The organism is Pseudomonas fluorescens (assembly GCF_000967965.1).
GTDB lineage: Bacteria > Pseudomonadota > Gammaproteobacteria > Pseudomonadales > Pseudomonadaceae > Aquipseudomonas > Aquipseudomonas grandcourensis.
The window spans coordinates 12,405-69,579 of the sequence record NZ_LACC01000025.1 but is presented as its reverse complement, the minus strand read 5'-3'; the positions used below and the strand labels follow the sequence as shown (position 1 = coordinate 69,579).

Sequence of the window (57,175 nt, the reverse complement as noted above, 5' to 3'; positions counted from 1 at the left end):
CTGCAAACCGCCCGATTCGAGCACTTGCTGGTGACGTTTCTGCCAGTCGGCCTTGATCTGGGCAATCTGCTCAGGGGTCGGGTTTTCCAGGGAAGCCACTTCCACTTCCCAGTTACCGCCCAACAGGATGTCGGTACCACGACCGGCCATGTTGGTGGCGATGGTCAGTGCGCCCGGGCGACCGGCCTGGGCAATGATCTCGGCTTCCTTTTCGTGGAACTTGGCGTTCAGGACCTTGTGTTCGATGCCTTCCTTCACGAGCAGGCTGGACATGTGCTCGGAGGTTTCGATGGTGGCGGTACCGACCAGAACCGGACGGCCTGCAGCCATGCTTTCCTTGATGTCGGCCACGATTGCCGCGTATTTCTCGTCGGCGGTCAGGAACACCAGGTCGTTGTAGTCTTTACGAGCCAGCGGCTTGTTCGGTGGAATCACCATGACCTGCAGGCCATAGATCTGGTGGAACTCGAACGCTTCGGTGTCAGCCGTACCGGTCATGCCGGACAGTTTGTTGTACAGACGGAAGTAGTTCTGGAAGGTGGTCGACGCCAGCGTCTGGCTTTCGGCCTGGATGTTCAGGTTTTCCTTGGCTTCGATGGCCTGGTGCAGGCCTTCGGACAAACGGCGGCCCGGCATGGTACGACCGGTGTGCTCGTCGACCAGTACGACCTGACCGTCCTGCACGATGTACTCGATATTGCGGTGGAACAGTTTGTGCGCACGCAGGCCGGCGTAAACGTGAGTCAGCAGGCTCAGGTTATGCGCCGAGTACAGGCTCTCGCCTTCAGCCAGCAGGCCGATGCGGGTCAGCGTTTCTTCGACGAACTGGTGACCGGCTTCGTTGAGTTCGACCTGGCGGGTCTTCTCGTCAACGGTGTAGTGGCCGGCCTTGGTGACTTCGCCTTCCACTTCTTCGATGTGCAACTCAAGCGTCGGGATCAGCTTGTTGACCTCGATGTACAGCTTGGAGCTGTCTTCGGCCTGACCGGAGATGATCAGCGGCGTACGGGCTTCGTCGATGAGGATCGAGTCGACTTCGTCGATCACGGCAAAATTGAGTTCGCGCTGGAATTTTTCTTCCATGCTGAACGCCATGTTGTCGCGCAGGTAATCGAAACCGAATTCGTTGTTGGTGCCGTAGGTGATGTCGGCGGCGTAGGCAGCGCGCTTCTCTTCCGGCGGCTGGAAAGGCGTGACAACGCCGACAGTCATGCCGAGGAATTCATACAGCGGGCGCATCCAGTTGGCGTCGCGGCGGGCCAGGTAGTCGTTCACCGTCACAACGTGCACACCGTTGCCGGACAGCGCGTTGAGGTAAACGCCCAGTGTTGCCACCAGGGTCTTGCCTTCACCGGTACGCATTTCCGCGATCATGCCTTCATGCAAGGTCATGCCGCCGATCAGCTGGACATCGAAGTGGCGCATACCCATGACACGCTTGCCGGCTTCGCGGGCGACCGCAAAGGCTTCTGGCAGCAGTTTGTCGAGGGATTCCCCTTTGGCGATGCGGGCCTTGAACTCGCTTGTCTTGGCACGCAATTGATCGTCCGAAAGGGCCACCATTTGCTCTTCGAAGGCATTGACGAGTTGCACCGTCTTGAGCATGCGTTTGACTTCACGCTCGTTCTTGCTTCCAAAAAGTTTCTTTAACAAAGGCGCAAACATATCGGCAGGATCTTCCACACTAAAGGGATGGAGGGCGGCCCCGTGAGTCGCCCGTGCAGCCCTCATGGCCGCATGCGAACGAGCATTCTACCCGGAAACGATGGAGAGGAAAGTGGCGATATTCCACGATGCTGGCACAGCGCTTTGACGGGGCTCACTTAAAATAAGGGCGTTTTGCTCAACTTCAAGTCGTTCAAGACAGAAGTTAGTTGTTGATTTAATGGGTAAAGCACCCACAAAAGCAATGGGCGGGTGCATTCGGCGCTTTCTGCTACCATGGCGCCTCTGTTACTTCAGGTGTCTGATCATGGCATTTCGCCCACTTACGGCCAAAGTACCTGCCGTTCTACTACGCGAAGCCAAGCCGCTGAAGGCCATTCTTGGCCACGCTCAACGCCTGGGTCACCTGCAACGTTTGCTCGAAAGCCAATTGCAACCCGCCGCTCGCGAGCATTGCCACGTGGCTTCCTGGCGCGAAGGCAGTTTGTTGCTGATTGTCACCGACGGTCATTGGGCAACCCGCCTGCGCTACCAGCAGAAGCGCCTGCAACGGCAACTGCAGATGTTCGATGAGTTCGCCAATCTGACCCGGATCCTGTTCAAAGTTCAACCTCCGACCGTTCAGCAAGGTGCGGCCGGGCATACCATGGATTTGTCCAACGACGCGGCAGCGACCATTCAGGCCACGGCCGATGGCATCAGCGACCCGAATTTGCGGGCAGCGCTGGAGCGGTTGGCGGCGCACGCCAAAACCAAATCCTCATAGGCGCCCCCTGTGGGAGCGAGCCTGCTCGCGAAGGCGGCATAACATTCAACAATGATGTTGCCTGACACACCGATTCGCGAGCAGGCTCGCTCCCACAGTTAAATTGTGTCCACTCGCTACCGGCTTTTTTTGCTGCCTAGCAACGAGCCCATCAAGCCGCGCACCAACTGTCGCCCAAGCTGATTCGCCGCCTGTCGCATCGCTGATTTCAAGGCCTGACCCGCCGCGGTTCCAAGAAACTCTCCGGCCTGCTCGGTGAAACTCGGTTCCTGCTTGCCCTGCTCCGCTTCGGGCTCAGGTGCCAGCCCCTTGCGTCCCATCAGCACCTCATAGGCCGATTCACGGTCAATCGGCTTGTCATAACGCCCTTTCAACGGCGAACCGGCAATCAGCGCCGTGCGCTCGGCGTCGGTCAAAGGCCCGATCCGCGATTGCGGCGGTGCGACCAGCACCCGCTGGACCATTTCCGGCGTGCCTTTTTCCTGCAGGGTGCCGACCAGCGCCTCACCGATTCCGAGCTCGGTCAACACCGACAACGCATCGAACGCAGGATTCGGCCGGAAACCTTCGGCCACCGCGCGCAGTGACTTCTGCTCCTTGGCGGTGAACGCACGCAGACCGTGCTGGATGCGCAAACCCAACTGCGCCAGCACATCATCCGGCAGGTCACCCGGCGACTGGGTGACGAAATACACGCCCACGCCTTTCGAACGAATCAGCCTCACCACCTGTTCCAGACGATCTCGCAATGCCTGGGGCGTGCCGTTGAACAACAGGTGAGCCTCGTCGAAGAACAACGCCAGCAACGGTTTGTCGGCATCGCCGCGCTCCGGCAACTGCTCGAACAGCTCGGCCAGCAGCCACAGCAGGAACGTCGCGTAGACTTTCGGCGCTTCATGAACCAGACGGCTGGCATCCAGCAAATGAATGCGCCCACGGCCGTCCGCAGTGGGTTGGAGGATGTCTTCGAGTTGCAGCGCCGGCTCGCCGAACAGGGCTTCGGCGCCCTGTTGCTCCAGGGTCGCCAGTCGTCGCAGTAGCGCCTGGCTGGAGCCGGTAGTCATCAATGCCGCATCGTCGCCCAGCAACTGGGGGTTGTCCCGCAGGTGATTGAGCAGCGCCTTCAGGTCCTTGAGATCGAGCAACAACAGGCCTTCGCGGTCCGCCACTTTGAACGCGGCGTAGAGCGCCGACTGCTGACTGTCGGTCAGCTCCAGCAGACTGCCCAGCAGCAGCGGCCCCATTTCACTCAAGGTTGTGCGTAAAGGATGACCGGACTGACCGTGTACGTCCCACAACGTCACCGGATAAGCCTGAGGCTTGTGGTTGAGCCAGGGCATCCCGGCAATCCGTTCGGCGATCTTGCCCTGGGGGTTGCCCGCGGCACCAAGGCCGCACAGGTCACCCTTGATGTCGGCGGCGAACACCGCCACGCCGGCATCGCTGAAGGCTTCGGCCATTCGTTGCAAAGTCACGGTCTTGCCGGTGCCGGTCGCGCCCGCGATCAATCCGTGGCGGTTCGCCAGGCGCATGGCCTGGGCAATCGGCTGCCCTTCGAGATCGGCACCGATAACGAGTTGCAATGAGTCAGGCATTTGGTCACCCATGATTAATCTTTGGTCCTACACGGCCGATAGAGATAACGACAAAGCAGTCAGACACGATCTGGTCGGAAATTTCCCTAAGGAGAGTCGGAAAATTCACTTGCTTTCAACCTTGCCCGTTGCGCGCCCCTTTATAAAAGCACGCGCTGGACATTAAGACCTTAGCGGAACCTCAAGCCATGAACAAAAATCTGCGTTTCAGCCATAAAATCCTGCTTGCCGCCGCCCTCATTGTGATTGCCGCCTTCGCCTCCTTCACGCTCTACAACGACTATTTGCAGCGCAACGCCATCCGCAAAGACCTGGAAAATTATCTGCAGGAAATGGGCGGAGTTACCGCTAACAATATCCAGACCTGGTTGAACGGGCGCAGCCTGTTGATTGAAAACCTGTCACAAACTGTCGCGCTCAACCCCGATGCCGACAACGTTTCCAGCCTGCTTGTACAAAAAGCCGTGACCTCGACCTTCATGGGCGCCTACCTCGGCAGCAAGGATGGCTCTTTCATCATTCGCCCGGACAGCAAGATGCCCGATGGCTATGACCCGCGTGCACGCCCTTGGTACAAGAGCGCGCAAGGCAGCAGCGGTTCGGCATTAACTGAGCCTTATATCGATCTGGCCTCCGGCCAACTGGTGATTTCCATTGTCGACAGCGTTTTCAAGGACGGCCAGAACATCGGCGTGGTCGGTGGCGACCTGAGTTTGCAGGTGATCGCCGACAGCCTTGGCACACTGGATTTCAACGGCATCGGTTATGCCTTCCTGGTCAGCTCCGACGGTAAGATCCTGGTGCATCCCGACAAAGCGCTGGCGATGAAGACGCTCAAGGATGTCTACCCGCAAGACACGCCGGCCATCAGCAGTGCAATGAGCGAAATCCAGGTCGACGGCAAAACCCGCATCGTGACCTTCACCCCGATCAAAGGCTTGTCGTCGGTCAACTGGTACATCGGTCTGTCGGTCGACAAGGAAAAAGCCTATTCGATGCTCAGCGAATTCCGCACCTCGGCTGTCGTTGCGACCATCATTGCCGTGGCCATCATCATCGCCCTGCTCGGCATGCTGATTCGCATCCTGATCCAGCCGTTGCACGTCATGACCCGTGCCATGGCCGACATCGCCGACGGCGAAGGCGACCTGACCAAGCGTCTGACCATCCAGAACAATGACGAATTCGGCACCCTCGGCACCGCGTTCAACCGTTTCGTCGAGCGCATTCACGGCTCGATCCGCGAGGTGTCCTCGGCCACCGGGCAAGTCAACGAAGTGGCATTGCGCGTAGTGGCCGCTTCCAACTCGTCGATGTTCAACTCCGACCAGCAAGCCTCGCGCACCAGCAGTGTGGCCGCCGCAATCAACCAGCTCGGCGCCGCTGCCCAGGAAATTGCCCGTAATGCCGCTCAGGCGTCGAACCAGGCCAGCGATGCCCGCAACCTGGCCGAAGACGGCCAGCAAGTGGTGGACCGCAGCATCGCGGCGATGAATCAACTGTCGAGCATGCTTAGCGCATCGAGCTCCAACATCGAATCGCTGAACAGCAAAACGGTGAACATCGGGCAGATTCTCGAAGTGATCACCAGCATTTCCCAACAAACCAATTTGCTGGCACTCAACGCCGCTATTGAAGCCGCCCGCGCCGGTGAAGCCGGTCGCGGTTTTGCAGTGGTGGCGGACGAGGTGCGCAACCTGGCACACCGCACTCAGGAATCGGCGCAACAGGTACAAACCATGATCGAGGAGCTGCAAGTCGGCGCCCGGGAATCGGTCAGCACCATGAGCGACAGTCAGCGCCACAGCCAGGACAGCGTGGAAATCGCCAACCTCGCGGGCGAGCGCCTGAACAGTGTGACGCTGCGTATCAGTGAAATCGACGGCATGAACCAGTCAGTGGCTACTGCGACCGAAGAACAGACCGCCGTAGTGGAGTCGATCAACGTCGACATCACCGAGATCAACACACTGAACCAGGAAGGTGTGGAAAACCTGCAATCGACGTTGCGCGCGTGTTCGGACCTTGAGCAGCAGGCGGCGCGGTTGAAGCAGTTGGTAGGCAGTTTCCGTATCTAGCGCCTGAACTGACCCCATCGCGAGCAGGCTCGCCCCCACAGGGTTAAACGCTGACTTTGTGGGAGCGAGCCTGCTCGCGATAGCGGCCTGCCAAACACTACAAACCCCCGCTGACGCCCCCACCCGCACAACCCCCAACCGAACATCTATCCTTCATATAGGTCAACCAAAGGAGTACCGGGACCGGAGGATCGTTCATCGTGCATATCGCGGACATCACCATGTTCTACGCCCCTGCCAGCGGTGGCGTGCGCACTTATCTGGATGCGAAGCACCGTCGCCTGGGCATCAAGCCGGGCATTCGCCATAGTTTGCTGATCCCCGGATCGTCCTTGAGCGAGCAGGATGGCATCTTCACTGTTCCCGCCCCTGCCCTGCCCTTCGGCAAGGGCTATCGCTTTCCTCTGCGTCTGGCGCCCTGGCGCAATGTCCTGAAAGACTTGCAACCCGATCTGATCGAAGTCGGCGACCCCTATCTCACCGCCTGGGCGGCGCTGGATGCACGGCGGCAACTCGATGTACCGGTCATCGGCTTTTATCACTCGGACCTGCCGCTACTGGTCAGCAACCGCATGGGCCATTGGGTGACCAACAATGTCGAGGCCTATGTCAGCAAGCTCTATGGCAACTTCGACCGGGTCCTGGCGCCCAGTCGGATCATGGCCGACAAACTTACCGGACTTGGGGTCAGGAATGTCTTCGTGCAGCCGTTGGGCGTCGACCTGCAAACTTTCAATCCCGATGCCAGAGACCCCGGGCTGCGGGCCGAACTGGGCCTGGACGAAAACGCCCGCCTCTTGATCTTCGCCGGGCGCGGTTCCAAGGAAAAAAACCTGCCGGTGTTGCTCGACTGCATGAAACGCCTGGGCCGACGCTATCACCTGCTGCTGGTTGGCTCGTCGATGCCCACGGCCGTGCCGTCCAACGTGACAGTGATCGACGAATTCTGCCCGGCCGTACAAGTTGCCCGCCTGATGGCCAGCGCCGACGCATTGCTCCACGCTGGCGATCAGGAAACCTTCGGCCTGGTGTTACTCGAAGCCATGGCCAGCGGTATACCGGTGGTGGCCGTGGCGGCCGGGGCCTTCGAGGAAATCGTCACCAATGACTGTGGCGTGCTCTGCGCACCGAACAACCCCGCCGCAATGGCCACTGCCGTTCGAGAGCTGTTCGGTTCGGGCAGCGTAGCGCTGGGCCGACAAGCGCGATTACATGTCGAAAGGCATTACGCCTGGGATACGGTGGTCAACAGCCTGCTGCAGCACTATCACGCCGTGCTCGGCAGCCAATGGCCGCTGACAGCCAATGGTTGAGACCATGAACAGTCCCGCTTTACTTCTGGTACTGCACGACGTGGCACCACCCACCTGGGCCGATTACCAGCCGTTCGTCAAAGCCGTCGACGCCTTGGGTAGCGTGCCGATCACCTGGCTGGTGATCCCGGATTTGCACAAACACAACAATCTGGACGCCCATCCGCAATTTTGCCGCCAGCTCAGTGCCAGGGTCGCCTTGGGCGACGAACTGGCACTGCATGGCTATTTCCATTGCGACGACGGGCCGATGACCCGCAATCCTCGCGACTGGTTCATACGTCGGGTCTATACCCACGAAGGCGAGTTTTACTGTTTGTCGCAAGAAACCGCCCTCGCCCGCCTGCGTTCGGGTATCGAGATGTTCCACCGGCATGACTGGCCGCTGGAGGGGTTCGTCGCCCCGGCCTGGCTGATGAGCCAAGGCACTCGCCAGGCACTGCGCCAATTGCCGTTGAGTTACACCGGCGACTCGCGACATTTGTACCGGCTACCGGATTTCATCGCGATCGAGGCGCCGGGGCTGGTCTGGAGCGCGCGCAGTGCCTTGCGCCGGGGCGTATCGAAGCTCGTCAGCGACTGGCGGGAACAGCGCTGGCAGCACGCCCCGGTGATTCGCCTGGGCCTGCACCCGGTGGACATGCGCCATGAGTTCTCACGCCGATACTGGCTGCAAACCCTTGAGCGCCTGCTCGACAACGGACGAGTGCCAATGACCAAGGCCCACTGGCTGGCGCTGCAAAACGACCGTATGAGCCGTGCCGCATGACTCGCGGACTGCTGTTGCTCGTCGGTCGCTGCTGATGAGGTTGATGAAACTCAGGCAGGCTCAGGTTTGTCCTCGGGCTCTTGCTGCAACTGTTCCCACAATTGCGCGGCGTCAGGAAACTCAGTACCGGTTTCAGGCCCCATGTCATCCGGGTCGTAGCGGCTCAGGCAACCCTCGCCCAGCGTGGCGGGAGCCTTGGCGGTGGCTTTGTCCAGTGGATCGGCCATGGTCATGTCCTCGGTGCAGAAACGGCGAAGGGCCTGAAGCGATTGAACGCCCAGGCCCTTCGAATTTCAACTGTGCCGCAGGTCTGTCAGAAGACGACGGTCTTGTTGCCGTGCACCAGCACGCGGTCTTCCAGGTGATAACGCAAGCCACGGGCCAGCACCATTTTCTCGACATCACGGCCGAAACGCACCATGTCTTCGATGCTGTCGCTGTGGCTGACGCGCACCACGTCCTGCTCGATGATCGGGCCGGCATCCAGCTCTTCGGTCACATAGTGGCAAGTCGCGCCAATCAGCTTCACGCCACGCAGGGAGGCCTGGTGGTACGGCTTGGCACCGACGAACGACGGCAGGAAGCTGTGGTGAATGTTGATGACCTTGTGCGCGTATTCGCTGCACAACTCGGGCGGCAGGATCTGCATGTAGCGGGCAAGCACCACCACTTCGGCGTCGTGCTGTTTGACCAGGCGCGAAACCTCGGAGAAGGCTGGCTGCTTGTCCTGCGGATTGACCGGGACGTGGTAGTACGGAATACCGTGCCACTCCACCATGCTGCGCAAGTCATCATGGTTGGAAATCACACAGGAAATTTCGCAGTCCAGTTCATCGCTGTGCCAGCGGTGCAGCAAGTCGGCCAGGCAGTGCGACTCGCGGCTGGCCATCAGGACCACGCGCTTCTTTTGCTCGGTATCGGTGATGCGCCAGTCCATCGAGAACTCTTCAGCGATCGGGGCAAAGGCTTCACGAAACGCTTCGATACCAAATGGTAGGGAGTCGGCACGGATTTCGTGACGCATGAAGAACCAGCCACTGAGATTATCCGAGTGATGGCTCGCTTCAGTGATCCAGCCGTTGTGTGATGCCAGAAAGTTACTGACTTTGGCAACGATGCCAACACGGTCCGGGCAAGAAATCACCAGACGAAAAGTGCGCATGAGGGGGAAACTCCAGAACTTCGCAAAGGCCGTCATTCTAGCGATTGCGCAGCAAAACTGCAGTATTGTTGACGCTTCACCCTGCCGGAAGGTCAGGGCGGCAGGGCGGACACCAGCAGTGCCTGCTTGCACAGATGCTCTTGCGCTACCGGCCAATTGTTAATTTATGTATATCTGACAGACCGGGACCACACTAATAACTGCACTACCAATGCGCGCCAAAACCCCGGCCATTAAATTAAATAAACTTGCCTTAAATGTTTACTTGATGAAACACCGTGACTATTATTGCCGCACTGTCACCTGCCATCCAGCGTACAACATAAGGTAGTCACCATGTCCTTGATCAACGAATATCGCGCCACCGAAGAAGCTATCAAAGAGCTGCAAGCCCGTTTGAAGAACCTGTCCCAAGACGACAAACTGCAAACCGAGCTGGAATTCGAAGGCAAACTGCGCACCCTGATGGGCGAATACTCCAAGTCCCTGCGTGACATCATCGCGCTGCTGGATCCAGAATCCAAAACCAAGGCACCACGCGGCGGTGCAGTGAAAACTACCGGCACCAAGCGTGCTCGCAAAGTTAAACAATACAAAAACCCGCACAACGGTGAAGTCATCGAAACCAAAGGTGGCAACCACAAGACTCTGAAAGAGTGGAAAGCCAAGTGGGGCGGTGACGTGGTGGAAGGCTGGGCTACCCTGCTGGGCTAAGCCTCAGAGCTTGTCGCAGATGGATCCGTGACAAAAAATAACGCCAGCAAATGCTGGCGTTTTTTTTATGCGCGGCATTTAAGCCCTGGCATGTTCGATTTCAAAGACGCAAACGCTGGCGCAGTCCCTGGACATAATCCTGCCACTCACTGAGCACCCCCTGCTGAAACGCAGTAGCACTAACGCTCAATTGGGCCGCGGCTTCTACAAAACTTTCAAGGGTATTGGGTGCACCCCATTCAGGGTCTGACAAACGTTTCTGACAGAATATTCGCCAGCGTTCTTGCTCTTCGGAACTCAACGTGTCGGGAAAGTTGCGTGCGCGATATCGAAACAGCAATTCAGGCAAACGTTCGTCATCGAAAGGCCACTGTTCTTGTGCCAATTGCATCGGGTCAACGGTCCTGACTTGTTCACACAATCGCCGATCCCGATCACCGATAAAGCCATCGTATAACTGCTGCTCAGGATCCTCGCTCCGGGAAAAGTCTTCGCGGGCATAAATCGCCAGGATTTTATCCTGCCAAACTTTCCGAGCGTCTTTGAGCTGCGACACCCTCTGCTGATACAGCGCCATATCCAGCCCCAGACGCTGCTGATCTTCCTGGCGAAGTACCGACAACGGTGCCACTACCGGGCACTTGTTGATGTGAATCAGCTTCAACGGTACCGGCAACTCGCCTTCGGCCAGTTCGTCGCGGCGGGTATACAAGCGCTGGCGCAAACTTTCGGCATCCAGGTCGAGCAGGCCCTGGGGATCGAGGTGCAGGTCACAGACAATCAGGGCGTTCTTGTTGCGTGGATGCCAGGCCAGCGGCAACACCACCCCCACATAGTTGCGCGCGGCTGAGAAACGCCCCGAAACATGTACCAACGGTTGCAGCAGGCGAATCTGGTCCATGACTTTCTGTTTGCTGCGCAGTTGAAACAGCCAGTCGTACAACTTCGGTTGTTTTTCCCGTATCAGGCGCGCCAGGGCGATCGTTGCGCGAACGTCCGACAGCGCTTCGTGGGCATTGCCATGATCGATGCCATTGGCAGCGGTCAGGCGTTCGAGCTTGAGCGTGACCCGCCCCTCGTCATCGGTCGGCCAGACCAGGCCATCGGGGCGCAAGGCATAGGCGGCGCGCACCACATCGATCAGGTCCCAGCGGCTGTTGCCGCCCTGCCACTCCCGCGCATAGGGGTCGAAAAAGTTTCGGTACAGGCTGTAGCGGGTCATCTCGTCATCGAAACGCAAGGTGTTATACCCCGCGCCACAGGTACCGGGCGCCGCGAGTTGGGCATGCACCCGGGTCATGAAATCGGCTTCGCTCAAGCCTAGCGCCTGCAGTTGCCCGGGGGTGATCCCTGTGATCGTGCAGGCAGCCGGATGCGGCAGGATGTCATCACTGGGCTGGCAGTAAAGATTGACCGGCTCGTCGATTTCATTGAGATCGAAGTCAGTGCGCAGGCCGGCCATTTGCAACGGACGATCGCAACGGGGGTTGATGCCAGTGGTTTCGTAGTCGTACCAGAAGATGGAGGTCACGGGCGATTCCTGAACTGAAGATCGGCAAAGTCTAGGCGTTCACCTCCCGCCCCGGCCAGTAGTCTTGTCATTCAAGCACCTTGCGCGACTCACCATGCAATACATAGTTATGTCGTTTCCCCCCGCATAGGCTGCTAGCATCGAATGGATACACAATCCCGATCCAGGCCACATCGTCAGGTTGCCCATGCTCGAGACCACAGCACTGCCAGGGAATGCACCGCTGTCACCGCCGCTGGATACGCGGTACCAGGTCGAAACGCCGGAGGGCGTCGATCTGCCACTGCGCCCGGCCGGGTTGATGGTCCGTGCGCTGGCATTCTCCATCGATCTTGGTTTACGCGGCCTGGTCCTGGGCGTGCTGTTCATTGTGCTGGCGATGCTCGGCAAACTGGGAGCCGGGCTCGGCTCGATCCTGCTTTTCGTGGTGAGCTGGTGGTACATGGTGCTGTTCGAGGTGCTGAACCACGGCCGCTCGCCGGGCAAGCAATGGATGGGCTTGCGGGTGGTGCACGACGATGGCACTCCGGTCGGCTGGTCCGCGTCACTGCTGCGCAACCTGCTGCGCGTTGTCGACCTGCTGCCTTTCGGTTACTTCCTAGGGGCCATCAGTTGCCTGCAACATCCACACTTCAAGCGCCTCGGCGATATCGCCGCCGGGACCCTGGTGATCTACCGCGAACGACCGCACACCCGCCCCCAGCTCCCTGAAGCCCGGCCCCGCCGCCCGGCCTTTGTCCTGACACTCACCGAGCAACGGGCCATCCTCGGGTTTGCCGAGCGCCAAGGTGAACTCTCCGAAGCGCGGGTCAATGAACTGGCTTCCATTCTCGCCCAACCCTTGCAAGTCCAGCCCCCGCAGGCGGTGACCGAGATCAACGGCATCGCCCGCGGCTTGTTGGGGCCGACATGAAGCAAAGCCTTTTTGAAAGCCGGCACAAGGCCGAATGGGACCATTTCGCCCACCTGCTCGAACAGTTGGAGCGGGACGCCAAGGCCACCGACGCCGGCAGTTTCCCGAAGGACTACCGACGCCTTTGCCAACATCTGGCACTGGCACAGGAGCGTGGCTACAGCAGTTTTCTGATCGACACCTTGCAGCAACAAGTGCTGCGCGGACACCAACAGCTTTACCGTCATCGCAGCCGTTTGGGGGCCAATGTGCTGGCGTTCATCCTGGCTGACTTTCCACGACTGGTGCGCGAACAGTGGCGTTTTGTCCTCGCCGCCAGCCTGATGTTCTTTGGCAGCCTGGCCGGTTTCGCGCTGCTGGTTTACCTGTACCCGGAGCTGATCTACAACCTGATCCCCGCCGAGCAGGTCAGCGAGATGCAAAGCATGTACGACCCCGTTGCCGGTCACCTCGGACGCACGGCGGAACGAGCCGCCAGTGAGGACTGGGCGATGTTCGGCTACTACATCATGCACAACATCGGCATTGCCTTTCAGACCTTCGCCAGCGGTTTGCTGTTTGGATTGGGCACTGTGTTTTTCCTGATTTTCAACGGCCTGATGATCGGGGCGGTGGTCGGGCACCTGACCTACGTCGGCTACGGGCAAACCTTTTGGTCATTCGTGATCGGCCATGGCGCTTTCGAACTCAGCGCCATCGCCCTGGCCGGAGCCGCCGGTCTGAAGCTGGGCTGGGCCTTGGTCGCCCCGGGGCGCCTGCCACGGGCCGAGGCCTTGCGATTGGCGGCGCGCAAGAGCGTACTGCTGATTTGCGGGGTCATGCTGTTTCTGTTGATTGCGGCGTTTATCGAAGCCTATTGGTCGTCAATGACCGGCCCTTCGCACCAGACCAAATATCTGGTCGGCGCTGCGCTCTGGCTGCTGGTGGTGGTTTATCTCGTGTTCGCCGGACGTCGCCGCCATGCGCCTGAGTGACGCCACGGTGGTGATTCGCCCGCGTTCGACCTGGGAAGCCATGGACCTCGGAGTGCTCCTGAGCCAACGCCATCGACGTTTGTTGATGACCAGTTGGGCCTTGGTCACCTTGCCGGTTTTCGCGCTGCTCAGTTGGATCCTCTGGGATTCGCCTTCACTCGCCGTGTTCATTTTCTGGTGGCTGAAGCCGGCGTTCGAACGCCTGCCCTTATACATCCTGTCCCAGGCCATGTTCGGTGAAACGCCCACGCTCAAGCAGGCGCTGCACCAATGGCCACGCCTGCTCAAACCACAATTACTGGCCAGCCTGACCTGGCGACGCCTGAGTTTGCCCCGCAGTTTCCTGATGCCAGTGGTGCAACTCGAAGGACTCAACGGGCAGCAACGGCAACAGCGCCTACAGGTGCTGTTGCAGCGAGAAGCCGGCGCCGCACGCTGGCTGACGATCATCGGCGCACACCTGGAAGGCACGTTGTGGATCGGCTTGATGGTGTTGTTCTATCTGCTGCTGCCACAACAGGTCGCGCTCGACTGGAGCTGGCAGTCGCTGATCTCGGCGGCCACCCAGGACTGGCGTTGGCTGGAACACCTGACCAACGCCTTTTATGCACTGGTGCTGGTGGTCTGGGAACCGATCTATGTCGCCTGCGGTTTCAGTCTTTACCTGAACCGGCGCACCGTACTGGAGGCCTGGGATATCGAACTGGTGTTCCGCCGAATGCGCCAACGCCTCGTCAGTGCAGGCGCAGTTTTGTTGATGGCCGCGATTATGCTAGTGCCGACCACCCACAGCGCGTGGGCCGCCGAACCGGCCATTTCACCCGACAGCCCGCGCCTACTGAGCCAACCCCTGACCAGCCAGGCCTCCAGGGACAGCATCAAGTCGATCCTTGACCAGCCGCCCTTCAAGAACCGGGAAACGGTGACACGCTACCGCTTTGGCGAAGAGCAACCGAGTGCTGAAGCCGTGGACGATGGCAAGACGCCGCAATGGTTGAAGGCCCTGCTGAAACTGTTTGAGGGGCAAGGCTTCGGGGCATTGGCGACCCTGATTGAAATCGTGCTGTGGGGCATCGTCATTGGCGCCATCGGCCTGTTGATCTGGCGCTATCGCGACTGGTTGCAGGCGTTCGTCAGCCGCCGACCGATCCCCGTCAACAAAGCCACGGGACCGTTACCGCAGCAGGCGTTCGGCCTGGATCTCAAGCCCGAGTCCCTGCCCGCCGACATCGCCGCCCACGCCGAAAGCCTCTGGCAGGCCCACCCGCGCGAAGCGCTCGGCTTGCTTTATCGCGCCCTGCTCAGCCGTCTGTTGCACGACTTCAACATCGCGCTCAAGTCCGCCGACACCGAGGGCCAGGTGCTTCAGCGTGTCGAGCTACTGCAGCAGCCGGCCTTGCTGGCCTATAGCCAAAACCTGACCGGGCACTGGCAAAACATGGCCTACGGGCATCGCCTGCCGCCCGCTCAGGTGCAGCAGGAACTGTGTAACGGTTGGCGTGTTCTGTTCGGCCCGGAGGCTGTCCGTTGAGTCGGCGCTGGGGCTCGATAGCCGGTGCGTTGGTTGCCGTGTTGCTGGCTGCTCTGTGCGTTTCTCTGTACCTCAAGGCGACCCCCTACCAGACCGAAATCGACCACGGCCCCTCCCCCGAAGCCAATGCCAACCCTTATCTGGCGGCGGAGTTGTTCCTGCACAAGCAGGGCCTGAACGTCGGCCACGCCGACGGCCTCGATATCCTGCCCAGCCTCGACCCGCGTCAACACAGCCTGCTGTTGCTCGGGGAACGCGGCAACATGACCCCACGGCAGATCGACCAGCTGATGAACTGGACTCGGGCCGGCGGGCGGCTTCTGTTCGTCGCCGAGTCGCTGTGGGATGAAAAACTCGGCCATAGCAATGACCTGCTGCTCGACCGGGTGGAACTGCACCAGTCCCTGAGCAAAGACCTCAAGGACCCACCGCCGGGTGTCGGTGAAGATCCGTACCCGCTACTGACCAAGCTCTATCTGGAGGACGAGGACGCCCCGGCCTATGCCGGTTTCGATACCGCGTTCCATCTCGAAGACCCGAAAAACCTCGCCCTGGCCTGGGCCAACAGCGCCAGGGCCACCCACATGATGCAACTCGACCACGGGCTCGGTTCGATCATCGTGGTCACCGATGCCGACCTGTGGAAAACCCCGGCCATCGACCGATACGACAACGCCTGGCTACTCTGGTACCTGACCGCCGACACCCGCGTGACCCTGATATTCAACATCGGTCACGACAGCCTGCTGACCTTGTTGCTGCGTTACTTCCCCCAAGCGCTGGTCGCGCTATTCGCCTTGATCGGCCTGGGTTTCTGGCACTTTGGCGTGCGTCAGGGGCCACTGCTGGAACCGGCGCCGAAAGCGCGCCGGCAATTGCAGGAGCACCTGCGTGCCAGTGCCGACTTCCTGTTGCGCCGCAACGGTCAGGCCGGCCTGCTGCAAGCCTTGCAGCAAGACATCCTGCGGCGCGTGCGGCGCCGCCATCCCGGTTTTGAACAACTCGGCGTTGCCGAACAATGGCTGGTGCTCGCGCGCCTGACCGGCCAACCCACACGCGCCATCAGCCAGGCCATGAGCCCGCGACCGAAACAACGGCTTTCCAGCGTTGAATTCAGCCGTCAGGTCGCCCACCTGCAATCCTTGAGGAACGCCCTATGAGTCAACCGATCGAGCCCGACGCACCGAGCCACGCAGCTCAACAGCGTCAGCGTGCCGGCCATCTGGCCCAGGCCGTACGCAAGGAACTGCAAAAAGCAGTGATTGGCCAGGACAGCGTGATCGACGACGTCCTGACGGCACTGATCGCCGGCGGCCACGTGTTGCTCGAAGGCGTGCCGGGTTTGGGCAAGACCCTGTTGGTACGCGCCCTCGCCCGCTGCTTCGGCGGTGAGTTCGCGCGCATCCAGTTCACCCCTGACCTGATGCCCAGCGACGTCACCGGGCATGCCGTGTATGACTTGCAGACCGAGAAATTCAAACTGCGCAAGGGGCCATTGTTCACCAACCTGCTGCTGGCGGACGAGATCAATCGTGCTCCGGCGAAAACCCAGGCCGCGCTGCTCGAAGCCATGCAGGAACGGCAAGTCACCCTCGAAGGCCAGCCATTGCCGATTGCGCAACCGTTCATGGTGCTCGCCACGCAAAACCCGATCGAACAGGAAGGCACGTACCCCTTGCCGGAGGCTGAACTGGACCGTTTCATGCTCAAGGTGCGCATGGATTACCCCGACGCCGGGCAAGAGCTGGACATGGTGCGTCAGGTCAGCCGATCGACCCGGGCCGACATGCTTGATGTCCAGCCGATGCGTACGTTGCTCCAGGCCAAGGATGTACTGGCCCTGCAACGCATCGCCAGCGACCTGGCCCTGGACGATCAGGTGCTCGATTACGCCGTGCGCTTGGCCCGTTCCACCCGCAACTGGCCCGGTTTGATCCTCGGTGCCGGCCCACGCGCATCCATCGCATTGGTGCGATGTGCCCGGGCCCGTGCGCTGTTGCGAGGCGGTGAGTTCGTCATTCCGGATGACATCAAGGGTTGCGCCCTGGCTGTGCTGCGCCATCGCGTGCGCATTGCGCCGGAGCTGGACATCGAGGGCCTGGATGTCGATCAGGTGCTCCAGCAGATGCTCGACCAAGTGCCGGCACCGCGCCTGTGAAACCCTCGCGCCTGATGCTCGCCTGGCTGTTGATCCTGCTGGCCTGCACCATTGTGTCGGGCACTTTGCGAGCATTGGAGTTCGCGGTTCCGGCAAATCTCATGGCAATCAATTGGGGGTTGCTCCTGGCGCTGCTGGCCCTGGCCATCCTCGATGCCATTCGCCTCAAGCGCCTGCTTTCGCCCCGACTGAAACGCCAGATACCCGGCAGCCTGGCGCTAGGTCGATGGAGCGAGGTGCAACTGACGGTCGAACACGACTTTGCGCAACCGCTGAAGGTACAAGTCTTCGACCACGTACCGCCGGGCCTGGGCTTCGAAAACCTGCCCCTGACAGTCGAGCTGCAACCCGGCCAGCACAGCCTGGCCGGTTATCGCCTGCGACCGCTCAAACGCGGTCACTTCAGCTTCGAACGCTGCGAAATCGACCTGCCAAGCCCCTTGGGGCTCTGGTCGGACAGACGCTTGCTCGACCTGCCCGACGCCACCCGCGTCTACCCCGACTTCGCCCGTCTCTATGAAGGGCAATTGCTGGCTGTGGATAACTGGCTCAGCCAGCTTGGCGTACGCCAGAAACAACGCCGGGGCCTGGGCCTGGAATTCCATCAATTGCGCGAGTTTCGCGAGGGCGACAGCCTGCGCCAGATCGACTGGAAAGCCACCGCCCGCCAGCGGATGCCAATTGCCCGGGAGTATCAGGACGAACGCGATCAGCAGATCATTTTCATGCTCGACTGCGGCCGGCACATGCGCAGCCAGGATGATGAACTGTCACACTTCGATCACGCTCTCAACGCCTGTCTGTTGCTCAGCTACGTCGCTCTACGTCAGGGCGACGCGGTGGGGGTGAGTACCTTTGCCAGCGAACAGCCGCGCTACCTCGCGCCGGTAAAAGGCACCAGCCATCTCAACACCCTGCTCAATACCGTTTATGACTTGGACAGCACCCAACGCAGCGCCGACTATCAAGCCGCGGCCACGCAACTGCTGGCACGGCAAAAACGCCGGGCTCTGGTGGTGCTGGTGACCAACCTGCGCGAAGAGGACGACGATGAACTGCTTCCGGCCGTCCACCGCTTGAGCCGGCAGCATCAGGTGCTGGTCGCGAGCCTACGCGAAGACGTGCTTGATACCCTGCGTCAGTCACCGGTGCAGACCTTGCCCGAAGCGCTGGCCTATTGCGGGACCGTGGACTACCTGAATGCTCGCGCCGAGCTCCATGAGCGCTTGAACGCTCATGGAGTGTTGGTGATGGATGCACGACCCGGTGAGTTGGGGGCAGAACTGGTGACCCGGTATCTGGGTTGGAAAAGAACCGGACTCTGAGCCTGGGCAATCACTCACAGTCGGTTTCCCGGTGACCTCAAGCCGAAGCCGGCAACGGCAGAAAGCTGAAGTACTGCTTCAATGCCTCCACCAGTTGCCCATATTCCGGTGGCGCCCGTTGCAGGCTGAATCCGGTGTCGTAATGTCGGGGGGTCGCGTCTTCGTGGCACCACAGGCAATAGGCCTGCAGGTCGATGATCCGCAGGCCACCCTCGCTGGCGGGAATTTTCAGGCGCAGGTTGAAGTCCGCGCCGATCATCATCGGCAACTGGCTGATTAGCATCAGCCCGTCTTCGGAGACATTGCCCAGGTAGCCGATGGGTTTGCCGGTGATGCCGTTGAACACTTTCAGGAAGTACGGCAGTTGATGCCGCTCGATTCGGCGGTCGGTGAACATGTGCAATTTCGCTATGCAAGGCCCTTAAGCAGAGCCGCACTACTGCTTCGGAACGGGTATGCATAAGTCTTGCCCGCTCTCCCCGCTTCCGGTGCGCCAGTCCTTGTAGCGCAGAGTCCTGCTTGTGCCGGTCACAGGTGTTGCCCCGGTTCATCAGAGGCAACGCTCTAAAACCGGTTCACTGGACTATAGCTCACCACCGCCGGGGAGTCAGCGATCAGAGGGTTACGGCCGTCAGAACTGCGTCGGTTTTGCCGCTGCGGCACTGCGCGTCGGGTAGTGGCCCAGGCTCTGCAGGGTTTCGATGCGGGCACGGGAGCGATAGGCATATTCGCTCTGTGGGTAGGACGCCATGATGAACTGATAGGTTTGAACCGCATCGATGTACATCTTCTGCCGCTCCAGGCACAGGCCGCGCATCATCGACACTTCCGGCCACACATAAGGCCGCGCGCGGCTGTCGCGTTCGACCTTGGACAGCTCGAGCATCACCTGCTCGCAATTGCCCCGGTCATAGGCACTGTAGGCGTTATTCAAATGGTGGTTCATCGCCCAACGGGTACAACCGGTGACGCTGAGGGCGCTGACGGCAAGGGCGGCAATGAGAACGAAACGCATGGGGAAATCTCCTGTCTTGAACGCTGTATCGACCCATGGTCGGAAATCTTCAGGCTGCCGGGACGCAAAGTTGCAGGGTTCAATAAAGAAAGAAATAAGTAGTGCAAACGAACAATGACTACAACTTCGGAGCATAGTAGCCTCACTCAGCGCTTGAACTCAGGAGTCTTTGCATGTCCGTCCGTCGTACCAAAATCGTCGCCACCCTTGGCCCGGCCAGTAACTCGCCGGAAGTTCTCGAACAGCTGATTCTGGCTGGCCTGGACGTCGCCCGCCTGAACTTCTCCCACGGCACTCCCGACGAGCACAAGGCTCGCGCGAAGCTGGTGCGTGAGCTCGCCGCCAAGCACGGTCGCTTCGTCGCCCTGCTGGGCGACCTGCAAGGCCCGAAAATCCGTATCGCCAAGTTCGCCAACAAGAAGATCGAGCTGAAGATCGGTGATCAATTCACCTTCTCCACCAGTCATCCTCTGACCGAAGGCAACCAGCAAGTGGTCGGCATCGACTACCCGGACCTGGTCAAGGACTGCGGCGTGGGCGACGAGCTGCTGCTCGACGACGGTCGCGTGGTGATGCGCGTCGATACCGCCACGGCCACCGAACTGAACTGCACCGTGACCATCGGCGGCCCGCTGTCCGACCATAAAGGCATCAACCGTCGCGGTGGCGGCCTGACAGCTCCGGCCCTGACTGAAAAAGACAAGGCCGACATCAAGCTCGCCGCGGAAATGGAAGTCGACTACCTCGCGGTCTCCTTCCCGCGTGACGCCGCCGACATGGAATACGCCCGTCAGCTGCGCGACGAAGCCGGCGGTACTGCCTGGTTGGTGGCAAAGATCGAACGAGCCGAAGCCGTGGCCGACGACGAAACCCTCGACGGCCTGATCAAGGCGTCCGACGCGGTGATGGTTGCCCGTGGTGACCTGGGCGTGGAAATCGGCGACGCCGAGCTGGTGGGCATCCAGAAGAAAATCATTCTGCACGCACGCCGCCACAACAAGGCAGTGATCGTCGCGACCCAGATGATGGAGTCGATGATCCAGAACCCGATGCCGACCCGCGCCGAAGTGTCCGACGTAGCCAACGCCGTGCTCGACTACACCGACGCCGTAATGCTCTCGGCTGAAAGTGCTGCTGGCCTGTACCCACTGGAAGCCGTTCAGGCCATGGCGCGTATCTGCGTCGGCGCCGAAAAGCACCCGACCAGCAAGACCTCCAGCCACCGCATCGGCAAGGAATTCGCCCGCTGCGACGAGAGCATTGCCTTGGCGACCATGTACACCGCCAACCACTTCCCGGGCGTGAAGGCGATCATTGCCCTGACCGAAAGTGGCTACACCCCGCTGATCATGTCGCGCATTCGCTCCTCGGTGCCGATCTACGCGTTCACCCCACACCGCGAAGCCCAGGCTCGCGCGGCAATGTTCCGTGGCGTGTACACCATCCCGTTCGACCCGGCTTCGCTGGCGCCGAACGAAGTCAGCCAGAAGGCAATCGACGAGCTGGTCAAGCGCGGCGTAGTACAGAAAGGCGACTGGGTCATCCTGACCAAAGGCGACAGCTACCACACCACCGGCGGCACCAACGGCATGAAGATCCTGCACGTTGGCGACCCGATGGTCTGAGTGACCGGTTGCTGAAAAACAAAAGCCCCGCCATGTGAATGACGGGGCTTTTTGCATTCTGATTTTGAATTTGTACTGGCTGAACTGCCGCCTTCGCGAGCAGGCTCGCGATGGGCCGGCCCAGTCAGCGAAGACTCAGTGTCGTTTGATAAACCCCGTCAACGCCGCCAACGCTTCCGGCGAACGCAGCCGCTGGGTAAACAACGCCCCCTCCTCCTCAATCACCTTGCGCAACAGTTCCCGGTCCGGCGCCTTCATCAATTGCTTGCTGATGCGCACCGCTTCCGGCGGCAGCGACTCGAAGCGCAGCGCCATCTCCCGCGCCTTGGCCAAAGCTTCTTCGCCACTGCCCAGCGCTTCGGACGCAATGCCCCACGCGGCCGCCTGTTCTCCATTGAACCCTTCACCGAGCAGCAACAACTCCGCCGCTTTGGCCTGTCCGAGCAGGCGCGGCAGGATCAGGCTGGAACCAAACTCGGGGCATAGACCAAGGTTGACGAACGGCATGCGCAGGCGTGCGTCGCGGCTAACGTAGACCAGGTCGCAATGCAGCAACATCGTCGTGCCAATGCCCACCGCCGCTCCGGCCACGGCGGCGACCACCGGTTTGCGGCATTCGAGCAGGTTGAGCATGAACTGGAATACCGGGCTGTCGAGGCCGCTCGGCGGTTGCTGGATGAAATCGGCGATGTCGTTGCCGGCGGTGAAGCATTCGGCAGAACCGGTGATCAGCACGGCGTTGATCCCGGGGTCGCTATCGGCCTGTTTCAACGCCTCGGCCAGGTCGCTGTACATGGCGCGGGTCAGGGCGTTTTTCTTGTCCGGGCGATTCAGGCGCAGGGTCAACAGGCCGCGTTCGCGTTCAACTTCGATGGCATCGGTCATGGCAGGTCTCGCGTCTGAAAAGTCAGCGCTCAACCACGGGGCAGGAACACATCGGCCAGCAGTTGATTGCGCGGCAATCCCGCCAGGTACAGGCGCCGGGCAAAGGCGTCGACACTGTCGGGGGCTCCGCAGAGTAAGGCCAGGGTTTGCCGGGAAACAAGCCGCAGTTGCGCCAAAGCCGCTGGCAACTCGGCCGGGGTCCACAATTCGACACTCAGGTTCGGACGGCTGGCGGCCATGGCTTGCAGGGGTTTGGCCAGGTAGTGCTCATCGGCATCATGGGCGAGGTGGATGACGCGGATGGCCCCCTGGTGATCCTGACGCAGCGCTTCGCGCAATACACCAAACAACGGCCCCAACCCGGTGCCGGCCGCCATCAACCACAACGGCCGGGCGTGCCAGTCAGGGTCGTAATGCAAGGCACCGCCGCGCAGTTCGCCGAGACGGATCGGATCGCCAATGCGCAATTGCCTGGCGGCATTGCTGAATTCCCCGGGCTTGCGGCAATCGAGATGAAACTCCAGAAAACGGTCTTCCTGCGGCAGGCTGGCGAGAGAATACGGGCGCGCCACGCTGCCCGCCCACAACACCAGATGCTGGCCGGCGCTGTAGCGCAACGGTCGCTGGGGGATTACCCGCAAGCGCAGTACCGTGGTACTCAGCCAATCGATCGCTGCGACTTCGGCCGGATGGCCATCGGTTTGCGGGTCGAAGGCGTGCACCTGCAAGTCCTCGATCACCTGGCACTGGCACGCCAGCCGCCAGCCCTGTTCACGCTGCTGTGCACTCAGGGCATCGGGGCGGCTGTCGCTCGGTAACCCCCGCACACATTGCACCAGGCACGCATGGCAACTGCCGGCGCGGCAACTGTAAGGCACTGGCACGCCGTTCTGGTTCAGCACGTCGAGCAGATTGCTGCCCGCCGTCACCGACCAGTGGCGCTCACCGACCCGCAGCTCAGGCATCGACGTTCTCCCACGCTGCCGCGCACCGGTTGCGGCCGTCACGCTTGGCGCGATAGAGCGCCTGATCGGCCCGTTGCAGGGCATCATCGAGGTCGTCGCCCAGCTCCAGCAGGGTCATACCGGCGGACAGGCTGAGGTTGCGCACATTCAGACCAATCAGCTCGACATCGGTAAATGCGATGCGCAGCCGTTCGCAGCACGAAGTCAGACTGGCGGCATCGCAATCGGGCAGCAGCACCACGAACTCTTCGCCGCCGTAGCGGGCCAGAACATCGCCGTCGCGCAGGCACGCGTTGGCAACGCCGGCAAAGGCTTGCAGCACCTGATCGCCGGCGGCATGGCCGTGCAGGTCGTTGATGCGCTTGAAATGGTCGAGGTCAATCAGCGCCAGGCCATGCACGACACCGGCGTCCATGGCGTTCAATTCGCGGGAAGCCAGGCGCAGGAAATGCCGGCGATTGAACAGGCCCGTGAGCTCGTCGGTGGCCACCAGGTCTTCGAGCTGGCGCATCATCCCGCGCAACGTGTCCTGGTGCGCCTGCAAGGCAAAACGCCGCTGGCGCATACGCTGTCGCGAAGCCTGCACATAGCGGGCATACAGCACCAGCCACACCAGCACGATGAACAGCACACAGACCTGCAACACCGCCATGGCCGGGTCAGGCAGCTGGAAGTGGTAGCCCTCCCACAGCGTGATCGCACTGAAACTGAAAAACACCAGCAGCGCGCATCGTACTAAAGACCGGCGTGACAGATGGAACAGGCCGAACAGCAGGATCAGCACGTAAAACACCAGGAACACGCCCCGAGCTTCGTCCAGATGGGCGATCAGCCAGGTTTGCCAGCCCAGCCCCAGCAACACTTGTGCCTCGGTCAGACTGGGGTCGGCGAAGCGCAGGTTGCAGCCACTGTAGAACACCGCGAACAGGATGGCCTGGCTGATCACCACCAGTGCGCTGCCGATGGCGACACTGGAAAGCGGTGCATCGTAGTGACCGGTAAAAAACGCCAGCCACAGCAACAGCAATGCCAGGGCATAGGTGCCGGCCGCGAGGGCGAAACGTTTGAGCAACAGGCGCTGGATGGCGTTATGGGTCAATCGTTGACTCACCAGATGAAAGGAGACTGACAGAGCGTCCTACTCTACAGACCGCATATCACTTTAGTGGCGTGACCGATAAATGACCATTCAATTTTCGGGATCGACGGGCTGAGCCTTGCACGACCCTGTGGCGAGGGGGCTTGTCGGACCGCCGCATCGCCCCGTTGGACTGCGAAGCAGTCCCGGTAACAGACAGGTCGTTGTGTCAGGCGGATTGTTTTCACCGGTTTTGCGGCTGCTTCGCAACCGAACGGGGGCAAGCCCCCTCGCCACAAAAGCCACGCACTCCTCTTGCAGCTTCAAACTTGCCGCTTGTAGCTGCTTCTATGCGACCAACGATTGACTGCCGGCGCGTGTGCCTGTGCGCGAGGCGCGGTATACTGCCGCGCCTTTTTAGCGTCGCGCCAGCTTGCCCGGCGTGCCTTGAAAGGTGCTTGCAACCGACCGATGCACCCAAGCTGCAAGCACCTTATTGAATGTTCCCGTCTTTTAGAGGAGCGCGACTCATGACCGTGATCAAGCAAGACGACCTGATTCAGAGCGTTGCCGACGCCCTGCAGTTCATTTCCTACTACCACCCCGTGGATTTCATCCAGGCGATGCACGAGGCCTACCTGCGCGAAGAATCGCCAGCGGCCCGCGACTCGATGGCACAGATCCTGATCAACTCGCGCATGTGCGCCACCGGCCATCGTCCGATCTGCCAGGACACCGGCATCGTGACCGTGTTTGTCCGCGTGGGCATGGACGTGCGTTGGGATGGCGCCACCATGAGCGTGGACGACATGATCAACGAGGGCGTACGTCGCGCCTACAACCTGCCGGAAAACGTCCTGCGTGCTTCGATCCTCGCCGACCCGGCGGGCGCTCGCAAGAACACCAAGGACAACACCCCGGCAGTCATCCACTACTCCATCGTTCCGGGTAACACCGTGGAAGTGGACGTGGCGGCCAAGGGCGGTGGATCCGAGAACAAGTCGAAGATGGCCATGCTCAACCCGTCCGACTCGATCGTCGACTGGGTGCTGAAGACCGTCCCGGAAATGGGCGCCGGCTGGTGCCCACCAGGCATGCTCGGCATTGGCATCGGCGGCACCGCCGAGAAAGCCGCAGTGATGGCCAAGGAAGTGTTGATGGAATCCATCGACATTCACGAGCTCAAAGCCCGTGGCCCGCAGAACCGCATTGAAGAAATGCGCCTGGAACTGTTCGAGAAGGTCAACCAACTGGGCATCGGCGCCCAGGGTCTCGGTGGTCTGACCACCGTGCTCGACGTGAAGATCATGGACTACCCGACCCACGCAGCCTCGCTGCCGGTGTGCATGATCCCGAACTGCGCTGCCACCCGTCACACGCACTTTGTGCTCGACGGTTCCGGCCCGGTTGCCCAGGAAGCGCCACCTTTGGACGCCTACCCGGAAATCGTCTGGGAAGCCGGCCCGTCGGCCCGTCGCGTCAACCTCGACACCCTGACCCCGGAAGAAGTGCAGAGCTGGAAGCCGGGCGAAACCGTCCTGCTCAACGGCAAGATGCTCACCGGTCGCGACGCTGCGCACAAGCGCATGGTCGAGATGCTGAACAAGGGTGAAACCCTGCCGGTGGACCTCAAGGGTCGCTTCATCTACTACGTCGGCCCGGTTGATCCGGTGCGCGAAGAAGTGGTTGGCCCCGCAGGTCCTACCACCGCGACGCGGATGGACAAGTTCACCCGCCAGATCCTCGAGCAAACCGGCCTGCTGGGCATGATCGGCAAATCCGAGCGCGGCCCTACCGCGATCGAAGCGATCAAGGACCACAAAGCCGTTTATCTGATGGCTGTCGGCGGCGCGGCTTACCTGGTGGCGCAAGCGATCAAGAAATCCCGCGTGGTAGCTTTCGCCGAACTGGGCATGGAAGCGATCTACGAGTTCGACGTAAAAGACATGCCTGTGACCGTTGCGGTCGACAGCAAGGGCGAGTCGGTACACATCACAGGTCCTGCCATCTGGCAGAAAAAGATCAGTGAAAGCCTGGCGGTAGAAGTGCAATAAACGGCACTGATGTCCGCTGAAAAAACCGGTTTGTCGGCAACGACAGACCGGTTTTTTTTCGGCCGGATAACTGTACTCCAGCGAGAGCAGACCGCCCTTCGCATGCTATGGTGCCTTCCCCCATTTTGGCCTGTTGTTCACTGCATGTTGACGACCTCCCGACCCCTGCGCCTGGCGCTCTACACCTTATTGATCATTGCCGGTGCCGCCATCGCCGCCACCCTGGCCATGCGCCACACCGTGCGCCAGTCAATGGTCGAAGACGCGGCGCGCGCCAATCAACAACTGGCGCTGTATGCCACGTCCCTGCATACCCTGATCGAACGTTACCGCGCCCTGCCCGCCGTGCTGGCGCTGGACCCGGAGCTGCGCTCGGCGCTCAAGGGGGTGGTGAGTCCCGAGCAGCAGGATGCGCTGAACCGCAAACTGGAAAAGATCAACGGCGCCGCTCAATCCTCGACCCTTGAACTGCTCGATCGTACCGGTCTGGCCGTAGCGGCGAGCAACTGGCGTTTGCCCAGCAGTTATGTCGGCCACAACTACGGTTTCCGTCCCTATTTCAACCAGACCCGCACCCAGGGCACCGGGCGCTTTTACGCCGTGGGGGTGACCAGCGGAATTCCCGGCTACTTCCTCTCCAGCGCGGTCAGCGATGACGACAGCCAGTTCCTCGGCGCCATGGTGGTGAAACTGGAGTTCCCCGAACTGGAGCGCGAGTGGCGCCAGGGCAGCGACACCCTGTTGGTCAGCGACGCGCGCGGGATCATATTCATCGCCAACCAGCCGGGCTGGCGCTATCGCCTGCTCAAGCCGCTGAGCGACAGTGATCATGCCGAACTCAAGGCCACCCGCCAGTACGACAAGCAGCCGCTGACGCCGCTTGAGTTTCAATCGTTGCGACGCTTCGACGACAACAGTGACCTGGCTCGGGTCGACGGCCCCGACGGCAAGGCGGATTACCTGTGGGAATCCCTGCCACTGAATAGCGAGGGCTGGACCCTGCACCTGCTGCGGCGCCCGCAAGTCGCCTTCGAAGACAGCCGAAACGCCGCCCTCGCCGCAGCCGGGCTATGGCTGACCCTGGTGTTCCTGCTGCTGTTTCTCAACCAGCGCTGGCGCCTGGCCAAACTGCGTCAGCGCAGTCGCGAAGAACTTGAGCAGCTTGTAGAAGAGCGTACCCGCGACCTGCGCACCGCCCAGGAGGGCCTGGTGCAATCGGCCAAACTCGCCGCGCTTGGCCAAATGTCGGCGGCGCTGGCTCACGAGATCAATCAACCGCTAACCGCCCAGCGCATGCAGCTGGCGACCTTGCGCCTGCTGCTCGACCACGGCCGGGTCGACGACGCCTACAAAGCGCTCAAACCAGTGGATGAAATGCTCACGCGTATGGCCGCCCTCACCGGCCATCTGAAAACCTTCGCCCGCAAAAGCCCCAGCGGTTTGCGCGAACGCCTGGACCTTGCGGCGGTGGTGGACCAGTCGCTGCAACTGCTCGACACCCGGCTGCGCGATGAACAGGTCAGTACCGTGCTGCACCTGACCCGCCCGGCCTGGGTGCGTGGCGATGCGATCCGCCTGGAACAGGTACTGATCAATCTGCTGCGCAATGCCCTCGATGCGATGCAGGATAAACCCTGCAAACGCCTGGAAATTCGCCTCGAAGCCGACGAACAATTGTGGCGCCTGAGCGTGATCGACAACGGTGGCGGCATCGCCGAAGAGAACCTGTCCAAGGTCTTCGATCCGTTCTTCACCACCAAACCGGTGGGCGACGGCCTGGGGATCGGTTTGGCCGTATCCTTTGCCATCGTTCACGAATCCGGCGGGCGCCTGAGTGCCGACAATCATGACAAAGGCGCCGTGTTCACCGTGACCTTGCCCATCGACCTGGAGGTGCATGAACCATGCTGAACTCAGTGATCGTGGTCGACGACGAAAGCAGCATCCGCAGTGCCGTCGAGCAATGGTTGAGCCTGTCGGGTTTCGAGGTGCAGTTGTTCAGCCGCGCCGACGAGTGCCTGGCGCAGTTGCCCAGGCATTTTGCCGGGGTGATTCTCAGCGACGTGCGCATGCCCGGCATGACCGGCCTGGAACTGCTGGCCGAGGTGCAACGCCGGGATGCCGATTTGCCGGTGATCCTGCTGACCGGTCACGGCGATGTGCCGATGGCCGTCGAGGCCATGCGCGACGGCGCCTACGATTTCCTCGAAAAACCCTTCAGCCCGGAAACCCTGCTCGGCAGCCTGCGCCGCGCCCTCGACAAACGCCGGCTGGTGCTGGAAAACCGCGCGTTGCACGAGCAGGCGGACAACCGCGCCAAGCTGGACGCCACGCTGCTCGGCGTGTCCCGGGGTTTGCAGACCCTGCGTCGACAGGTTTTGGACCTGGCAGCACTGCCGGTCAACGTGCTGATTCGCGGCGAAACCGGTAGCGGCAAGGAACTGGTCGCGCGTTGCCTGCACGACTTCGGGCCGCGGGCCGACAAGCCCTTTGTCGCACTCAACTGCGCCGCCATCCCCGAGCAATTGTTCGAGGCCGAGTTGTTCGGTCACGAGAGCGGCGCGTTCACTGGGGCGTCCGGCAAGCGCATCGGCAAACTCGAGTACGCCGACGGCGGCACGCTGTTTCTCGATGAAATCGAAAGCATGCCGTTGGCCCAGCAAGTGAAATTGCTGCGGGTATTGCAGGAGCAAAAGCTTGAACGGCTGGGCTCGAACCAGAGCATCCGCGTGGATTTGCGCATCATTGCCGCGACCAAGCCGGACCTGCTCGACGAAGCGCGGGCCGGACGTTTTCGTGAAGACCTGGCTTATCGTTTGAACGTCGCTGAACTACGCCTGCCACCCTTGCGCGAACGCCGCGAAGACATACCCTTGCTTTTCGAATCCTTTGCCCAAAACGCCGCCGAACGCCTGGGACGCAAATTTCCACCGTTGAGCGGCGCGCAGTTGAGTCACCTGTTGAGCCACGACTGGCCGGGCAACGTGCGCGAACTGGCGAACGTCGCCGAGCGTCAGGTATTGGGGCTCGGTGAGCCGGAGCCCTTGGGCATCGAGCCCGGCCAGTCACTGGCGGCTCAGCAGGAAGCGTTCGAGGCGCAATGCCTGCGTGCGGCACTGACCCGGCACAAGGGCGATGTGAAAGCGGTGCTCGAAGAACTGCAACTGCCGCGCCGGACCTTCAATGAAAAGATGCAGCGGCATGGGTTGAGCCGAGAGATGTTCCTGCAAGAAAACTGAGTTTCGCAGTGCCCGTTCTGGCCCCATCGCGAGCAAGCTCGCTCCCACAGGGGATCTGTGTGCGCCGAACATTGTGTGAGCGAGATTGCTCGCGATGGGGCCGGCAAAGGCAATGCACCTCCTCCCGATAAGCAATTTTCCGCTCACCACCCGCCGCATATGAGCGGATTTCCGCGCACTGAAACACCCTCCCCCCTCTAAACCGGCCCTCTCCCCGTTGGCACAGCTCCTGCTATAGCCCTGGCAGGCTGCGTTTAATCGCGCTCCACAAAAACAATTAAATGAAGGATCCTTCAATGGATAACTCCAACGCCCTGCCCCTTGGGTCGGCTGCCACGCCGGCTAAAGAAAGAACCACCGCCAGTCGCATCAAATCGATTTTCAGCGGTTCTGTCGGCAACATGGTCGAGTGGTACGACTGGTACGTCTACGCCGCCTTCTCCCTGTACTTCGCCAAGACCTTCTTCCCCAAAGGCGACACCACCGCCCAACTGCTCAACACCGCCGCGATCTTCGCCGTGGGCTTCCTGATGCGTCCGATCGGTGGCTGGCTGATGGGTCTGTATGCCGACAAAGTCGGGCGCAAAAAAGCCCTTATGGCCTCGGTGTACCTGATGTGCTTCGGCTCGCTGCTGATCGCGCTGAGCCCAAGCTATGAAGTCATCGGCATCGGCGCGCCGATCCTGCTGGTGTTCGCGCGCTTGCTGCAAGGCCTGTCGGTGGGTGGCGAATACGGCACCTCCGCCACTTACCTCAGCGAGATGGCAACCAAGGAGCGTCGCGGTTTCTACTCCAGCTTCCAGTACGTGACCCTGATCTCCGGCCAGCTCATCGCTTTGGCGGTGCTGATTGTCCTGCAGAACTTCCTGACCACCGAGGAGCTCTACGCCTGGGGCTGGCGCATCCCGTTCGCCATCGGCGCGCTGTGTGCCGTGGTTGCGTTGTACCTGCGTCGCGGTATGGAAGAGACCGAGTCCTTCACCAAGAAAGAAAAAGCCAAGGAAAGCGCGATGCGCACCTTGATGCGTCACCCCAAGGAACTGATGACCGTGGTCGGCCTGACCATGGGCGGTACCCTGGCGTTCTACACCTACACCACCTACATGCAGAAATACCTGGTGAACACCGTCGGCATGAGCATCTCCGACTCCACCACCATTTCCGCTGCCACGCTGTTCCTGTTCATGTGCCTGCAACCGATCATCGGCGGGCTGTCGGACAAGATCGGTCGCCGGCCGATCCTGATTGCCTTCGGCATCCTCGGGACACTGTTCACCGTGCCGATCCTCACCACCCTGCACACCATCCAGACCTGGTGGGGCGCGTTCTTCCTGATCATGGCGGCGCTGATCATCGTCAGCGGCTACACCTCGATCAATGCGGTGGTAAAAGCCGAACTGTTCCCGACCGAAATCCGCGCCCTGGGCGTGGGCCTGCCGTATGCACTGACCGTCTCGATCTTCGGCGGCACCGCTGAATACATCGCGTTGTGGTTCAAGAGCATCGGCATGGAAACGGGTTACTACTGGTACGTGACCGCGTGTATTGCCGTGTCGTTGCTGGTGTACGTCACCATGAAAGACACCCGCAAGCATTCGCGGATTGTCACTGACTGATAGATAGATCGAAGCTGGCTGTACCGGCCTCTTCGCGAGCAAGCCCGCTCCCACATTCGACCGCGTTCCTTCTGGAACAACCCGGTTAAATGTGGGAGCGGGCTTGCTCGCGAATGGAGCCGACTCGACATCAAGTCAGTTCGGCAACCTCTCGTTTGCCATGCTTGTTCTGCGCGATCAAAGCTCCCCCGCAATCACCACCACAGCCAAATCCAGATTCGGCCCGCTCCCGGATTGGTGCTGCCGTAGTAAAAATGGGCAAGGGTTTCATGAAAAATCTGTCACCCAGGTAAAAGAGCCGATTAATCACGTGTTAATGCTTGCCGCCCAACCTTTAACGGCCTGATCGATTCATTGCGATGCGCTCACTCAGTCCTTGAAAGCGAAAAAGCCTGACGGCCTTAACATCCAATTAATCGATAAGTAGCAGGATTTAATTGCGAAATTTAATCGATATATCTGGCGTCTTGGCTTTTTTCACAAAACGCCAACGAGACGGGAGTCACCACCATGAAAACCAAACTGATCCTTGCCCTGGCCCTTTCCGTACTGGCCGCCAACACGTTCGCCGCCGATGGCTACGACAAAACCGGCTCGGCCTCCTTCGAATCCGGTGCCAGCGCCGCCATCGAACGCAGCCACTCGGGAACCTATGCCTCGGACGGCTTCGATAAAACCGGCACCGCGGGCGCTGTCGCTGCCGACGGTTTCGACAAAACCGGTAGCGCTGAAGCTATCGGCTGATCGTGGAGGGAAACTCACAGCCCGGCTTCGGCCGGGCTTAGTCGTTTCTGGGGTAAAGCAAATTTCAGGGTTGGCCGAAGAACCTGTGGGAGCGAGCTTGCTCGCGATGACTGACATTCAGTCGACATCTATGCTGAATGTCAGTCCGCAATCACGAGCAAGCTCGCTCCCACAGGGCTCTATATCAGACTGGAAATCAGCGTCTGGCCCTAGCACTATGTCCGCTCTTCAAATGTTGCCCTCTGGAACACTTCCCATGCCCGACGACATCCACTTCTACGAACCCGCCAACGGCCACGGCCTGCCCCACGATCCGTTCAACGCCATCGTCGGCCCGCGCCCCATTGGCTGGATTTCTTCACAGGATGCCGAGGGCCGCTTGAACCTGGCGCCCTACAGCTTCTTCAACGCCTTCAACTACATCCCGCCGATCGTTGGTTTTTCCAGCGTCGGACGCAAAGACAGCCTGAACAACATCGAACAAACCGGCGAGTTCGCCTGGAACCTGGCCACGCGGCCGCTGGCCGAGGAGATGAACCAGAGCAGCGCCATGGTCAAGCCTGAGGTCAACGAGTTCGAACTGGCCGGGCTGACGACCGCTGCCTCGAAAATCATTCAGGTGCCGCGGGTGGCCGAGAGCCCGGTGTCCTTCGAATGCAAGGTCACGCAGATCATCCAGCTGCAACGGGCGGACGGCAATGTGGTGCCGAGCTGGCTGATCCTCGGCGAAGTGGTCGCCGTGCATATCGCCAAATGGCTGTTGAAGGATGGGGTATACGACACCGCCGCGGCAGAACCGATTCTGCGCGGCGGCGGGCCAGCGGATTATTTCCAGCTGGGGCCTGAGGCGTTATTCAAGATGTACCGCCCGGGGCGGTGAGAATCACCAGAGCAGGTCGGTGTTTTCCTTGACGTCCTTGAGACGGGCCAGCTCCTTGGCGGCCGCATCATCAGCCTCGTGAGCGGTCTTGAAGGTCTGGCCTTCCAGCACTTTGTGAAAACGCGGGGCGCCGGAACCACCCAGCGCTTTGACGGCGATAGCGGCGTGGTAACCACCCTCGCCCGGTACTACAGCAGAAACAGCTTCGAAGTGATCAAAGGCTTTACGTGCCATGTCGCGAGTCCTGGCTGGTTGAGAATGCCGTCATTAAACCCTCAACCGGCCAGTTTGTGTACCGCGACTGCGGACTGCCCCAGGGCCTGCGCCGCCGAGACATCCTTGAAGGTGTGGAAATCCAGACTGTTGACCACCAGTTCCTGCACCAACTCGGCAAAAATCTCCATTGCCGGCGTGCTGAAGTACGCGGTCATGGCCTGTTGATTGCTCCAGAAACCGGACACCAGCCACAGTTCCGGGTCGCACTGCGAATGCTGCAAGGCAAAGCTCAGGCAGCCTGGCGCTGCGCGGGATGGTTCGATCAGGGCGCTGAGGCGCACACCGAGTTCCGTCGAACGCCCGGCGCGCGCTCGAACGAAGGCCATATGACTGACGGGGATTTGCGTGGACATGTTCAACCCTCCCGGGGAGTCGCGTGGCAGCCGGGGGACGGGCTGCGACAGGATCAAAGGTTAAGGGCCGCGACGCCTGTCTCGTTAGTCGATTCCTGCCGGCGCGTTGCACAATCCTGCGAAACTGCATCGCCAGCCTGTAACAAGCTGTAAAACCCTGTCACGGTTCTGCCACACGAGTTTCAAGCAAGTTCTTGCGGCACAAGGCTCTAGTGGCTACACCGCCGGTCGACCCCGAGCAGAATCAGGCAAGCATCTGACAGGATGTGTCTACCGCTGCCACTTGCACAAACTTATGCTCTGCTCCATTCCTTCCATGCCTTGCCGAGGATGCCTCGCATGTCGTCGCTCGATCACTTTCAAGCCCCGCTGGACACCGACATGGAAAAGCAGCGTGCGGAACTGGCGGCGATCATTCGCCGCAACACCGCCGAAGATGGCAGTTATGCCACGGCCATCGGCTCGCTATTCATGTCACGCCACAGCCAGTCCCACGAGTTCGCCCCGGTGCTCGCGCAACCGGCGCTGTGCATCATGGCCCAGGGGCGCAAGGAAGTTCAGTTGGCCAACGAGTACTTCAACTACGACCCGTTGAACTACCTGGTGGTCTCGGTCTCGATGCCGCTCAGTGGACGGGTGGTGGATGTCTCGCCTGAGGAACCGATCCTGGCCTTGCGCCTGGACATCGACCCGGCGGAAATCACCGCACTGATCGCCGACGCCGGGCCTCTCGGCGTGCCTTCCCGGCCGACCGGGCGCGGGCTGTATGTCGAAAAACTCGACACCGCCATGCTTGATGCGGTGCTGCGTCTGGCACGGTTGCTGGACACGCCAAAAGACATCGCCATGCTCGCGCCGCTGATTCGCCGGGAGATCCTCTATCGCCTGTTGCGCAGCAAACAGGGGCATCGGCTATACGAAATCGCCATCGCCAACAGCCAGAGCCATCGCATCAGCCAGGCGATCAAATGGCTCAACAGCAATTTTGAACAGCCGTTGCGCATTGATGATTTGGCCAAGGAAGTGAACCTGAGCGTGTCGACGCTGCATCACCGCTTCAAGGCGATGACGGCGATGAGTCCGTTGCAGTATCAGAAGCAGTTGCGCCTGCAGGAAGCACGGCGGTTGATGCTGGCCGAAGGGCTGGAAGCTTCGGCGGCGGGGTATCGGGTCGGGTATGAAAGTCCGTCGCAGTTCAGCCGGGAGTACAGCCGGTTGTTCGGGGCTCCGCCGTTGCGGGATCTGGCGCGGTTGCGCTTGTCGGTCTGATCCGGCTTTTTTGCAGCCAGTACCGGCCTCATCGCGAGCAGGCTCGCTCCCACATTGGATCTCCTGCGAACACAATACTTGTGAACACTTCAGATCAACTGTAGGAGCGAGCCTGCTCGCGATGAGGCCAGTGAGGCCAACATCAAATCCGGATCAGGCCCCAAGTACCCGGCAGGCCTCCACCGGCAAGGTCACCGACACCGGGTGACCAACACTCAGGCCAAAGCCCTGGCAAGGCGTGCTCAGCGCGGTAAACGACACCCCGGAACACTCCACCGTGGTCTCGATGGTCGCGCCGATATCGCGCACGAAGGTCACTTTGCCCAGTAGACGGTTGCCCGCTGTCGCCTGCGGAGCCGACAGTTGCAGGTCTTCCGGGCGAATCAGCATCTTCACCTTTTCACCGGCCACAATGCTGCTGCAGATCGGTACTTGCAGCGCATCGCCGCCCGGCAAGCTGACCTTGCCGTTACCCAGCACCGTGGCCGGGAAGATGTTGCCCGAGCCGATGAAATCCGCGACGAACTCGTTGGCCGGGTGCCGGTAGATCTCGATCGGCGTGCCCACCTGCTGCACCTTGTGCTCACCCAATACGACCACGATATCGGCCATGGTCATGGCCTCGCGCTGGTCGTGGGTCACCATGATGGTGGTGATGTTCAGGCGTTGTTGCAGTTGACGGATTTCCACCTGCATCGACTCGCGCAGCTTGGCGTCCAGCGCCGACAACGGTTCATCGAGCAGAAGGATTTTCGGGTGCGAGGCAATCGCCCGGGCAATCGCCACGCGCTGGCGTTGGCCGCCGGACAGCTTGGCCACCGGACGATTGATCATCGCTTGCAGCTGGATCAGTTCCAGCAACTCCACCACCCGCGCCTGCTGGTCAGCCTTGCTGACCCCGCGCAGTTTCAGCGGATAGGCGATGTTCTCGCCCACAGTCATGTGCGGAAACAACGCCAGGGACTGGAACACCATGCCGAAGTTGCGCAGGTGCGCCGGGGTGTTGCCGATGTCTTCGCCGTCCAGGCGGATCTCGCCGCCGGTCAGGGTTTCAAGGCCGGCGATCATGCGCAGCAAAGTGGTTTTGCCGCAGCCCGAAGGGCCGAGGAAACATACCAGTTTGCCCTCGGGCAAATGTAGGTTCACATCCGTTACCGCGCAGGTCGAGCCGTAATGTTTCTCGACGTTTTCCAGAATCAGACCAGACATGTGAATCACCTCAAGAATAAAGGTTCTGGCTGGTGGTCGCCGAGCGAAGATCAGGCAAGGCAAAAGTCTGCGAAGAAGCGGAGTTGACTTTAGTCAATGAGCATTCTGAGCTGACTTTTAACGCAGCATGATCGAGCGCAGGCACCTCCAGGCAGAAGCTAGAACGAAACGCCACCTTCACCGACTAGCTTCTCCAGCGCCCAGATCAGGACGAAGTCGATCAGCGCGATCAGCACGGCAAACGAAAATACGGTTGGGTCGAGCGAAGACACGGTGCGGCTGTACATCCAGATCGGCACGGTCATGACGTCGATGGTGTAGAGGAAATAGGTCACGGTGAATTCGTTGAACGAGACGATGAACGCCAGCAGCATGCCCGCCAGGATCCCCGACTTCATCAACGGCACCACCACATCGACAATCGCCCGCAGCGGTGAAGCACCGAGCATTTGCGCGGCCTCTTCGACTTCGCTGCCGATGGAGAGCATCGCCGCCGTGCAGTTCTTCACCACGAACGGCAACGCGAGGATCACGTGGGCAATCACCAGGCGCGAGGTGGTCATCTGGAACGGCAGGCTGTCGAACACCAGCAGCAACGCCAGCCCCAATACCACCATCGGGAACACCAGTGGCAACGACATCAATTGCAGGGCCACGGCCTTGCCACGGAACTCGCAACGGGTCAGGGCATACGCCGCCGGCACCGCGATGATGGTCGCGAAGACCATGGTCAGGCAGGACACCATCAGGCTGGTGGACATGGCTTTGCCCAGGCTCAGCACATCGCTGGCGTCCGGCGACACGAAGGTGTGCCAGGCGGCCTTGTACCATTGCAGGCTGTAGCTGCTCGGCGGGAAGTCGAGGTTCGACGCGCCGCTGAACGACATGACGATCATGGTCAGGATCGGCAGTACCGCCAGCAGCAGGATGAAGCCCGAAAGGATGCCGGCAAACTTGCCGGTATCACCCGGCAACAGCGACTGGCGCTTCTTGATCAGGGTACTCATTGCGAAGCCTCCAGCATGCGGCGACGACGGCCAGTGATGTATTCGGACAAGGTCATGATCGCGAGGGTGGTGACGATCAGCACCACACCGGCAGCGGATGCGGCGGGCCAGTTCATCAGCGGGGCGATCTGGTCATGCACCATCACCGCCAGCATCGGCACGCGCCGGCCACCGAGCAGTAAAGGCACCACGAAACTGCTGGCGTTGTAGGCGAACACCAGGGTCGCACCGGTAATGATCCCCGGCAGACTCATCGGCAATACCACCTGGCGGAACACCTGGAAGCGACTGGCGCCGAGGGTGGCGGCAGCTTCTTCGTAACTGCGGGCGACGCCGCGCATGGCGCTGGCAATCGGCAACACGGCCAGCGGGAAGGCGGTTTGCACCAGGCCCATCAACACACCGTTCTGGTTGTACAACAGCATGATCGGGCGCTTGATCAGGCCCAGGCCCATCAGGGTCTGGTTGAGCATGCCACCGGGGCCGAGGATCACCAGCCAGCCGTAGCTTTGCAGCAGCAGGTTGACCAGCAATGGCAGCAACACCGCCGCCAGGAAGATCCGCCGCACGAACGGCGAGGTCAGGCGCGACATGGTGTAGGCCACCGGGATCGCCAGGATCACTGCGATCACCGCGCTGATCAGCGCCAGGCGCAGGGTCAGCATCAGCGACTTGAGATAATAGGGTTCCAGCAACTGGGCGTAACTGGCCAGGCTGAACCCGGACCATTCCGCGCCTTTGGTGCCCACGCTCATGCGCAGTACCAGCAGGCTCGCGGCAATCAGTACGCCAAGAAACAGCATCGACGGCGAGAGGAAAAGCCAGGCGCGCGTCGTTGGCGAAACACCCCGAGCGGCGCGCACGGGGGCGGCACTCACCGGATGAGTCAGAGGTTGGTGTTCCATAGCAAAGGGTCTCGTCAATGGAAAGCAGCAAGACTGAGATTGAGCAAGAACCTGTGGCGAGGGAGCTTGCTCCCGCTGGGTCGCGAAGCGGCCCCAATCACTCACCGCGTTGATCCAGATGGATCGCAGTGCCTGGTTTTGCGGCTGCTGCGCAGCCGAGCGGGAGCAAGCCCCCTCGCCACAAAAGATCTTTGAACCTCAGAAATCAGGAAGAAAAGATTTCCGTGTAACGACGAATCCATTGGTCATGCACAGTCGCCAGGAAGGCGTTGTCGTGCATGATCGCCTTCTCGGCAATCTGCTCCGGCGTGAGGATGTACGGGCTCTTGCGTGCTTCGGCGGAGATGATCGCCTTGGCGTTGACCGGGCCGTTATAGATGTCTTCAGCCATCTTGCCCTGCACCAGCGGGTCCAGAGAGTGGTTGATGAAGGCGTAGGCCATGTCGGTATCGCCCGGACGGTTCTTCGGCATTACCGAGAGCATCAGGTCGGTGTAGAAACCTTCCTTCATGCCGAACGTGGCGCCCAGGCCGTAGTTCGGGTCGCGGATCTGTTTCGGGAAGAAGGCCGGTGCGTACAGCCCCCCCATGTCCAGGGAACCGGTGCGGAACAGTTCGGCGATCTGGTTGGGGTTTTCGCCCAGGGTCACCACACGATCTTTCAGCTCGGCGAGTTTCTTGAAGCCAGGCTCGATGTTGTGTTCGTCACCACCGGCCAGTTTGGCGGCGATGATGATCAGGTCCATGGCCTCGGTCCAGTTCGGCGGCGGCAGGAAGATGTTCGGGGCCAGTTCTGGATCCCACAGGGCCGCGTAGCTGTCCGGCGCTTGTTTCTGGGTGCGGGTGCTATAGACCAGGCTGTTGCACCACAGCAGGTAACCGATACCGTGACCATTGGCCCCGGTGCGGTATTTCTCCGGTACATCGACGAGGTTGGGAATGCGGTTGAGGTCGGGTTTTTCCAGCAGGTTGGCGGCGGCCAGACCTTCGGCGCCGACACCTGCCAGGGTGATGATGTCGTACTGCGGACGATCACCGCCGGCCTTGAGTTTGGCGACCATTTCCGAGGTACTGCCGGTGCGGTCGGCGATGACCTTGCAGCCGTACTTGTCTTCGAAGGTCGCGGCGATGTTGCGCAGTGCAGCCAGGCCGGTGTCATCGGACCAGGTCAACAAACGCAGGGTCTTGCCGGCAAAACGTGTGTCGCTGGCATTGGCTTTGATGAACGGCATGCTCATGGCTGCCGCTGCAACCGAGGCTACGCCCACGGTCTTGATAAATTGACGTCTGTTCAGATCATGCTCGCCCATTACGGACTCCCTTTGTTTTTGTAGGTATGAGGCAGGTCGAAACTGTTGCATCCGCGCGACTGGATCAGCGTTATCCCTCGTATTTTCGGGGGCTTGGCTGAGCCAGCGAGTTCATCCTGAGGTCGTGTAAAACACCTGACTATCGATAAAAACTCATTGAAGCCATGACGCCAGCGCATGCCTCAACAGGAGGCATGTGCTCACCTTTTTCGTGCCTTCAGACCGCCCGGATTACGTGTTTGATTTCCTGGAAAGCCTGCAAGCCCCACGGCCCCAATTCGCGGCCGATGCTGCTCTGCTTGTAGCCGCCCCAGGCGGTCTGCGGGAAGATCACCTGCGGCGCGTTGATCCACACAAGCCCCGCCTGTAAAGCGTTGGCGACGCGGTCGGCGGTTTCGGCATTGCGCGTCACCACACTGGCGACCAGGCCAAACTGGCTGTCGTTGGCCAGGGCAATCGCCTCGGCTTCAGAGGCAAAACTGCGCACGCAGATCACCGGGCCGAAAATCTCTTCACACCACAGCGCACTGTCGAGGGGCACTTCGGTGAACACCGTCGGCTGCAAAAAATATCCGCGCGGCAGGTCGGCCGGGCGATTGCCACCGCAAACCAGCTTGGCGCCGGCGCTCAAACCGCGATCGATGTGACCGAGCACGCGCTGGTATTGCGCCTGATTGACCAGCGCGCCCATTTCCACGTTCGGGTCGAACGGGTCAGCCACGCGAATCGTTTCGGCACGAGCCTTCACTCGGCTCAGGAATTCATCGGCCAGTTCATCGGCGACCAGCACGCGGCTGGTGGCGGAACACATCTGCCCGGCGTTGAAGAAACCACCGCCACAGGCCACTTCCACCGCCAGGTCGAGATCGGCATCGGCCAGCACCAGCAACGACGATTTGCCGCCCAGTTCCAGGCTAACGCCCTTGACGGTTTCCGCCGCCCGTTGCATGACCTGCACGCCGACCGCATTGCTGCCGGTGAAGGAAATTTTCGCGATGCGCGAGTCTGCCGACAGGGGCGCGCCAACCGCGAGGCCAGTGCCGCACACCAGGTTGAACACGCCTGCTGGCAACCCGGCTTCAGCAATGATCGCCGCCAGTTCCAGCTCCGGCAGCGGCGTCACTTCCGAAGGTTTGAGCACCACGCAGCAACCGGCGGCCAGGGCCGGGGCGAGTTTCCACGCGGTGGTGACCATCGGGAAATTCCACGGCACGATCAGGCCGACCACACCACACGGCTCACGGCGCAGGCGAGCGCTGAAATCGTCGGTCGGCAGCTCGATGGCGCAGTCCTGTTTCGCATCCAGCCCCTCGGCCAGACTGGCGTAATACTCGAACGTGGCAATCACGTCATCGACGTCGATTGCGGCTTCGAATTGCGGCTTGCCGTTGTTGCTCGACTGCAAGTGCATCAGCTTTTCACGATTGGCCTGCACGCCCACGGCAATTTTGCGCAGAATCGCACCGCGTTCGACGCCCGTGGTTTTCGACCAGTCGGCGAACGCCTGGGTCGCCGCGCTCACGGCTTGATCAACGGCGCGCTCATCGCCGCCATTGACGGTGGTCAACAGGGCTTCGGTCGCCGGGTTGATCACACGCAGGTGTTCGTTGCCGGCCGACCATTGGCCGTTGATGTACAGGCCATCCAGGGTCGTAGGGAAAGTCATTTCGACACCGCCTGCATCCACTGGGTCTGGTCGATCTCAATCAGGGTCGGCCCCTGGCGATCGGTGGCCACACGCAAGGCGCCGCGCAGCTGCTCGACACTGCTGACCGCTTCAGCAGCACAACCCAATGCCTTGGCTACACCGATGAAGTCCGGGGTGTAGATGTCCACGCCCACCGGTTCGATGGCGCGGTTGACCATGTATTTCTTGATCTCTTCGTAGCCCTGGTTATTCCACAGCAGCACGATCACCGGGGTGCGCGCTTCAACGGCACTGGCCAGTTCCGGCAGGGTGAACTGCAGGCCGCCGTCGCCGATCAGGCACACCACCGGAGGACGCGCGCCACCTTCGACGCGGCCACCCAGCCAGGCGCCAATCGCCGCCGGCAAGGCGTAGCCGAGGGTGCCGTAACCAGTAGACGAGTTGAACCAGCGACGCGGACGCTCCGGGTTGAACGTCAGGTTGCCGGTGTACACCGGCTGGGTCGAATCGCCGACGAACACCGCGTCCGGCAGTTCATGCAGCACGGTTTCGAGGAAACGGGTCTGGGCCAGGGTCGGTGCGTCCCAGGCCGCGGCCAGTTCTTCACGCAAACGGGCGGCACGCACCTGGCCCCAATCGTTGCGACGCTCGGCCAGGGATTTGTGCGACAGGGCACTGAGCAAAGCCTGGGCGGCGTTGCGCGAGTCGGCCACCAGTGCCACGTGCGGCGGGTAGTTGCGCACGGTCTGGTCCGGGTCGATATCGACGCGCAGCAACTTGCCAGGAATTTCGAAGCCACCGGCGAAGGTCACGTCGTAGTCGGTCTCGGCCAGTTCGGTGCCGATGGCCAGTACCACGTCGGCCTCGGCGACCAATGCACGGGTGGCGACCAGGCTTTGGGTCGAGCCGATCAGCAGTGGGTGGCCGGAAGCGAGCATGCCCTTGGCATTGATGGTCAGGGCGACCGGCGCGTCCAGCAATTCGGCCAGCTCAGTCAGCTCGACGGCCGCGTCGATGGCGCCGCCACCGGCGAGAATCAGCGGACGCTTGGCGCCGGCCAGCAATTCGGTCATGCGCGACACAGCGCTCGGCGAAGCACCGGCGCGGTCGATGTTGACCGGCAGGCTGCTGAGCAAGTCGTCGGCTTCTTCAACCAGGACATCCAGCGGAATTTCAATGTGCACCGGACGCGGACGGCCCGCCTGGAACAGCGCAAAGGCACGGGCCAACACGCCCGGCAGCTCGGAAGCCGACATCAGGGTGTGGGAGAACGCCGCGACACCGGCGCACAGTGCGCCCTGGTTCGGCAGCTCATGCAGCTTGCCGCGACCGCCGCCCAACTGGCTGCGCGATTGCACGCTGGAGATCACCAGCATCGGGATCGAATCGGCATAGGCCTGGCCCATGGCGGTGGTGATGTTGGTCATGCCAGGGCCGGTGATGATGAAGCACACACCCGGTTTGCCGCTGGTGCGGGCGTAGCCGTCGGCCATGAAACCGGCGCCCTGTTCGTGGCGCGGCGTGACGTGGTTGATGCTCGAACGGGCCAGCCCGCGATACAGCTCCACGGTATGCACCCCCGGAATGCCGAACACCTGCTCGACCCCGTAGTTTTCGAGTAACTTGACCAATACTTCGCCGCACGTCGCCATGTCTTTGCCCTTTTTGTTCGTTTGAGACGCCGGGCGTGCGCTGTGTTTAGATTGGATTTGCAGGCCCGGGAATGGCCTCATTGGAACGGGCGACAGGTAGCCGCAACAATGGATAAAAAGTCATACTAGCCATGTCCTCACGTCATACCTTGGATCCCAATGAAACGACTGCCTCCCCTGCCGGCGCTGCACACCTTTCTGATTACCGCGCAGTGCTGCAATTTCACCCGGGCCGCCGAACAGCTGCACATCACCCAGGGCGCGGTGAGTCGGCAGATCGCCGGGCTGGAAGATCATCTGGGTTATGAACTGTTCATCCGCCTGGCCCGAGGCCTGGACCTGACAGCCGAAGGACGGGAATGGCTGCCACGGGTCCAGCAGATTTTCGGCCTGATCGACGAGGCCGTTGAACAGATCGGCGAGAAGCGCGAAACCCTGCAACTCAAGGCACCGACCTGCGTCATGCGCTGGTTGCTGCCGCGTCTGTTGCAATGGCAACGGGAACGCCCGGACGTGCCGGTGGAACTGACCACCACGGTCAAGCACGGGGTGGATTTTCATCGCGAGCAATTCGATGCAGCGGTGATGTACGGCGCACCGCCGGACGATTCATTGATGTCGCAAAAACTCTTCGACGAACAACTCACGCCGGTGTGTTCCAGACCGATACTCGAAGGCCCTATGCCCCTGCAGGCCCCAGCCGATCTGCAACAGCACCTGCTGCTGCACCCGACCCGCGACGAACGGGACTGGAAAGCCTGGTTGAAAGCCGCGGATGTGCATTTGACCAATGTCGGCAAGGGCCAGCATTTCGAAACACTGGACCTGGCGATGTCGATGGCGTCCCAGGGAACGGGGGTGGCGATTGGCGACTGGTCGCTGATCGGCGATGACCTGAACGCCGGGCGGCTGGTCATGCCATTCGAATTGAAAGTGACGACCGGACTTGCGTATTACCTGGTGTTCCCCGAAAAACCAGGACCTTCGCCGAAGTTGAGGGAATTGATGGGCTGGTTGGTGGAGCAGGCGCAGTCGCGGTAAAACCGTACAACTCTGATGCTCCACCCTGTAGGAGTGAGCCTGCTCGCGATGACGGATTCACATTCAAAATCAATGTTGACTGCTCCACTGCTATCGCGAGCAGGCTCACTCCTACAAATGACCAGTGAACTCAATATCCGACGGTAAACCGCTGCCGCGAATGCTTCGGCGCTTCCACTTCGTCGAGCATTGCAATCGCGTAGTCGGCAAAAGTAATCCAGCTGCGCCCTTCGCTGCTTACCAGCAAATCATCCTGACCGAGGCGGAATTTCCCCGTGCGCTCGCCCTCGACAAATTCGGCCGATGGCGACAGGAAGGTCCAGTCCAGATCCCGCTCTTCACGCAAGCTTGCGAGGAATTCTGCACCGGCGCTGGCCTCTGCCTTGTAAGCCTCAGGGAAACCTTCGCTATCGATCACTCGAGTATCATCGGGCAATAGCAGCGAACCCGCCCCGCCCACCACCAGCAGACGTTTGACCCCGGCTTTTTTCACCGGGCCTACGACTGCGCTGGCAGGCAGCGTGGCGAAATGCGCCGCGCTGATAACCACGTCATGGCCCGCAATTGCAGCTTGCAACGCAGCGGCATCAAGGGCATCGACGGCCTTGCTGACCACACCTTCACGCGGATCTATTTTCGATGTATCGCGGGCAATGGCGGTAACGCTGTGACCGCGACGCAGGGCTTCTTCCAGCAGTTGGCTACCGGCACGACCGGTGGCACCGATGATTGCGATTTTGCTCATGACGTTCTCCAGTGGGTTGACTTGTAACTTGTGCGATCGATGTAACCTTTGTGGCGAGGGGGCTTGCCCCCGTTCGGCTGCGTAGCAGTCGTAAAACCTACTGCATGCGGTGTAGCTGAAGAATGCAGGGGAGCGCTTCGCACTCCAACGGGGGCAAGCCCCCTCGCCACAGGTAATCACTTTCATCTCAAAAGTTGCTTCGGCTTCATGTACTTCCGGTTACCACTTCATCTCGCCCTTGGCGACCTTGGCGCTCAGTTCCAGGGAGCTTTCATCACCCAGGGTCGGAAAGCGTTTCTTCATCGCCGCGATCAGCGCGGCAGAATCCTTGGCCTTGGCGGTTTCCTCGTCGAAGGCCTTGATGTAAGCGGCGGTGAACTGCACGGCGGCCAGGGAGCGATCGCTCTCGCCGAGGTAATGACCCGGCACCACCATCTGCGGTTTCAGGGTTTCAATGGAATGCAGCGTAGCCAACCAATCGGCATGGGACTGTTGCGTTTGCGTGTCAGCCATCCACACGTGAATGTTTTGCGCCACCACGACACCACCGACTACCGCCTTGATCGACGGAATCCACACAAAGCTGCGATCCGGCTGCGGGCCCTCAAGACCAACTACCTGCAACTTCTGCCCTTCAAGGATCAGGCTGTCGCCCTTGAGCACACCCGGCACAATGGTTTTGGCCGGCACGTCGGTGCCCATTTTCGGGCCCCAGAACGCCAGTTTGCCGTCGACGGTTCGTTTGATGTGGTCGACGGTCGGCTGTGAGGCGAGGACTTTGGCCTTGGGGAACGCAGCCGTCAGGGTGTCGAGGCCGAAGTAGTAATCCGGATCGCCATGGCTGATGTAGATGGTGGTCAGTTGCTTGCCGCTGGCGCGGATTTTTTCCACCACCTGTTCGGCCTGGGATTTGCCGAATTGCGCATCCACCAGGATCGCTTCTTTCTCGCCGCTGACCAGTACCGAGGTCACTGGGAAGATGGCTTTTTCGCCGGGATTGTAGACATCCAGCGTCAGGGTCGAGGCGGCTGCATGGGCGGAGAAACCGAGGGCGGCGACCGCCAGCACAATGCGCTTTAAAGTGGTGAAACCGATCATCTGTTGCTCCGTTGTCCAAATGCCTTGCTTGGCGATGGAACAGAGCTTAGTTGCCTGAGTCAGTACAAAAAATGCGATGCTTGAACATAGTTTGTTTCTGAAAGCGGGCAAATCATGGATCGTCTACAAGCAATGCGCGTGTTCGTCACGGTGGTCGACCTCGGCAGCCAGTCGGCCGCCGCCGATCATCTGGAGCTGTCGCGGCCGGTGGTATCGCGGTATCTGGCGGAACTGGAAGACTGGGTCGGCGCGCGCCTGATGCATCGCACCACGCGCAAGTTGAGCCTGACCGCCGCCGGCACCGAGATCCTGCCCCGCTGTCGGCAGATGCTCGACTTGTCCACCGACATGCAGGCCGCCGTCAGCGAACCGGATGACGCACCGCGCGGCCTGCTGCGGATAAGCGTCAGCACCTCCTTCGGCCAGGCGCAACTGGCCGATGCCATGGCTGCGTATGTCCGACGCTACCCCGGCGTCAGCATCGACATGCAGATGCTCGACCGCACCGTGAACCTGGTGGATGAGCGCATCGACCTGGCGATCCGCACCAGCAACGACCTGGACCCGAACCTGATTGCCCGCCGCCTGACGGTTTGCCGCTCGGTGATCTGCGCGTCCCCCGCTTACTTGCGCGAGCATCCGGCGCCGCAACGGGTCGAGGACCTGAGCCAGCACAATTGCCTGACCCACTCCTACTTCGGCAAAAGCCTGTGGCATTTCGAGCAGGACGGCGAGCAGGTTTCAGTACCGGTGCAGGGCAACATCAGCGCCAACGAGGCCAGCACGCTGCTGCGTGCAACGATCGCCGGCGCCGGGGTGGCGATGCTGCCCACGTACCAGGCCGGCGTGTACATCCACAGCGGCGAATTGATTCGCCTGCTGCCGACGGCCGAACCCCGGCAAATGAACGTGTATGCGGTATATGCCTCGCGCAAACACATGCCGGCGGCGTTGCGCAGCTTGCTGGATTTTCTGGTGGTGAGGTTTCCCGAAGAACCGGAGTGGGATATCGGGTTGTGAATGGAAACCCTGTGGGAGGTATCAGGGTTCTGAATGTCGCGGTACATCCATAACGTGCTTTGCTGGTAACTCACCCGCGCTGACCTATGCTCAAAGTAATACCGAAAGGTATTCGTTCAGAGGTCAACGCCATGAACATCAAAACAAGAAGATACCTCGCGATTTTCATCACCTGTGCGGTCACGCTCGGGCTATACGGAGCTGCGGCCTGGCGCGTCGAGCAACTGCGCAACCTGCCCCGTGAATACGCGAGCTGCAACTTCGAGCGCTGTATCCCCCACAACGCCACCCTCAACGCCCTCCGCTAACGAAGGGGGTCAGGCTTCGTTGTCCTGATCGGCCTTCAAGCGGTCGCGAAACACCTTGGGCGAAATCCCCACACGACGCCGGAACAGGCGCGTGAAGTTGGTCGGATCGGAAAACCCCAACACGTCGGACATTTCATAAATGGTCATGCTGGTGTAGGTCAGCAAACGCTTGGCCTCCAGCAATTGCCGTTCGTGCATGATCTGCAACGCCGGTTGCCCCGCCAGCTCACGGCAGGTGCCGTTGAGGTGGGACACGGAAATCCCCAGTCGGTGCGCCAGGTCCTCGACCTTGACGTGCTGGCGATAGGTCTCTTCCACCAGCTGAATAAACCCGTTGAGGTATTCCCGGGCCCGCTGCGGTCGCGCCATGGCGGTGCGGCGCTGGATCACCTGGCGACTGACCCACACCACGATCACACTGACCAGCGAATGCATGAGCATTTCCCGCGCCGGTTGATGGCTGGTGTATTCGTTCTGCAAGGCGCTGAACAGGCTGTTGAGGTACTCGGCGTCCTTGCCTGCCGGGTAGCTTTCGGACTGGGCCAGGGCATTGACCGATTGCCCCAACTGCATCTGCAGGTGGGCGATCAGCGGCGCGGCCAGGGTCACGACAAACCCTTCCACGTCCTCGGAAAAGCGAAAGCCGTGCACCGACAGCGGTGGCAGGATCTGGATGGCCGGTTCCACCAGTTGCGTACGCTTGCCTTCGATTTCAAGCTCGGCCTGACCTTTGAACACGAAGAGCAACTGGCACAAATCAGCGTGGCGGTGAGGTTTGATTTCCCAATGATGTTCGCGACTGCGTTTGGAAATGGTTTCACAGTGCAGCAAGTCCGGGGTCGGCCAATCCAGGCTTTCACCGTAGAGCTTGAACACCGGAATCGAAGGCAGGTCAGGCTTGTTCATCACTTCAATCCAGGCCTCGGAGTAGATGACGGGCGATAATCGCACCGATTGGCAGAATGTACAGCTATCGGCTCAGTTTTCACCTTCAATTGACAGACTCGCAAGGGAAAAATGCAAGCACTCGATCCATAAAAATAATTCACCGGCCCTGGTCGCGTGAAGCTTGCGAGTCATAAGAACAATGAAAACGCTGAAAACCCAAGTCGCCATCATTGGTGCAGGCCCTTCTGGCTTGTTGCTCGGCCAATTGCTGCACAACGCCGGCATCGACACCCTCATTCTCGAACGTCAGGCCCCGGACTATGTGCTCGGCCGAATCCGCGCCGGCGTGCTTGAGCAAGGCATGGTAGAGCTGTTGCGTCAGGCCGGCGTGAGTCAGCGCATGGACGCCGAGGGACTGGTCCATGACGGCTTCGAACTGGCCCTCGACGGACGCCAGGTACACATCGATCTGCACGCCCTGACGGGTGGCAAGACCGTGATGATCTACGGCCAGACCGAAGTCACCCGCGACCTGATGGCCGCTCGTCGGGAGGCCGGCGCGCAGACGATTTATCAAGCCGACAACGTCGTTCCCCATGGCATGAAAACCGACGAAGCGTTTGTCACTTTTGAGAAAGACGGCGAACTGTATCGTCTCGATTGTGACTACATCGCCGGTTGCGACGGCTTCCATGGAGTGGCACGGCAATCGATTCCAGCCGACAGCCTGAAAGTCTTCGAACGGATCTATCCGTTCGGCTGGCTCGGGATCCTGGCCGACACCCCGCCGGCCCACGAAGAGCTGGTCTACGCCCGCCACGAGCGCGGTTTTGCCCTGTGCAGCATGCGCTCGCCGACGCGCACCCGTTATTACCTGCAAGTGCCCACCAGCGATCATGTGGATAACTGGTCGGATCAACGCTTCTGGGACGAACTCAAGTCGCGCCTGCCACAACAGTTGGCAGACAAACTGGTGACCGGCCCGTCCATCGAAAAAAGCATCGCGCCGCTACGCAGCTTCGTCGTCGAACCCATGCAGTACGGGCGCATGTTCCTGGTCGGTGACGCCGCGCACATTGTCCCGCCCACCGGCGCCAAGGGCCTGAATTTGGCGGCCAGTGACGTCAGCACGCTGTTCAACATCCTGCTCAAGGTTTACCGCGACGATCGCCTTGATCTGCTGGAGAAATACTCGGAAATCTGCCTGCGCCGGGTGTGGAAGGCCGAGCGGTTTTCCTGGTGGATGACCTCGATGCTGCACCGTTTCGATGACCACGATGCCTTTAGCCAGCGCATTGCCGAGTCGGAGCTGGAGTATTTTGTCGGCTCCGAAGCGGGTCGAAAAACCATTGCAGAAAACTACGTCGGTCTTCCTTATGAGGCTATCGAATAGCCTCCTACCGACTTACACTGGCGAGCATTCCCGCTCGCCTTGCCTCGTGCGGGTCAATCACCGCCCGCAGGTTTTCCCGTGACCAATCTCCACCAGCCTGAAACGCCCAAACCCGCCATCCGCAGCGTGCTGATCGCCCTGATGCTGGCGATCTTTCTCGGCGCGCTGGACCAGACCATCGTCGCTGTTTCGATGCCAGCCATTTCCGCGCAATTCAAGGACGTCAGCCTGCTCGCCTGGGTGATTTCCGGCTACATGGTGGCCATGACCGTGGCGGTGCCGATCTACGGAAAACTGGGCGATCTGTACGGGCGGCGCAAGCTGATGCTGTTCGGCATGGGCCTGTTCACCCTGGCGTCGGTGTTCTGCGGCATGGCCCAGAGCATGGAGCAACTGGTGTTGGCGCGGATCCTCCAGGGCATCGGGGCCGGCGGGATGATTTCGGTGAGCCAGGCGATCATCGGGGACATCGTGCCGCCACGGGAGCGCGGTCGTTACCAGGGCTATTTCAGCAGTATGTATGCCGTGGCCAGCGTCGCCGGCCCGGTGCTTGGCGGCTACATGACCGAATACCTGTCCTGGCGCTGGGTGTTCCTGATCAACCTGCCGCTGGGCCTGGGTGCCTGGCTGGTGGCCCATCGCACGCTAGTGGGCCTGCCGATTCCGCAACGCAAACCGATCATCGATTACCTGGGCACCATGCTGATGATCATCGGGCTCACGGCATTGTTGCTGGGCATCACCCAGGTCGGTCAGGGCCATTCGTGGCGCAGCGCCGAAGTACTGGCGCTGCTGGCTAGTGCGGTGCTGGTGCTGGGGCTGTTCGTCGCCCACGAGCGGCGGGCACGGGAGCCGTTGTTGCCCATGCATCTGTTCGCCAACCGCAACGCGATCCTGTGCTGGTGCACGATTTTCTTCACCAGTTTCCAGGCCATCTCGCTGATCGTATTGATGCCGCTGCGCTTTCAGAGCGTCACCGGCGCCGGTGCCGACAGCGCCGCCCTGCATCTGCTGCCCCTGGCCATGGGCTTGCCGATCGGCGCGTATTTCGCCGGCCGCCGCACCTCGGTGACCGGGCGCTACAAACCGATGATCCTTAGCGGTGCGGCGCTGATGCCTGCCTCGATTATCGGCATGGCGTTCAGCCCGCCCCAGGCGTTCGTCGTGAGCAGTCTGTTCATGCTGCTCTGCGGGATTGCCTCCGGCATGCAGTTCCCCACGTCATTGGTCGGCACGCAGAACTCGGTGGACCAGCGGGATATCGGTGTCGCCACCAGCACCACCAATCTGTTCCGTTCGCTGGGTGGTGCCGTGGGTGTGGCGTTGATGTCGGCGCTGCTGTTGGCGTTGTTGCAGGACTCGAGTTTTGCGCACCTGGCCGACTCGTCGCTGATTGCCGAAGGCAGTTCGGGGAATGTGTTGCTGGACGGTTTGAATGCCGCGCCGGGTGATGCGCAGAACGCCTTGCGTGCCGAATTGTTGCTGACGTTCCGGCATTTGCTGACGGTCAGCGCGGCTGTTTCATTGCTGGGGCTGGCGGCGGCGATTGCCATGCCGAACATGTTGTTGCGTGGGCGTGAGGACAAGGTTCGATAGATAGACCGAGGCGCCTGCATCGCGGGCAAGCCCGCTCCCACAAGTATTGATGTCGTTCACAAAATCTGTGGTCAACACTCAAACCTGTGGGAGCGGCGGTGCGGCGATCCGACTTGCCCGCGATGGCGTCCTCATTGAAACCATATAATCAAGGGCTGTAATACCCGACCGCCACCAGAAAATGCCCGACCTTCTTCAGGTAGGCGTGCTTGTTCTCGACCTTGCCAGTCACCGGGTTTTTCCAGCGGTACTCGTATTCGCCATCATCCTGCTTGGCCATCAACGCCAGAATCGGCTCGCCCACCGGTTTGCCTTCCGGGTCCACGATCTTGCTGAAGTCGGTATTGATCAACCGCAGGTTGGTGCCGTGAGCCACGTAACGCTGGGTGTCCAGGTCGACGACAAATACGTACAGATCATCCTGCAGGTAGCCGCCCTTGAGGGCGTTGATCGCCGTCAGGGTGCCCTTTTCGTCCTTGGCCAGATCGGTGGCCGCTTTGTTCAGCAAGGCCATGGCCTGTTCGGCGGAGGCCCGTGGAAGGTAATAACCGACCGCCAGAATCCGCTGGCCGATGCGCTGGTAGTAGACGTGCTTGCGCTCAACCTTGCCGTCATTCCAGTTCTGCCAGCGATATTCAGCCTGCTGAATGCCATTGCCTTCCGGCACTTTCAGGGCGTCCTTGAAGGTTTTCTGCAAATCCGGCCCAAGCACTTCCGAAACGTCCCGGCCAATCAGCGCCGACGACGGCCCACCACTGGCGAGCATCACGCCCTTGGTGTCGAGCACGAAGACATAACGGTCCTTGTCGACAAACTCACCCTGGCGACTGAACGCCGCCAGGGCCTTGTCGCCATTCTGGTGGTAGTAAGCCAGGGCTTTTTCCAGCAGGGCAATGGCCGCCTTGCTGTCGTCCTTTTCCGTCCCGGCGGCTTGCGCCTGGCCCAGGCACAACAAAAACATGCCGCACAGCAAGGTGAACCTATGCAGAAACCCCATTGCGCATCCCTCGTTCCTGGTGGTGTTTCAAGAGCGTAGACGGGATGGGGATATGTACGAATATTCGCCAGAACGTGGTCATAGATTTTTGTGGCGAGGGGGCTTGCCCCCGTTGGGTGGCGAAGCCACCCGGAATCCATTCACCGCGATTCAACAGATTAAATGCGCTACCGGATTTACGACTGCTACGCAGCCGAACGGGGGCAAGCCCCCTCGCCACAGCAAGCTCCCCCGCCACAAATACTCACACCACTGACAATTACTGCCGGGCGCGCAGTTGCTGTTGAAGGTTCTGGATCTGCGCCTGAAGGGTATTGATGTTGCGGGTGACCTGGCTGCGGAAGGCATCGAACTCGGCCGTGTTGGTCGAGCCCTGTGTGACCGCCGGACGGTTGTCCTGCACGCTCTTGAGCACGATCATGTCTTGTTCAAGACGCTCGATGGCAGCGCTCGGATTGCCTTGCTTCTTCAGTGCGGCAACATCGGCGCCCAGGTTTTTCAACTGTGCATCGAATTTTTCCGAGTCCGACGAGGCACTTTTCAGGGCGGCCAGTTCAGCACTCAAGGCTTTGACCTGGGCCTGCAACTGCGTATTGGCCGTCTGATGTTCGGTGTCCTGGGCAGTCAATTGCACCAGGCGCTTGTCCAGTTCGGTGGTTTGCGCGGTCATTTGTGCCAGTCGCTTGTCCAGGTCCGAGGCCTGGCCGGCAACACCTTGCTGCTGGGCGTTCTGGTCCTGGAGCTTGCTCTCCAGCTGGCGAATTTGCAGCTTCAAGGCCTCGCTGTCGGTGTTGACACTGGTCTGGCTGGCAACAACCTTGCCGGAAATATCCTGCAGGCGCCCTGCCGCTTCCTCACTGATTCGCGCGAAGCTTTCCTGGGTCGCCACCAGTTGCTGTTCCATCAGGGAGATCTGCTGAAAACTCCACCAGGCCAGGCCCGCGAACGCAAAGAACAACGCCCCGACCAACGCCCACAAGGCACCGGTACTCGCCGCCTTGACCTTCACCACCGGCGCCGTGCGCGAATGCACGACCGTGCGGGCGGTGGGCGCAAAGTCGTCATCGAGAACGTCTGCACGCAGGCTCGGTACATCATCGAAGTCGTCGTTGGCATCGTTTCGCATGGACATTGAATCAACCTTAGTGAATCACATAGTGGCTTAATGCCGCGCAGTATAAACCCCACAGCCGCAACCATTGACCCCCAAGCCCGAATCCGGTTCAGTCAGGGATCGTTGTTCGAGCGTCAGCGAACAGCCTGGGCCTTCCACCAGCCACAGAATTCATCGAGCGCCGTCCAGAGACTGACCTTGGGATCGTAATCCAGATAATGCCGGGCGCGGCTGATGTCCAGGGTGAAATTTTTGTTCATGACCTGCATGCCCAGACGCGACAGCGTCGGCTCGGGGCGCCCCGGCCACAACTTGCACACGCCCTCGTTGAGCGCCGCCATGCTGTAGGCCAGGCCGTAGGAACGGTAGCGGGTGACCTGTGGGACTTCCATGTTGCGCATGACGTAATTAACCACGTCCCACAGGGGAATCGGCGTGCCGTTGCTGATGTTGTAGGCCTTGCCCAACGCGGAACCGCTGGCCAGCAAACTGCTGAGCAACGCCTCGTTAAGATTTTGCACGCTGGTGAAATCAACTTTGTTCAGACCGTTGCCGATGATTGCCAGGCGTCCCTTGCGCTGCATGTTCAGCAGACGCGGGAAGATGCTCATGTCTCCGGCCCCAGTGACGAAACGCGGGCGCAGGGCCAAGGTTTCGAGACCGAACTCCTGGGCACCGAAGACTTTTTGTTCGGCCAGGTACTTGGTGGCGGCGTAAGGGTGCTTAAAGTGTTTGGGCACCTGTTCTTCAGTCAGGCCCAGATGATCGCGACCATCGAAGTAGATCGACGGCGACGACAAATGCACCAGCCGCCGAACCCGTTGCTTCAGGCAGGCTTCGACCACGTTCTCGGTGACCTGGACGTTGCCCTGCTGGAAGTCCTGATAGCGGCCCCACAAACCGACGGCACCGGCGCAATGCACCACGGCCTCGACGTCCGAGCACAGCTCGCGCGCCAGTTCCGGGTCGCTCAAGTCACCCTGGATGAACTCGGCTCCCCGGCGTACCAGATGCTCCACGCTCTCGGCCCGGCGACCGTTGACCCGCACGTCCAGGCCCTGCTCCAGGGCAAAACGCGCAAAGCGCCCGCCGATGAAGCCGCTTGCGCCGGTAACCAGAATCTTCATGAATTGCTCCAACAAATGCAGCCACGAGCTTCAAGCTGCAAGCTGCAAGTTAAAAACGGTCCGCAAGCGCTTCACTTGCAGCTTGCAGCTTGACGCTTAAGGCTGCTTCCAAGGCACCAGCCATTGCTTCGATGCGCTGACTAATTGATCGGTGAGCAGCCCCAGCAACTGGCCGCCATTACGCCAATGATGCCAGTACAGAGGCACATCGATCGGCTTATCTGGCAGCAGCTCCTGCAATACCCCCCTTTCCAGTTGCTCGCGCACCTGCAGTTCCGGAACCAGACCCCAGCCCAGCCCGGCCTCCGTCAGACGAATGAAACCTTCGGAGGACGGGCACAAATGGTGTTCGAATCCACCCTCGACGCCGAGGGACGCGAGGTAGCGATGCTGCAGGAAATCGTCCGGGCCAAACACCAGCGCCGGGGTTCGGGCCAACTGATCGGCGCGTACGCCTTGCGGAAAATGCCGGGCAATGAACGCAGGGCTGGCCAGCGCACGGTAACGCATGGCCCCCAGCAACACGCTGCGCGCACCTGCCACCGGCCGCTCGCTGGCGCAAACGCAGGCCGCCACTTCACCGGCGCGCATGCGCTTGAGGCCGACGGTCTGGTCTTCGACCACCAGATCCATCAGCAGATGCTGTTCGGCGCAAAACTCGCCCACCGCCTGCGCCCACCAGGTGGCCAGGCTGTCGGCGTTCAGGGCGATCCGCAGGCGTTCCGGCAGGCCCTCTTCATCCAGCGCCGGCACCAGGCTTTGCAAATCCCGTTCAAGCAATCGCACCTGCTGCACGTGGTTGAGCAACCGTCGACCGATTTCCGTCGGCGTTGGCGGCGTGGCCCGCACCAGCACCGGCTGGCCAACCCGCGCTTCCAGCAACTTGATGCGCTGGGATATCGCCGATTGCGACAAGCCCAGCACTTGGGCCGCCCGTTCAAAACCAGCCTGTTCGACCACGGCGGCCAGGGCAGAAAGCAATTTATAGTCGAACATCAGTTTTCCTAATGAGCGATCAGCAAGATTGGTTTTTCTTATACAGCCTTCACAAGGACAATGACCATCAAGAACTCTTGAACAAGGATAATCCACATGGCTGGCGAAACTTCATTGGCAACGCTGCTGCGCAGCATGAGCCCGCAACTCAACGCCGGCGAATACGTGTTCTGCACCTTGCGCGACGGCAAGTTGCCCAAGGATCTGGAGATTGTCGGCAGCTTCCGCGAGCAGGAAGGCCTGACCGTGATTCTCGAGCGTTCCCACGCCGAAAAAGCCGGATTCAGCTTCGACTACATCGCCGCCTGGATCACCTTGAACGTACATTCGGCCCTCGAAGCGGTCGGCCTGACCGCTGCATTCGCCACGGCGCTTGGCCAGGCAGGAATCAGCTGCAACGTGATTGCCGGCTACTACCACGACCATTTGTTTGTCGGCCAGGCCGACGCCGACCGAGCCCTGCTAGTGCTGCGGGATCTGGCAGCCAACGCGGAGTAAAAAATCATGTGGCAAAGTTATGTGAACGGGCTGCTCGTGGCCTTCGGCCTGATCATGGCGATCGGCACCCAGAATGCGTTTGTCCTGGCGCAAAGCCTGCGGCGTGAACATCACCTGCCGGTGGCGGCGCTCTGCGTGGCCTGCGACGCCCTGTTGGTGGCCGCCGGGGTATTCGGCCTGGCGACGGTGCTGGCGCAGAATCCGACGCTGTTGGCCATCGCCCGTTGGGGCGGCGCAGCGTTCCTGTTGTGGTACGGCAGCCAGGCACTGCGCCGCGCCTTTTCGAAACAGAGCCTTGAGCAAGGCGAAGGCCAAACCGTACGCTCGCTGCGGGCGGTCATGCTCAGCGCGCTGGCGGTGACCTTGCTCAATCCGCATGTCTATCTGGACACCGTTTTGCTGATCGGCTCCCTGGGCGCACAACAAACCGAGCCCGGCGCTTATGTCGTCGGCGCGGCCAGTGCCTCGCTGCTGTGGTTCTTCACCCTGGCGCTCGGTGCGGCATGGCTGGCACCGTGGCTCGCCCGGCCCAGCACCTGGCGAATACTCGATCTGTTGGTGGCTATGATGATGTTTGCCGTAGCGCTGCAGTTGATCGCGACCAGCTGATTCGCGGAACCTCTATTCCACACAGTTGTTGCGTGGTTATGCCGCCCCCCCGGTGCTATGATCCGACTCCCTGCGCCGCAAAGAGTACAAACTCCCCGGCGCTTGTCTGGCCGCCCGTGATCGGCCTTGCGCTCACCGCAACTGACCTGATTAGGAGAATCATCATGGCTTTCGAATTGCCGCCACTGCCGTACGCACACGATGCCCTGCAGCCGCACATCTCCAAGGAAACACTGGAGTTCCACCACGACAAGCACCACAACACCTACGTCGTGAACCTGAACAACCTGGTGCCAGGCACCGAGTTCGAAGGCAAGACCCTGGAAGAAATCGTCAAGACTTCCTCGGGCGGTATCTTCAACAACGCCGCTCAGGTCTGGAACCACACTTTCTACTGGAACTGCCTGGCGCCAAACGCCGGCGGTCAACCAACCGGCGCTCTGGCTGAAGCCATCAACGCGGCTTTCGGTTCGTTCGACAAGTTCAAGGAAGAGTTCAGCAAGACTTCCATCGGCACCTTCGGTTCCGGTTGGGGCTGGCTGGTGAAGAAGGCAGACGGTTCCCTGGCCCTGGCCAGCACCATCGGCGCCGGCAACCCGCTGACCAACGGCGACACCCCGCTGCTGACCTGCGACGTCTGGGAACACGCTTACTACATCGACTACCGCAACCTGCGTCCAAAGTATGTCGAAGCGTTCTGGAACCTGGTCAACTGGAAGTTCGTGGCTGAGCAGTTCGAAGGCAAAACCTTCACCGCTTAAGCTCGACGCCAGTCAAAAGAACCCGGCTTTTTAGCCGGGTTTAATGAGATGGTCAGCCTGACCGAGAAGCCCTGCAGGTTTACGCTTGCAGGGCTTTTCTCGTTTTCGGGCGAAATCACTCGCCATGACGTTGGCCGAAGCCAATGACTCACAAGCGTGGGCCAGCAGGGATTCGGTATCCATATCCGGGACGATCATGAACATGGTGTTGGGGGTGTAGGGTTTGGTGGTGTTGTAGGGGGGATCGGGGATTAATTTGTCCATAAAACCATTCCTCTAGCGCTGGGGCCACCACTAGCCGTTTCTCACGCGGTGAAGAGGTGGCAGCTATGTGCGAGGTGAGAAACCGGTATGGACACCCGGACCAGACCTAAGTCTGCCCGCACACAGCCGCCATGACGCATTTACAGACAGCGGACTAGCTGGCGGCGATTATGCGTGCACAGGTTCTGGATGACCATAAGTAGCCGGGTTCTCACACCCGATCGCTGAGCTTTCAGCGACAGCCAAAGGCTATTGAGTCCGCTTCCGACGGGCAACCTGAAAACTGCGTGGGAAACTTCTGGCGCTTTCCTACACCGCTCTAACTCGCAAAAACGTAACGCGGAGCGTCTCTGGCAGCATTCCCACGCGGGAGCGTGGGAACGATCAGCTTAGAGGCGTGGGAGATTGGTCGGCTGTCAGGCCGCCATCGCGAGCAAGCTCGCTCCCACAGAAAAGCAAAGGCAGACCAGCGTACACCCACGCTTCTCACCACTCAT

53 protein-coding genes and 1 pseudogene (1 of these 54 running past the window's edge) are annotated in these 57,175 nt (G+C 60.7%); 28 read left to right on the top strand and 26 right to left on the bottom strand.

From position 1 onward, the window contains the following. Positions 1-1,665, bottom strand: the 5' portion of a protein-coding gene (gene secA / locus VC35_RS20205; protein WP_046042194.1) for a preprotein translocase subunit SecA. It extends 1,071 nt beyond the left edge of the window; 1,665 of the gene's 2,736 nt are visible here — the first part of the coding sequence; the start codon lies at positions 1,663-1,665; its stop codon lies beyond the left edge, outside the window. Between the two features lie 307 nt (positions 1,666-1,972). Between secA and VC35_RS20200 the strand changes: the two genes are divergently transcribed. Next, positions 1,973-2,431: a DUF721 domain-containing protein gene (locus tag VC35_RS20200; RefSeq protein WP_046042193.1), complete on the top strand. Its 459-nt coding sequence runs from the start codon at positions 1,973-1,975 to the stop codon at positions 2,429-2,431. A gap of 116 nt (positions 2,432-2,547) precedes the next feature. On the opposite strand, the gene VC35_RS20195 is transcribed toward VC35_RS20200, so the two are convergent. Beyond that, on the bottom strand, positions 2,548-4,026 hold the full coding sequence (locus tag VC35_RS20195; RefSeq protein WP_046042369.1) for a helicase HerA-like domain-containing protein: 1,479 nt from the start codon (positions 4,024-4,026) through the stop codon (positions 2,548-2,550). A gap of 188 nt (positions 4,027-4,214) precedes the next feature. On the opposite strand from VC35_RS20195, the pseudogene VC35_RS30450 reads away from it, so the two are divergent. The 4 genes and pseudogenes from VC35_RS30450 to VC35_RS20180 all read left to right on the top strand — a co-directional run. After that, positions 4,215-5,246 (top strand): annotated as a pseudogene (locus VC35_RS30450) (HAMP domain-containing protein); the annotation flags it as partial. Between the two features lie 93 nt (positions 5,247-5,339). Further along, positions 5,340-6,104, top strand: a complete 765-nt coding sequence (locus tag VC35_RS30445) for a methyl-accepting chemotaxis protein (protein ID WP_472978134.1) — start codon at positions 5,340-5,342, stop codon at positions 6,102-6,104. Between the two features lie 200 nt (positions 6,105-6,304). Beyond that, positions 6,305-7,417 (top strand): N-acetylglucosaminyl phosphatidylglycerol synthase, encoded by a 1,113-nt coding sequence (locus tag VC35_RS20185; protein WP_046042190.1) that lies wholly within the window; start codon positions 6,305-6,307, stop codon positions 7,415-7,417. Next, positions 7,410-8,186, top strand: coding sequence for an N-acetylglucosaminyl phosphatidylglycerol deacetylase (locus VC35_RS20180; protein ID WP_046042189.1), 777 nt, complete (start codon positions 7,410-7,412; stop codon positions 8,184-8,186). Before VC35_RS20185 ends, VC35_RS20180 begins: the two co-directional genes overlap by 8 nt. Positions 8,187-8,236: 50 nt before the next feature. On the opposite strand, the gene VC35_RS29580 is transcribed toward VC35_RS20180, so the two are convergent. Then, complete coding sequence (locus tag VC35_RS29580; protein WP_185754818.1) at positions 8,237-8,413, bottom strand: hypothetical protein; 177 nt, start codon at positions 8,411-8,413, stop codon at positions 8,237-8,239. A gap of 86 nt (positions 8,414-8,499) precedes the next feature. Further along, positions 8,500-9,348 carry a formyltetrahydrofolate deformylase gene (purU, locus tag VC35_RS20175; RefSeq protein WP_046042188.1) on the bottom strand — a complete coding sequence of 283 codons (849 nt, stop codon included), beginning with the start codon at positions 9,346-9,348 and terminating at the stop codon, positions 8,500-8,502. A 336-nt stretch (positions 9,349-9,684) separates the two neighbouring features. Between purU and mvaT the strand changes: the two genes are divergently transcribed. Then, positions 9,685-10,062: a histone-like nucleoid-structuring protein MvaT gene (gene mvaT / locus VC35_RS20170; RefSeq protein WP_007933316.1), complete on the top strand. Its 378-nt coding sequence runs from the start codon at positions 9,685-9,687 to the stop codon at positions 10,060-10,062. Positions 10,063-10,162: 100 nt separating this feature from the next. On the opposite strand, the gene sbcB is transcribed toward mvaT, so the two are convergent. Beyond that, positions 10,163-11,593 (bottom strand): exodeoxyribonuclease I, encoded by a 1,431-nt coding sequence (gene sbcB / locus VC35_RS20165; RefSeq protein ID WP_046042186.1) that lies wholly within the window; start codon positions 11,591-11,593, stop codon positions 10,163-10,165. Positions 11,594-11,780: 187 nt separating this feature from the next. Between sbcB and VC35_RS20160 the strand changes: the two genes are divergently transcribed. The 6 genes from VC35_RS20160 to VC35_RS20135 are packed head-to-tail and all read left to right on the top strand — an operon-like array spanning position 11,781 to position 18,494. Continuing rightward, complete coding sequence (locus tag VC35_RS20160) at positions 11,781-12,506, top strand: RDD family protein (RefSeq protein WP_046042185.1); 726 nt, start codon at positions 11,781-11,783, stop codon at positions 12,504-12,506. Continuing rightward, complete coding sequence (locus VC35_RS20155) at positions 12,503-13,480, top strand: stage II sporulation protein M (protein WP_046042183.1); 978 nt, start codon at positions 12,503-12,505, stop codon at positions 13,478-13,480. The genes VC35_RS20160 and VC35_RS20155 overlap by 4 nt, the downstream gene beginning before the upstream one ends. Beyond that, the gene (locus VC35_RS20150; RefSeq protein WP_046042182.1) at positions 13,467-15,011 is read left to right on the top strand and encodes a DUF4129 domain-containing protein; all 1,545 of its coding nucleotides are present in this window, start codon (positions 13,467-13,469) and stop codon (positions 15,009-15,011) included. The genes VC35_RS20155 and VC35_RS20150 overlap by 14 nt, the downstream gene beginning before the upstream one ends. Continuing rightward, entirely contained in the window at positions 15,008-16,171 is a 1,164-nt protein-coding gene (locus VC35_RS20145) for a DUF4350 domain-containing protein (protein WP_046042181.1), read from the top strand. The genes VC35_RS20150 and VC35_RS20145 overlap by 4 nt, the downstream gene beginning before the upstream one ends. Continuing rightward, complete coding sequence (locus VC35_RS20140; RefSeq protein ID WP_046042180.1) at positions 16,168-17,169, top strand: AAA family ATPase; 1,002 nt, start codon at positions 16,168-16,170, stop codon at positions 17,167-17,169. Before VC35_RS20145 ends, VC35_RS20140 begins: the two co-directional genes overlap by 4 nt. Then, positions 17,166-18,494, top strand: coding sequence for a DUF58 domain-containing protein (locus VC35_RS20135; RefSeq protein WP_046042179.1), 1,329 nt, complete (start codon positions 17,166-17,168; stop codon positions 18,492-18,494). Before VC35_RS20140 ends, VC35_RS20135 begins: the two co-directional genes overlap by 4 nt. A 37-nt stretch (positions 18,495-18,531) precedes the next feature. Here VC35_RS20135 and VC35_RS20130 read toward each other — a convergent pair whose 3' ends face one another. Together VC35_RS20130 and VC35_RS20125 are read right to left on the bottom strand one after the other, a co-directional pair. Next, positions 18,532-18,891, bottom strand: a complete 360-nt coding sequence (locus VC35_RS20130; RefSeq protein WP_046042177.1) for a PilZ domain-containing protein — start codon at positions 18,889-18,891, stop codon at positions 18,532-18,534. Between the two features lie 234 nt (positions 18,892-19,125). Continuing rightward, positions 19,126-19,509, bottom strand: a complete 384-nt coding sequence (locus VC35_RS20125) for a tetratricopeptide repeat protein (RefSeq protein ID WP_046042176.1) — start codon at positions 19,507-19,509, stop codon at positions 19,126-19,128. Positions 19,510-19,682: 173 nt separating this feature from the next. Here VC35_RS20125 and pyk point away from each other — a divergent pair, with 173 nt between their 5' ends. Continuing rightward, positions 19,683-21,134 carry a pyruvate kinase gene (gene pyk, locus VC35_RS20120; protein ID WP_046042175.1) on the top strand — a complete coding sequence of 484 codons (1,452 nt, stop codon included), beginning with the start codon at positions 19,683-19,685 and terminating at the stop codon, positions 21,132-21,134. Positions 21,135-21,269: 135 nt separating this feature from the next. On the opposite strand, the gene VC35_RS20115 is transcribed toward pyk, so the two are convergent. From VC35_RS20115 to VC35_RS20105, 3 genes are read right to left on the bottom strand one after another with little or no spacing between them, the layout of a single operon-like run. Then, entirely contained in the window at positions 21,270-22,019 is a 750-nt protein-coding gene (locus VC35_RS20115; RefSeq protein ID WP_046042174.1) for an enoyl-CoA hydratase-related protein, read from the bottom strand. Between the two features lie 29 nt (positions 22,020-22,048). Continuing rightward, positions 22,049-22,984, bottom strand: coding sequence for an iron-sulfur-binding ferredoxin reductase (locus VC35_RS20110; protein WP_046042173.1), 936 nt, complete (start codon positions 22,982-22,984; stop codon positions 22,049-22,051). Beyond that, positions 22,977-24,083, bottom strand: a complete 1,107-nt coding sequence (locus VC35_RS20105; RefSeq protein WP_046042172.1) for a GGDEF domain-containing protein — start codon at positions 24,081-24,083, stop codon at positions 22,977-22,979. Before VC35_RS20105 ends, VC35_RS20110 begins: the two co-directional genes overlap by 8 nt. A 509-nt stretch (positions 24,084-24,592) precedes the next feature. On the opposite strand from VC35_RS20105, the gene VC35_RS20100 reads away from it, so the two are divergent. From VC35_RS20100 to VC35_RS20075, 6 genes are all read left to right on the top strand, one after another. Further along, positions 24,593-26,116, top strand: a complete 1,524-nt coding sequence (locus VC35_RS20100; protein WP_046042171.1) for a fumarate hydratase — start codon at positions 24,593-24,595, stop codon at positions 26,114-26,116. Positions 26,117-26,260: 144 nt separating this feature from the next. Then, a complete protein-coding gene (locus VC35_RS20095; RefSeq protein WP_046042170.1) occupies positions 26,261-28,027 on the top strand; it encodes a sensor histidine kinase in 1,767 nt (588 codons plus the stop codon). After that, positions 28,021-29,355 (top strand): sigma-54-dependent transcriptional regulator, encoded by a 1,335-nt coding sequence (locus tag VC35_RS20090; RefSeq protein ID WP_046042169.1) that lies wholly within the window; start codon positions 28,021-28,023, stop codon positions 29,353-29,355. The genes VC35_RS20095 and VC35_RS20090 overlap by 7 nt, the downstream gene beginning before the upstream one ends. Positions 29,356-29,651: 296 nt before the next feature. Then, on the top strand, positions 29,652-30,971 hold the full coding sequence (locus VC35_RS20085) for an MFS transporter (protein ID WP_046042168.1): 1,320 nt from the start codon (positions 29,652-29,654) through the stop codon (positions 30,969-30,971). A gap of 510 nt (positions 30,972-31,481) precedes the next feature. Next, positions 31,482-31,715, top strand: coding sequence for a hypothetical protein (locus VC35_RS20080; RefSeq protein WP_046042167.1), 234 nt, complete (start codon positions 31,482-31,484; stop codon positions 31,713-31,715). Positions 31,716-31,971: 256 nt separating this feature from the next. Then, a complete protein-coding gene (locus VC35_RS20075; protein WP_046042166.1) occupies positions 31,972-32,595 on the top strand; it encodes a flavin reductase family protein in 624 nt (207 codons plus the stop codon). A gap of 3 nt (positions 32,596-32,598) precedes the next feature. On the opposite strand, the gene VC35_RS20070 is transcribed toward VC35_RS20075, so the two are convergent. Then, positions 32,599-32,829: a hypothetical protein gene (locus VC35_RS20070; RefSeq protein WP_046042165.1), complete on the bottom strand. Its 231-nt coding sequence runs from the start codon at positions 32,827-32,829 to the stop codon at positions 32,599-32,601. Positions 32,830-32,870: 41 nt separating this feature from the next. Next, complete coding sequence (locus tag VC35_RS20065) at positions 32,871-33,224, bottom strand: antibiotic biosynthesis monooxygenase family protein (protein WP_046042164.1); 354 nt, start codon at positions 33,222-33,224, stop codon at positions 32,871-32,873. Positions 33,225-33,563: 339 nt separating this feature from the next. On the opposite strand from VC35_RS20065, the gene VC35_RS20060 reads away from it, so the two are divergent. Further along, positions 33,564-34,493, top strand: coding sequence for an AraC family transcriptional regulator (locus tag VC35_RS20060; protein ID WP_046042163.1), 930 nt, complete (start codon positions 33,564-33,566; stop codon positions 34,491-34,493). A 153-nt stretch (positions 34,494-34,646) separates the two neighbouring features. Here the strand turns inward: VC35_RS20060 and VC35_RS20055 are convergent, their stop codons facing one another. From VC35_RS20055 to VC35_RS20030, 6 genes are all read right to left on the bottom strand, one after another. Next, on the bottom strand, positions 34,647-35,702 hold the full coding sequence (locus VC35_RS20055) for an ABC transporter ATP-binding protein (protein WP_046042162.1): 1,056 nt from the start codon (positions 35,700-35,702) through the stop codon (positions 34,647-34,649). 158 nt (positions 35,703-35,860) lie between these two features. Further along, positions 35,861-36,709: an ABC transporter permease gene (locus VC35_RS20050; protein WP_046042161.1), complete on the bottom strand. Its 849-nt coding sequence runs from the start codon at positions 36,707-36,709 to the stop codon at positions 35,861-35,863. Then, positions 36,706-37,614 carry an ABC transporter permease gene (locus VC35_RS20045; protein ID WP_046042160.1) on the bottom strand — a complete coding sequence of 303 codons (909 nt, stop codon included), beginning with the start codon at positions 37,612-37,614 and terminating at the stop codon, positions 36,706-36,708. The genes VC35_RS20050 and VC35_RS20045 overlap by 4 nt, the downstream gene beginning before the upstream one ends. Positions 37,615-37,819: 205 nt before the next feature. Further along, on the bottom strand, positions 37,820-38,923 hold the full coding sequence (locus VC35_RS20040; protein ID WP_007986100.1) for an ABC transporter substrate-binding protein: 1,104 nt from the start codon (positions 38,921-38,923) through the stop codon (positions 37,820-37,822). A gap of 217 nt (positions 38,924-39,140) precedes the next feature. After that, the gene (locus tag VC35_RS20035) at positions 39,141-40,589 is read right to left on the bottom strand and encodes an aldehyde dehydrogenase family protein (protein ID WP_046042159.1); all 1,449 of its coding nucleotides are present in this window, start codon (positions 40,587-40,589) and stop codon (positions 39,141-39,143) included. Continuing rightward, entirely contained in the window at positions 40,586-42,223 is a 1,638-nt protein-coding gene (locus VC35_RS20030) for a 5-guanidino-2-oxopentanoate decarboxylase (RefSeq protein WP_046042157.1), read from the bottom strand. The genes VC35_RS20035 and VC35_RS20030 overlap by 4 nt, the downstream gene beginning before the upstream one ends. A 159-nt stretch (positions 42,224-42,382) precedes the next feature. Here VC35_RS20030 and VC35_RS20025 point away from each other — a divergent pair, with 159 nt between their 5' ends. Further along, complete coding sequence (locus VC35_RS20025; RefSeq protein ID WP_046042156.1) at positions 42,383-43,264, top strand: LysR substrate-binding domain-containing protein; 882 nt, start codon at positions 42,383-42,385, stop codon at positions 43,262-43,264. 130 nt (positions 43,265-43,394) lie between these two features. Here the strand turns inward: VC35_RS20025 and VC35_RS20020 are convergent, their stop codons facing one another. Further along, the gene (locus VC35_RS20020; RefSeq protein WP_046042155.1) at positions 43,395-44,009 is read right to left on the bottom strand and encodes an NAD(P)-dependent oxidoreductase; all 615 of its coding nucleotides are present in this window, start codon (positions 44,007-44,009) and stop codon (positions 43,395-43,397) included. A 219-nt stretch (positions 44,010-44,228) separates the two neighbouring features. After that, positions 44,229-45,107: an MBL fold metallo-hydrolase gene (locus VC35_RS20015; protein WP_046042154.1), complete on the bottom strand. Its 879-nt coding sequence runs from the start codon at positions 45,105-45,107 to the stop codon at positions 44,229-44,231. A gap of 114 nt (positions 45,108-45,221) precedes the next feature. Here VC35_RS20015 and VC35_RS20010 point away from each other — a divergent pair, with 114 nt between their 5' ends. Further along, positions 45,222-46,127: a LysR family transcriptional regulator gene (locus VC35_RS20010; RefSeq protein WP_221174493.1), complete on the top strand. Its 906-nt coding sequence runs from the start codon at positions 45,222-45,224 to the stop codon at positions 46,125-46,127. Positions 46,128-46,258: 131 nt separating this feature from the next. After that, positions 46,259-46,435, top strand: a complete 177-nt coding sequence (locus VC35_RS20005; protein ID WP_162837843.1) for a hypothetical protein — start codon at positions 46,259-46,261, stop codon at positions 46,433-46,435. A gap of 9 nt (positions 46,436-46,444) precedes the next feature. Here the strand turns inward: VC35_RS20005 and VC35_RS20000 are convergent, their stop codons facing one another. After that, positions 46,445-47,341, bottom strand: a complete 897-nt coding sequence (locus VC35_RS20000; protein ID WP_046042151.1) for a helix-turn-helix domain-containing protein — start codon at positions 47,339-47,341, stop codon at positions 46,445-46,447. Positions 47,342-47,522: 181 nt separating this feature from the next. On the opposite strand from VC35_RS20000, the gene pobA reads away from it, so the two are divergent. Together pobA and VC35_RS19990 are read left to right on the top strand one after the other, a co-directional pair. Continuing rightward, positions 47,523-48,716, top strand: coding sequence for a 4-hydroxybenzoate 3-monooxygenase (pobA, locus tag VC35_RS19995; protein ID WP_046042150.1), 1,194 nt, complete (start codon positions 47,523-47,525; stop codon positions 48,714-48,716). Between the two features lie 78 nt (positions 48,717-48,794). Next, positions 48,795-50,312 carry an MDR family MFS transporter gene (locus VC35_RS19990; protein WP_046042149.1) on the top strand — a complete coding sequence of 506 codons (1,518 nt, stop codon included), beginning with the start codon at positions 48,795-48,797 and terminating at the stop codon, positions 50,310-50,312. 148 nt (positions 50,313-50,460) lie between these two features. Here VC35_RS19990 and VC35_RS19985 read toward each other — a convergent pair whose 3' ends face one another. The 4 genes from VC35_RS19985 to VC35_RS19970 form a co-directional block, all read right to left on the bottom strand. After that, entirely contained in the window at positions 50,461-51,309 is an 849-nt protein-coding gene (locus VC35_RS19985; RefSeq protein WP_046042148.1) for a cache domain-containing protein, read from the bottom strand. 259 nt (positions 51,310-51,568) lie between these two features. Next, complete coding sequence (locus tag VC35_RS19980; protein ID WP_046042147.1) at positions 51,569-52,441, bottom strand: ATPase; 873 nt, start codon at positions 52,439-52,441, stop codon at positions 51,569-51,571. Between the two features lie 116 nt (positions 52,442-52,557). Next, on the bottom strand, positions 52,558-53,550 hold the full coding sequence (locus tag VC35_RS19975) for an NAD-dependent epimerase/dehydratase family protein (protein WP_046042146.1): 993 nt from the start codon (positions 53,548-53,550) through the stop codon (positions 52,558-52,560). Positions 53,551-53,646: 96 nt separating this feature from the next. Beyond that, positions 53,647-54,546, bottom strand: a complete 900-nt coding sequence (locus tag VC35_RS19970) for a LysR family transcriptional regulator ArgP (RefSeq protein ID WP_046042145.1) — start codon at positions 54,544-54,546, stop codon at positions 53,647-53,649. Positions 54,547-54,642: 96 nt separating this feature from the next. On the opposite strand from VC35_RS19970, the gene VC35_RS19965 reads away from it, so the two are divergent. The 3 genes from VC35_RS19965 (at position 54,643) to VC35_RS19955 (ending at position 56,414) form a co-directional block, all read left to right on the top strand. Continuing rightward, complete coding sequence (locus VC35_RS19965; protein WP_046042144.1) at positions 54,643-55,044, top strand: ACT domain-containing protein; 402 nt, start codon at positions 54,643-54,645, stop codon at positions 55,042-55,044. Positions 55,045-55,050: 6 nt separating this feature from the next. Further along, entirely contained in the window at positions 55,051-55,653 is a 603-nt protein-coding gene (locus VC35_RS19960) for a LysE/ArgO family amino acid transporter (RefSeq protein WP_046042143.1), read from the top strand. Positions 55,654-55,817: 164 nt separating this feature from the next. Further along, positions 55,818-56,414, top strand: coding sequence for a superoxide dismutase (locus VC35_RS19955; RefSeq protein WP_008022038.1), 597 nt, complete (start codon positions 55,818-55,820; stop codon positions 56,412-56,414). Between the two features lie 30 nt (positions 56,415-56,444). Here the strand turns inward: VC35_RS19955 and VC35_RS19950 are convergent, their stop codons facing one another. Then, on the bottom strand, positions 56,445-56,678 hold the full coding sequence (locus VC35_RS19950) for a DUF6124 family protein (protein WP_046042142.1): 234 nt from the start codon (positions 56,676-56,678) through the stop codon (positions 56,445-56,447). Between the last annotated feature and the right edge of the window lie 497 nt (positions 56,679-57,175).

Coding starts and splice junctions, on each gene's coding strand:
- VC35_RS20085 (WP_046042168.1), top strand. CDS start 29,652: ATGGATAACTCCAACGCCCTGCCCCTTGGGTCGGCTGCCACGCCGGCT.
- VC35_RS20050 (WP_046042161.1), bottom strand. CDS start 36,709: ATGAGTACCCTGATCAAGAAGCGCCAGTCGCTGTTGCCGGGTGATACC.
- VC35_RS20095 (WP_046042170.1), top strand. CDS start 26,261: ATGTTGACGACCTCCCGACCCCTGCGCCTGGCGCTCTACACCTTATTG.
- VC35_RS19985 (WP_046042148.1), bottom strand. CDS start 51,309: ATGGGGTTTCTGCATAGGTTCACCTTGCTGTGCGGCATGTTTTTGTTG.
- VC35_RS20065 (WP_046042164.1), bottom strand. CDS start 33,224: ATGTCCACGCAAATCCCCGTCAGTCATATGGCCTTCGTTCGAGCGCGC.
- VC35_RS20090 (WP_046042169.1), top strand. CDS start 28,021: ATGCTGAACTCAGTGATCGTGGTCGACGACGAAAGCAGCATCCGCAGT.
- VC35_RS20130 (WP_046042177.1), bottom strand. CDS start 18,891: ATGTTCACCGACCGCCGAATCGAGCGGCATCAACTGCCGTACTTCCTG.
- VC35_RS19975 (WP_046042146.1), bottom strand. CDS start 53,550: ATGAAGATTCTGGTTACCGGCGCAAGCGGCTTCATCGGCGGGCGCTTT.
- VC35_RS20140 (WP_046042180.1), top strand. CDS start 16,168: ATGAGTCAACCGATCGAGCCCGACGCACCGAGCCACGCAGCTCAACAG.
- VC35_RS20180 (WP_046042189.1), top strand. CDS start 7,410: ATGGTTGAGACCATGAACAGTCCCGCTTTACTTCTGGTACTGCACGAC.
- VC35_RS20045 (WP_046042160.1), bottom strand. CDS start 37,614: ATGGAACACCAACCTCTGACTCATCCGGTGAGTGCCGCCCCCGTGCGC.
- VC35_RS20000 (WP_046042151.1), bottom strand. CDS start 47,341: ATGAACAAGCCTGACCTGCCTTCGATTCCGGTGTTCAAGCTCTACGGT.
- mvaT (WP_007933316.1), top strand. CDS start 9,685: ATGTCCTTGATCAACGAATATCGCGCCACCGAAGAAGCTATCAAAGAG.
- VC35_RS20080 (WP_046042167.1), top strand. CDS start 31,482: ATGAAAACCAAACTGATCCTTGCCCTGGCCCTTTCCGTACTGGCCGCC.
- VC35_RS20110 (WP_046042173.1), bottom strand. CDS start 22,984: ATGCCTGAGCTGCGGGTCGGTGAGCGCCACTGGTCGGTGACGGCGGGC.
- VC35_RS20025 (WP_046042156.1), top strand. CDS start 42,383: ATGAAACGACTGCCTCCCCTGCCGGCGCTGCACACCTTTCTGATTACC.
- VC35_RS20195 (WP_046042369.1), bottom strand. CDS start 4,026: ATGCCTGACTCATTGCAACTCGTTATCGGTGCCGATCTCGAAGGGCAG.
- VC35_RS30445 (WP_472978134.1), top strand. CDS start 5,340: ATGTTCAACTCCGACCAGCAAGCCTCGCGCACCAGCAGTGTGGCCGCC.
- VC35_RS19960 (WP_046042143.1), top strand. CDS start 55,051: ATGTGGCAAAGTTATGTGAACGGGCTGCTCGTGGCCTTCGGCCTGATC.
- VC35_RS20005 (WP_162837843.1), top strand. CDS start 46,259: ATGAACATCAAAACAAGAAGATACCTCGCGATTTTCATCACCTGTGCG.
- VC35_RS19980 (WP_046042147.1), bottom strand. CDS start 52,441: ATGTCCATGCGAAACGATGCCAACGACGACTTCGATGATGTACCGAGC.
- VC35_RS20010 (WP_221174493.1), top strand. CDS start 45,222: ATGGATCGTCTACAAGCAATGCGCGTGTTCGTCACGGTGGTCGACCTC.
- VC35_RS19955 (WP_008022038.1), top strand. CDS start 55,818: ATGGCTTTCGAATTGCCGCCACTGCCGTACGCACACGATGCCCTGCAG.
- VC35_RS20070 (WP_046042165.1), bottom strand. CDS start 32,829: ATGGCACGTAAAGCCTTTGATCACTTCGAAGCTGTTTCTGCTGTAGTA.
- VC35_RS20015 (WP_046042154.1), bottom strand. CDS start 45,107: ATGATCGGTTTCACCACTTTAAAGCGCATTGTGCTGGCGGTCGCCGCC.
- VC35_RS20040 (WP_007986100.1), bottom strand. CDS start 38,923: ATGGGCGAGCATGATCTGAACAGACGTCAATTTATCAAGACCGTGGGC.
- VC35_RS19965 (WP_046042144.1), top strand. CDS start 54,643: ATGGCTGGCGAAACTTCATTGGCAACGCTGCTGCGCAGCATGAGCCCG.
- VC35_RS29580 (WP_185754818.1), bottom strand. CDS start 8,413: ATGGCCGATCCACTGGACAAAGCCACCGCCAAGGCTCCCGCCACGCTG.
- VC35_RS19970 (WP_046042145.1), bottom strand. CDS start 54,546: ATGTTCGACTATAAATTGCTTTCTGCCCTGGCCGCCGTGGTCGAACAG.
- VC35_RS20060 (WP_046042163.1), top strand. CDS start 33,564: ATGTCGTCGCTCGATCACTTTCAAGCCCCGCTGGACACCGACATGGAA.
- VC35_RS20035 (WP_046042159.1), bottom strand. CDS start 40,589: ATGACTTTCCCTACGACCCTGGATGGCCTGTACATCAACGGCCAATGG.
- VC35_RS20030 (WP_046042157.1), bottom strand. CDS start 42,223: ATGGCGACGTGCGGCGAAGTATTGGTCAAGTTACTCGAAAACTACGGG.
- VC35_RS20150 (WP_046042182.1), top strand. CDS start 13,467: ATGCGCCTGAGTGACGCCACGGTGGTGATTCGCCCGCGTTCGACCTGG.
- VC35_RS19950 (WP_046042142.1), bottom strand. CDS start 56,678: ATGGACAAATTAATCCCCGATCCCCCCTACAACACCACCAAACCCTAC.
- VC35_RS20125 (WP_046042176.1), bottom strand. CDS start 19,509: ATGCGTTTCGTTCTCATTGCCGCCCTTGCCGTCAGCGCCCTCAGCGTC.
- VC35_RS20100 (WP_046042171.1), top strand. CDS start 24,593: ATGACCGTGATCAAGCAAGACGACCTGATTCAGAGCGTTGCCGACGCC.
- pyk (WP_046042175.1), top strand. CDS start 19,683: ATGTCCGTCCGTCGTACCAAAATCGTCGCCACCCTTGGCCCGGCCAGT.
- pobA (WP_046042150.1), top strand. CDS start 47,523: ATGAAAACGCTGAAAACCCAAGTCGCCATCATTGGTGCAGGCCCTTCT.
- VC35_RS20020 (WP_046042155.1), bottom strand. CDS start 44,009: ATGAGCAAAATCGCAATCATCGGTGCCACCGGTCGTGCCGGTAGCCAA.
- VC35_RS20160 (WP_046042185.1), top strand. CDS start 11,781: ATGCTCGAGACCACAGCACTGCCAGGGAATGCACCGCTGTCACCGCCG.
- VC35_RS20055 (WP_046042162.1), bottom strand. CDS start 35,702: ATGTCTGGTCTGATTCTGGAAAACGTCGAGAAACATTACGGCTCGACC.
- VC35_RS20200 (WP_046042193.1), top strand. CDS start 1,973: ATGGCATTTCGCCCACTTACGGCCAAAGTACCTGCCGTTCTACTACGC.
- purU (WP_046042188.1), bottom strand. CDS start 9,348: ATGCGCACTTTTCGTCTGGTGATTTCTTGCCCGGACCGTGTTGGCATC.
- VC35_RS20075 (WP_046042166.1), top strand. CDS start 31,972: ATGCCCGACGACATCCACTTCTACGAACCCGCCAACGGCCACGGCCTG.
- VC35_RS20155 (WP_046042183.1), top strand. CDS start 12,503: ATGAAGCAAAGCCTTTTTGAAAGCCGGCACAAGGCCGAATGGGACCAT.
- VC35_RS20115 (WP_046042174.1), bottom strand. CDS start 22,019: ATGACCGATGCCATCGAAGTTGAACGCGAACGCGGCCTGTTGACCCTG.